Genomic DNA, 56914 nt, shown 5'->3' with positions numbered 1-56914 from the left:
AGCTCGTAGCCCACGCCATGCACGTCGACCACCAGCCACGGCGGCTGCTTGTGCGCCAGGATGCCTTTGAGGCGACCGATCACGATGCGACTCCGAAAAGACCATGCCGCGCGCCATGACCGGCGCGCGGCGAAACGAGGAAGAAAGAGGAAGAAACGCGCGGACGGCTACGAAGGACAACGCGGTCGCGCGCGCGGGTCCCTACCCCGCGCGCCGCGCACGACGCGGCAACGACCCGGACGGCGGCCATCTCAGGCGCCGCGCCTGCGCAGCTGGTGGGTGGCGATGCCGGTGCGCTGGGCCGTGGCGCTCATATGGGCATGGGTCAGCGCGACCGCAAGCGCGTCGGCGGCGTCGGCCTGCAGCTTCACTTCGGGCAGATTCAGCAACAGCCGCACCATGTGCTGGACCTGCTGCTTGTCGGCGGCGCCGCGGCCGACCAGCGACTGCTTGATGACCCGCGGCGGGTACTCGCTGATCGGGATGCGCCGGCGCACCACCGTGGCCAGGGCGGCGCCGCGGGCGTGACCGAGCTTGAGCGCGGAGGTCGCGGACTTGTCCATGAACACCGTCTCGATCGCGACCTGGGTCGGCGCGAACTCGTCCAGCGCCGCTTCCAGGCCCTCGCACAGCAGGCCCAGGCGCGAGGGGAAGTCCTCGGCGTCGAGCAGCTTGAGCGCGCGCGCGGCCACGTAGGTGCAGCGGCCGTCGGCGGCGACGTCGATCACGCCCAGGCCGGTGCGCTGCGAGCCGGGGTCGATGCCCAGGATGCGCACGCTGGCCGCGGTGGGGCTGCGGGTTGCGATGGGGCTGCGGGTTGTGGAAGTCGCCATCGGCTAGCGCTGGCGCAGCGCGGTGCCCGGGGCGGTCGCGCGCTCGGCGCGGCCGCGGCCCTGGGCGCCGCGGCTACGCATACGCGTCCTCGCCGAGGTCGGCGTTGGAATAGACGTTCTGCACGTCGTCCATGTCTTCCAGCCAGTTGAGCAGCTTGACCACCTGCTGGGCGGTCTCGCCGTCCACGGCGCTGGTGTTGTCGGCTCGGAAGGTCACTTCGGCCTGGCCGGGCGCGAGGCCGGCGGCTTCCATCGCCGCCTTGACCACGGCGAAGGCGTCGGGCGCGGTCAGCACGTCGATCGAGCCGTCGTCGGGATAGACGATCACGTCGTCGGCGCCGGCGTCGATGGCGACCTCGGTGATCTTCTCTTCGTCCGAACCGGCCTCGAACCACAGCACGCCGCGCTTGGCGAACATGAAGGACACCGAGCCGTCGGTGCCGAGGTTGCCGCCGAACTTGCTGAAGGCGTGGCGCACGTCGGCCACGGTGCGGACCTTGTTGTCGGTCAGGCAGTCGACGATCACCGCCACGCCGCCGGGGGCGTAGCCCTCGTAGCGCACTTCCTCGTATTCCACGCCTTCCAGCGCGCCGGTGGCCTTCTTGATCGCGCGCTCGATCACGTCCTTGGACATGTTCGCCGACAGGCCCTTGTCGACCGCGGTGCGCAGCGCCGGATTGCCGTTGGGATCGCCGCCGCCGCGGCGCGCGGCCACGGAGATCTCGCGGATGATCTTGGTGAAGATCTTGCCGCGACGCGCGTCTTCGGCGTTCTTGCGTGCTTCGATCGACGGACCTCTACCCATGGCGTTACCGGCTTGTGTCTGGAAAGCGGGCGATTTTACCCGATCGGTCCTGGTCGCGGACTCGAAAACGCGTTCCGCCGGGCGGCGGCGAACGCCCGTGCGCCGGGCCGGCCGCTCAGTCGCCGAAGCGGCCGCGACGGAAGAAGGCCTCGGTCATGCGCGCGGCCTGCGCCGAGAACAGCAGGCCGCTGTGGCTGGCCGGGATGACCGCGTGCGCGGCCAGCCCCGCCAGGCGGGTCTCGGCGACCGCGACGGTGCCGTCGCTGTCGCCGTCGAAACGGCCGAACCAGCGCCCCAGCCCGTGCGGGGTGCGGCCGGCGATCAAGCCGACCTGGGCCTGGCCCTGCCACGGCGGGCAACCCTCCAGCAGCAGCGCGGCGGCGCGGCCGAGCATCGGCGCGCTCCAGGCGTGGCGCGACAGGCCGTCGGCGGCGGCGCTGCCGAGCAGCGGCGAGCCCAGGCACACCACCCGCCGCACCGGCAGGTCGGGATGCTGTTGCAGGGCGCGCAGGGTCATCAGGCCGCCCAGGCTGTGGGCGAGCACGTGCGCGGGCGCGCGGCGCAGGCTGTCGACCAGCTTCGGCACGACCGCGTCCGGACCGGCGGCAGCGCCGGCATAGGCGAAGGTCTCGGGCTGGAAGCCGGCCGCGGCCAGGCGCGCGCCGAGCCAGGCCATCGACACGCCGGGCATCCAGATGCCGTGCAACATCACGATCCTGCGGAGATTCGGCGTTCGGGCCATGGCCTGCGGCGGTGAGCGGGGACCCGGTCACTATCGGGTCGGCGCCGGCGGGGGCCAAGGGGGGCCGGCGCGGGCGGCGGGCGGGCGCTCAGCTGCGGGTGGGCGGCGGTAGCGCGAAGCCAGGCTGTCACGGAAGTCGCGCGGGCGGCGCGGTTACAATCGTTCAGCCAAGCCGTACCGGCTTCACGGTTCGACGCGGCCCAACCAGGCCCGCGTCTCGACCCAGCCCCGCCCCGGGCAGCCGGGCGAGCCGCCCTGCCAGGGCAGTCAAGCCCTGTCGATGCGATATCCGTCATGAAAATGCGATGGATGTCATCGAAAGACAAATGTGAAACAGGCTGGCACTCATATTGTGACACCGTGCAAATATTGCACGGCGCCCGCATCGCAGGATGCGCGCCACCCGCCGCCGACGGTACCCCGCATGGCCCCGCGCTCCCCCGCCCTGCCCATCGCCAACGTGCTCGCCTCGGCGCTGCTCGCGGCGGTGGCGATGTACACGGTGGCGCCGGTGTCCTGCGCCCAGCCCGGCCATCCCGGACCGCTGCACCCGGTGCACATGTTCCTCGACCGCGCCGGCGCCCGGCTGGAGCGCAGCTACCCGCAGTTGATGCAGTGGTCGCCGGCGCGCTGGGTCTCGCCGCGCCGGATCGACTGCCGCTGCACCCAGCCCGTCGCGCCGGCGGCGCCGGCGCCGGCCGCCGCCGCGCTGCGCTGGCCCGGCCCGCTGCGCCAGGCCGTACAGGCGCTGCCCTGGGCCGGCTGAACCGACGCGGCCCGCGTCGCGTTTCGCAGCGGCCGCGGCGCACATAAGCGCGAAACATCATGTAACCGCGGCGCGGACCGCGGCCGATCCGCGTGCGCTATCACGTTCGCGCGCGCGGGCGCCCCACTAGATTCGCGCGGCGCCCGGCGTGGGCGCGCACCATGGAGCGGTTATGAATCGATCCTCGTGGTTCCTGGCGCTGGCAGTGGCGCTCGCGCCGATGCTGGCCGCGCAGGCGGCCCCGCCGCGGGTCAGCAACGGTCTGGTCGGCGAATGGCACCTGGACCTGTCCGGCACCAGCGCCCCCGACACCAGCGGCTACGGCCGCAACGGCAGCGTGATCGGCGGCGCGGCCTCGTCCTGGGGCTGGCTCGGCAGCGCCGCCGACCTCAGCGGCGGCAAGTACATCGAAGTGCCGAACTCGGCCAACCTCAACGTCGGCACCGGCAGCTTCACCGTCGCCGCCTGGGTGCGGCTGGCCGCGCCGGGCTCGTCGGGGGTCAAGACCCTGATCGAGAACCGCGGCGACGGCAGCGGCCGCGGCTATTCGTTCGGCATCGACCAGGGCCGCAACGTGCTGTTGCAGCTCAACGACGGCAGCACGTGGGGCAACTACGTCTCCGACGGCAGCGTGAGCCTCGCGGCGAACCGCTGGCACCACATCGCCGCGGTGGTCAACCGCAGCAGCGCGCCGTACACGATCTCGTTCTACGTCGACGGACGCCGCGCCACCGGCCAGCCGACGCCGATGGCCGGCAACCTCGACAACACCACCCGGCCGTTCATGATCGGCGGGCACATCAGCTCGCCTTCGTACCGCTTCAACGACCGCGCCGACGAAGTGCTGGTCTACAACCGCGCGCTGCCGGCCGACGCCAGCGGCGGCCTGGGCGACATCATGTTCCCCGGCCGCACCAACTATCAGCCGACCTACTGGAACGACGGCGGCACCCGCCAGCGCTACAACAATTGCTACAACTACGCCAACGGCCGCGCCACCAACACCTTCGCCCAGCCCGGCCGCGCCGCCAGCGCGCAATACAGTTCGCTGAGCTGCGCGGCGGTGCGCGCCGCGGCCGAGCGCGACGGCCTGGAGCCGGTCGCCGACACCGCGATCAACGCCGCCAGCTACAAGAACATCGCCGCGCTGGTGGTGGCGCCGGGTTACGACTATCACTGGTACCGCCGCGACGCCAACGGCAAGTGGACCCACAAGCCCGGCCAGACCGCGGCCACCAACCGCGACAATTCCGGCAACGAGATCGGCGATCCGCGCACCGCCAACCGCGGGCCGTACTCGGATTTCTGCGGGTTCTACCGGGTCTGGTCGGACAGCATCGAGGGGAGCGGCCATGAGCAGATCAACTGAGCCCGTCCCCGCGTCCATCGCCCGCGGTCAAGGAGGAATCATGCGCACGCGTTCTTTCGCCACCCTGTTCGCCGCGGCCTTGCTGGCCGCGCCGCTGTTCGCCCAGGCCGCCGACGCGCCGGGGCTGCGCATCACCTACCTGGTGTATTCGGGCCGGCCGAATCCGGAGCTGACGGTGACCGATCCGTCCCAGCTGCGCGCGATCGAAAGCCGCCTCGGCGATGCCATGTCCGCGCCGGCGCGCGCGGGCGCGGCGACCGAACCGGTGCTGGGCTACAACGGCATCCTGATCGAACACGTCGGCGGTTCGGCCGCGAAGGCCCGGCCGCAGGCGGTCACGGTCAAAGGCCGCAATCTGAGCGTGGACACGGCCGTCGCCACCGAGTTCAAGTCGGCGACCGCGGCGACGCGGGTGTCGGCCGCGGCCGGCGACCTGGAATCGATGCTGCTCAAGCTCGGACAGAAGCGCGGCGTGCTCGATGCGACCACGTTGAACGTCTTGCTCGACGCGAAGTGATGCGGCGTCGGCGTAGCCGCGCGTCCGCGCGGCTGCGCCGACTTGTTGTGGCAGCGGCGCGAGCCGCGACCGCTAAACCGCATGCGTCGGCGCAGGCATTCCCGGGCGGACAACGTCCGGAGACCACGACGGCGACGCCGGCGTTCGTATCGGCGCGGTCGCGGCTTGCGCCGCTCCTACAGTCAGCCCTTGCGGTTATCGCGGCGCGGCGCTGCGGCGCAGGATGAACTCGTGGTCGCGGGTCGCGCCGACGACGAACTCGTAATGCCCCACTTTCTCGAAGCCGTGGCGCCCATAGAACCGCTGCGCGCCGTAGTTCTCCGACCACACCCCGATCCACAGCGTGCGCGGGCCGTCGCGCTCCAGCCAGGCCAGCGCGGTTTCGAACAGCCGCCCGCCCCAGCCGCCGTTCTGCGCCTCGCCCAGCACGTACAGGCGCTTGAGCTCGCCGTCGCCGGGCGCGACGTCGGCGTGCGGCAGGCCGCACTCGCCGGCCAGCGCGTGGCCGACCGCGACGCCGTCGCGCTCCAACAGCCACGCGCCGTAGCGCGGATCGGCCAGCAAGGCGCCGATGGCGTCGTGCGAATAGGTCTCGGCGAGAAAGCGCGACAGGTCGTCGGGCGGATAGGAATCGCCGAAGGTCTCGACGAAGCTGCGGGCGGAAATGTCGGCCAGGGCGGCGGTGTCGGCCGGCGCGGCGCGGCGGATGCGGAAGTTCGCTGACATGGCGGGCGTTCGGGCGAGGTTGCGGCGGATTCCGAATGTGGAAGGGGCTTCAGCCCCGATGCTTTTCGGTCAGATCATCACGACCGGATCGGAAAGCATCGGGGCTGAAGCCCCTCCCACGACAACTAAAGCAGCGGCCCGGCGTTCGCAGCGGACCGCCGCGGGTGGATCAGGCCGGATCCTTCGGCCGCACCATCACGTGCACTTCGGCCAGCTGCGCGTCCGGGATCGGCGACGGCGCGCCGGTCATCAGGCACTGCGCGGTGGTGGTCTTGGGGAAGGCGATGACGTCGCGGATCGATTCGGTACCGGCCATCAGCGCGGCGATGCGGTCGATGCCGAAGGCGATGCCGCCGTGCGGCGGCGCGCCGTACTTGAGCGCGTCGAGCAGGAAGCCGAACTTGGCTTCGGCCTCTTCCGCGCCGATGCCGAGCAGGTCGAACACCGCCGACTGCATCTGCGGACGGTGGATGCGGATCGAACCGCCGCCGATCTCGTTGCCGTTGAGCACCATGTCGTAGCCGCGCGACACCGCGGTCTTGGCGTTGGCGCGCAGGTCGGCGATGTCGTCCACGGCCGGCGCGGTGAAGGGGTGATGCAGGGCGACGTAGCGCTGCACTTCCTCGTCCCACTCGAACATCGGGAAGTCGGTGACCCACAGCGGCTTCCAGCCTTCGCCGACCAGGCCGAGATCCTTGCCGAGCTTCAGGCGCAGCGCGCCCATGAAGTCGCTGGCGGTCTTGTAGTCGGCGGCGCCGAAGAAGATCGCGTCGCCGGTTTGCGCACCGGCGGCCTCGACGATCGCGGCCAGGGTGGCGTCGTCGAAGAACTTGGCGATCGGCGAATTGATGCCTTCGCGGCCCTTGGACGCGTCCTCGATCTTCATCCACGCCAGGCCCTTGGCGCCGTGCTTGGCCGCGTGCGCGCCGGCCTCGTCGATCTGCTTGCGCGACCAGCCGGCCGCGCCCGGCGCGCGCAGCGCGATCACACGGCCGTCGGCGTGGTTGGCCCAATCGGTGAAGACCTTGAACTCGCAGCTCTTGACCAGTTCGGCGATGTCGGCGAATTCCAGCCCGATGCGCAGGTCGGGCTTGTCCGAGCCGTAGCGGCGCATGGCTTCGGCGTAGGTCATGCGCGGGAACTGCGCGTCGAGCTCGACGCCGATGGTGTCCTTGAACACTTCGCGGATCATGCCTTCGACGGTGTCCTGCACGTCGCGCTCGGACACCCAGGCGAACTCCATGTCGAGCTGGGTGAATTCGAGCTGGCGGTCGGCGCGCAGCGCTTCGTCGCGGAAGCAGCGCGCGATTTGGTAATAGCGGTCGAAGCCGGCCACCATCAGGATCTGCTTGAACAGCTGCGGCGACTGCGGCAGCGCGTAGAACTCGCCCGGGTGCATGCGCGCCGGGACCAGGAAGTCGCGCGCGCCCTCGGGCGTGGCCTTGGTCAGGATCGGGGTCTCGATGTCCTGGAAGCCGCGCTCGTCCAGCCAGCGGCGCAGCGACTGCACCAGGCGGATGCGGGTGCGCATCATCTTCTGCATTTCCGGACGGCGCAGGTCCAGGTAGCGGTAGGTCAGGCGGGTTTCCTCGCCGGCGTTCTCGTGGGCGTGGAACGGCAGCGGCTCGGCCTTGTTGAGCACTTCGATCCGCTCGGCCAGCACTTCGACCTTGCCGCTGCGGATCTTGTCGTTGGCCGCGCCGCGCGCGCGCACGCTGCCGGTCACGCGCACGCAGCTTTCCACGCTCAGATCGCCGGCGGTCTTGAACAGCTCGCCCATGTCGGAATCGACCACGATCTGCACCACGCCCTCGTGATCGCGCAGATCGGTGAACACCACGTGGCTCTGGACACGGTTGGTGTTGACCCAGCCGCACAGGGTGACGGTCTGGCCGATCAGCGCCTCGTCGACGAGGCCGCAGAAGTGGGTACGCATGGAAGCTCCGGATTGATCGATCGGCCGGGCCGATCGTTGGATCGTGGGGGTTTGCCGCAGGCGGCCCGCGGGGGCCGCGGCGGAAGCCGGGCTGCGAGCGCCTCGCCGGCCGGGGGCCGGGACCGCACATTCTAGGCGATTTCGTGGGAGGGCCTTCAGGCCCGATGCTTTTGGATCAGGCCGCTCCGATCCGACCGGAACGCATCCGGCCTGAAGGCCCTCCCACAAGGCACAAGGAAAGCAAGCTCGGCTCTGCAGGCCGATGCCGCAAGTCAACGGTAAGGCGGCCTCAAGGCCCTCCTACAACGGCAAAGGGCGCCCTGCGGCGCCCTTTGCGGAAGTCCGAACTCGGTCCGGCGATCAGCTGCCGCCGCTGGCCGCCGGCTTGCTCGCCGGAGCCGGCGCGGCCGCGGGCGCCGGGTCGGCCTTCTTTTCAGTCTTCGCCTCGGCCGGCTTGGCCGTCGCCGCGCCGCCGCTGCCGCCCTCACCGGCGAGGTTGCGCTTCTTGTCGCCGTCCTTCTTGAAATCGGTCTCGTACCAGCCGCCGCCGGCCAGACGGAACTGCGGCGCGGTCAGCTGGCGCCCGACCTGCTCGGCGCCGCACTCGGGGCACACGGTCGGATCGGGATCGGAGAGCTTCTGCAGGCGGTCGAAGGTGTGGCCGCAGGCATTGCACTGGAACGCGTAGATGGGCATGGCGGGAAACGTGGGGAAGCCGACTCAGGCTGGCTAGTTTGGGGCTCGTGGCCGCCGATGCAAGCGCGCGGGCGTCCCGGTCGCCCGAAACGCCCGCGGCGCCGGCGGGTCAGCCGCCCGGCGGGTGCGGATCGGCCCGGGTGGCGGTCGCCGGGCCCGTGGCCGCGGGCGCCACAGCGGCCGCGGGGACGGCGGTCGGTTCCGGCTCGGCGGCGGCGTTGCCCGCCGCCGCGGCGCGCCGGCGGCGGTCGCCGGCGTCGTCCGGATGCACCGGGCCATGGTCCTCGGCCGGGTCCACGTCGAACGGGGTGCGGAACACCAGCGACGGCAGGATCGTGGTCAGGGTCGCGTACAGCAGCAGCGCGCCGAACCAGGCGTCCGGCAGGGCGAAGCGGTCGCGCAGGATCGCCGCCAGCACCAGGGTGAAGATCAGGGTCGGCGCCAGCGCCACCGACACCCGCAGGCTGGCGCCGTGCTTCTCGCCGAACAGCGCGCGCCGCTGCAGCCAGATCACCCCGACCCGCAGCGGCAGCACCACCGCCGTCAGCAGCAGGCCCAGCCCCAGCGCCTCGAAGCTCAGCGCGCCGCTGGGCACCTTGGTGCCGGCGTTGAAGAAGTAGAACGGGACGAAGAACGAGGCGAACAGCCGCACCGCGTGCAGGTTCTCGTGCGAGGCCAGGCGCGGCATGCGCTCGCGCAGCAGGCGCGCGATCAGGCCGGCGACGAAGGCGCCGACCAGGTAGTAGACGCCGAGCTTGGCGGTGGCGAACGCGGCGATCATGCCGACCATCACCAGCAGCGAGAACTCCGAGCCAGGCGCATGCGGCGCGACCCAGCGGCCGAGCGCGACGAACACCAGCGGCAGCCCGATCAGCATCGCGATCAACGCGGTCGAGGACAGCGCCATGCGCATCGGATCGCCGGCCTGCAGCACCACGAACAGCGCCACCAGCGCCAGCAGTTCGCCGGCGATGGCCTTGCTGGTGACCCAGAACCGCTCCTCCTCGTCCAGGCCCAACCGGGCCAGGCTGTCGAGGATGAAACCGGTCGACGGCGTCAGCAGCGCCAGCGCCAGCAACCCCGCGGCCTGCCAGCCCATGCCGGCATAGCGCCAGGCCAGCCAGCCCACGCCGAACAGCGTCGCGGTGCGGATCACCAGGTGCGCGATCAGCGGCCACAGCCCCTTGCGCAGCGCGCTGAGCTCCACTTCCAGGCCGGCGAACAGGAACAGCGAGGAGATGCCGAGCGTGGCCAGCATCGCCACCACGGTGTCGTGCGACTTGTCGCCCCAGGCCAGCATCGCGACGATGCCGAACAGCAGGCAGGTCAGCGGCGCCGGGATCTTGTAGCGCTGCAGCGCGCGCGGGACGACCAGCAGGCCGAAGATCAGCAGCAGATAGATCAGTTCGCGGCTCATGCGGCCCCCTGGTGCGAAATCAGGGCGGGACGATAGGGGGTCGGGTGTGGAGAGGGCGACAAGCCGGGGCGGCGCGATGCAGGCGTTGCGCGTGTTCGTCGGCACCGCGGGCACGGCGGGCACGGCGGGCGCGGCGGGCGCCACGAATACTTCACCCCCGTCATTCCGGCGAAAGCCGGAACCCATTTTGACTTCGCCGTTGCGTGAGCCTTCGCGCGAACGGGAGTGCGTTCGCGAATGCCAGAAGCAAAATCAAAATGGGTTCCGGCTTTCGCCGGAATGACGGGTTATGAGGGCGTACGGGTTATGAGGGCGTACGGGTTATGAGGGCGTACGGGTTATGGGGTGCACGGGTTATGAGGTGCACGGGTTATGGGGTGCACGGGTTATGGGGGTGCACGGGTTATGGGGGTGCACGGGTTATGGGGGTGCACGGGTTATGGGGGTGCACGGGTTATGGGGGTGCACGGGTTATGAGGGCGTACGGGTTAAGTGGCGTGCGGGTCGGGGCGTATCGGACTGGCCGCCCCCAAGCGCATCGGCGGCGCAAGCTCGGGCGGTTCGGAACCCGGCCCCGAATCGCAACCGTCGAACCGCCGCCTCAAGCGCCGTCGTACAACGCCATCCACGCCGCCTCGGCCTTTTCCAGCTCCGCCGCCATCGCCTCGCGCTGGCGCGCCAGTTCGCTGGCGTTGTCGCCGCCGCCGGCGTACTTGGTCGGGTCGGCGAGGTCCATGTCGAGGGTGTGCAGCTTCGATTCCAGCTCGGCCACGCGCTTCTCGGCCTCGGCCAGCTTGACCGGGTTGACCTTCTTGCCCGGCTTGCCCGCCGCCGGTGCGGCCGCAGCCGCGGCGACGGCCGGCGCGGCCTTGGCCTTCTTGCCCTCGCCGCTGTCTTCGCGCGTGCGCAGCCACACCGCGTACGCGTCGAGGTCGCCGTCGAACGGCTGGGCGACGCCGTCGGCGACGCGCACGAAGGTGTCGCAGACCAGGCCGATCAGGTGGCGGTCGTGCGAGACCAGCACGATCGCGCCGTCGAAGTCGCTCAGCGCCTCGGCCAGCGCTTCGCGCATGTCCAGGTCGAGGTGGTTAGTCGGTTCGTCGAGCAGCAGCACATTGGGCTTGCGCCAGGCGATCAGCGCCAGCGCCAGGCGCGCGCGCTCGCCGCCGGAGAAGCCGTCGACCGATTCGAACGCGCGGTCGCCGGGGAAATTCCACTTGCCCAGGAAGTCGCGCAGCTGCTGCGTCGCCACGCCCGGAGCGAGGTCGCCGAGGTGGTCGATCGGGCTGCGCCCTTCCTGCAGCGATTCGACCGTGTGCTGGGCGAAGTAGCCGATGCGCAGGTCCGGATGGCCGCTGCGCTCGCCGGCCAGCAGCGGGATTTCGCCGACCAGGGTCTTCACCAGGGTCGACTTGCCGGCGCCGTTGGGACCCAGCAGGGCCACCCGGTCGCCGGCTTCCATGATGAAGCTGGCGTTGCCGAGCACCTGGTGCGTTCCGTAGCCGCAATCGGCCTCGACCAGGCGCAGAAGCGCGTGCGGCAGCTTGGCCGGCTCGGGGAAGTCGATGCGCAGCGAGCGCTCGGCGCGCACCGCCTCGGTGCCGGCCAGCTTGGCCAGCCGCTTCATCCGGCTCTGCGCCTGCTTGGCCTTGCTGGCCTTGGCCTTGAACCGGTCGATGAAGCTCTGCAGGTGGGCGCGCTCGACCTGTTCCTTCTCGAACGCGATCTGCTGCTGGCGCAGGTGCTCGGCGCGCTGGCGCTCGAACGCGGTGTAGTCGCCGACGTAGAGCTTGGCCTTGCCTTCGTGCAGGTGCAGGGTGTGGGTGCTGACTCCGTCGAGGAACTCGCGGTCGTGCGAAATCATCAGCAGCGTGCCCGGGTACTTCAGCAGCCATTGCTCCAGCCACAGCACCGCGTCGAGGTCGAGGTGGTTGGTCGGTTCGTCGAGCAGCAGCAGGTCGGACGGCATCATCAGCGCCCGCGCCAGGTTCAGGCGCACGCGCCAGCCGCCGGAGAATTCCTTGACCGCGCGCTCGTGGGTGTCGGGGCTGAAGCCCAGGCCGTGCAGCAGCTTGCCGGCGCGCGCGGTGGCGTCGTAGCCGCCGATCTCCTCGAGCCGGTGGTGGGCCTCGGCCACCGCCTCCCAGTCCTCGCGCTCGACCGCCTCGCGCTCGGCGATGACCGCCTTGTGCACTTCGATGTCGCCGGACAGGACGAAGTCCAGCGCCGGATCGGGCAGCGCCGGGGTTTCCTGGGCGACGCTGGCGATGCGCACCCGGTTGGGCACGTCGATGTCGCCGCGGTCGGCCTCGACTTCGCCCTGGATCGCCGCGAACAGCGAGGACTTGCCGGTGCCGTTGCGGCCGATGACGCCGACCCGCCAGCCCGCGTGCAGGGCCAGGTCGACATTGGACAGGAGCAGGCGTTCGCCGCGCCGAAGGGCGAAATCACGGAAGGAAATCATGCCGATATGGTCGCATGACTGATCGGCATTTGCTCATGAGGATCGGTTCGGCCGCGCGCCGGGCCGGCATCGAATAATCCAGACGCCGGCCTCAGACCGCCCCCACGCGTCAACGAGATCGCCTTTCGCGGCAAACCGCCCCACCGGGCCGGCCGCGCGGGTTCGCTCGGCCCGACGTTCCCCGTTCGCACCGCCCGGAGTCTTCATGCACCGCCGCCTGTCCCTGCTCAGCAGCGCCGTCCTGCTCGCCCTCGCCGCTCCCGTGGCCGCCGCCGACGCCCCGGCCGACGCCGAACGCGCCAACCCGACCAACCTCGACACCCTGATCGTCACCGGCACGCGCGTGTCCGACCGCACCGTGGCCGAGTCCACCGCGCCGATCGACATCATCGCCCCGCAGACCCTGGAGGCCACCGGCACGGTCGAGCTGGCGACCGCGCTGGCCCGCGCCCTGCCCTCGCTGAACTTCCCGCGCCCCTCGATCACCGACGCCACCGACGCGGTGCGCCCGGCGCAGCTGCGCGGCCTCGCCCCGGACCAGGTGCTGGTGCTGGTCAACGGCAAGCGCCGCCACACCACCGCGCTGATCAACCTCAACGACAGCATCGGCCGCGGCTCCTCGCCGGTCGACCTCAACGCGATCCCGATCGCCGCGATCGAACGCGTCGAAGTGCTGCGCGACGGCGCATCCGCGCAATACGGCTCCGACGCCATCGCCGGCGTGGTCAACATCGTGCTCAAGGGCGCCGGCGAAGGCGGCTCGGTCGCCGCGCGCTACGGCCAGTACAGCGCCGGCGACGGCGAGCAGTACCAGCTGTCCGGCGACGCCGGCTTCAAGCTCGGCGACAACGGCGCGCTGCACCTGGCCGCGCAGGGCGGCCACAGCGACAACACCAACCGCGCCCGTCCCTACCTCGGCCCGGTCACGCCGACCAGCAATCCCAAGGGCCGCGTGGTCCACCGCTACGGCGATCCGGAAATCGACCAGGCCGCGTTCGCCTACAACGCGCGCTACCAGGCGGCCGAGGGCGTGGAGTTCTATTCCTTCGGCACCGCCAGCCGCCGCCGCGCGATCTCCAACGGCTACTACCGCGCGCCGGGCAATCCGAACAACATCCTCTCGGTCTATCCCGACGGCTTCCTGCCGCAGATCGACAACCTCAGCCAGGACCGCGCCTTCGTCCTGGGCCTGCGCGGACAAACCGCCGGCGGCTGGAACCTCGACCTGAGCTACAACTACGGCCGCAACCAGCTCGACTTCGACGTGCGCCACAGCCTCAACCGCACCCTCGGCGCCGCCTCGCCGCGCAGCTTCTACATCGGCACGCTGGAAACCACCCAGAACGTGCTCAACGCCGACTTCGACAAAGCCTTCGACGTGGGCTGGCTGAAGTACCCGCTGACGGTGGCCTTCGGCGCGGAATGGCGCGGCGAAAAATTCGACCAGGGCGCGGGCGAGCCGGCCTCCTACATCGCCGGCCCCGAGCCCGGCGCGCCCGGCGCGCAGGTGTTCCCCGGCTTCACCCCGGCCGACGCCAGCCGCCGCGACCGCCACAGCTACTCGTTCTATGCGGACCTGGAAACCGACGTGACCGACAAGCTCTCGCTCGGCGCCGCGGCGCGCTACGAGCGCTACAGCGATTTCGGCGAAACCACCTCGGGCAAGCTGTCGGCGCGCTACGCCTTCACCGACAAGGTCGCGCTGCGCGGCACCGTGTCCACGGGCTTCCGCGCGCCGTCGCTGCAGCAGCAGTTCTACCAGTCCACCCAGACCGTGATCGTGCTCGGCGATCCCAACCCGTTCCAGGTGCGCACCTTCGCCGTCGACGACCCGGCCGCGGTCGCGCTCGGCGCCGAGCCGCTCAAGGCCGAGGAATCGACCAACCTCGGCCTGGGCCTGGTGCTGCAGCCGGCCGAGGGCCTGTACATCACCGTCGACGCCTACCAGGTCGACATCGACGACCGCATCATCCTCTCGGAGAACCTGCGCGGCCCGGCGGTGGCGAGCTTCCTGGAAGCGCGCGGCCACCCCGGCATCAACGGCGGGCGTTACTTCACCAACGCGGTGGACACGCGCACCCGCGGCCTCGACATCGTCGGCAGCTACGGTTTCGAGATCAAAGGCGGCACGCTCGACCTCACCGCCGGCTACAACCGCAACAAGACCACGCTGGAGCGGATCGCGCCGAACCCGCCGCAGCTGACCGCCGGCGGCCTGAACCTGCAGCGCATCGGCCGGGTCGAGCAAGGCCGCATCACCCAGGGCGCGCCGCGCGACAAATTCTTCCTCGGCGGCAGCTGGAAGCGCGACGGCTGGCGCTTCGACGCCACCGCCACCCGCTACGGCGAGTTCCACACCTTCAACGACGACCCCAGCGGCATCCGCGACCAGACCTTCGCGGCGAAGTGGACGCTCGACCTCGCCGCGACCTATGCGGTGGACGGCTGGGAGTTCACCGTCGGCGGCGACAACGTGCTCAACGAATACCCGGACGAGGCGATCTACGCCAATAGCGAGAGCGGGCAGCTGCCGTACACCAGCTACGCGCCGTTCGGGTTCAACGGCGCGTTCGCGTACGCCAAGGTCGGGTACAAGTGGTGACGGCGCGGGAGGCGGCGCGCGCCGCCTCCCGGGCGTTGTGAAACCAGCGCCGCGTCGCCGACGGGATCGGCGGCGCGGCGGCTTTCGGCCCGGTTTTGTGCGACGCGCCCAAAACCCACGCGACCCCGGTGCTACCTTCGGCGGGCCGAACGACTCGGCGCGACCATGGGAAGGACCGTCATGTTCAAGTCTCGCTTGCTGCCCCCCGTACTGCTCGCCACCGTCACCGCCATTTCCGCGTTGCTGCCGATCTCCAGCGCGTTCGCGGCCTGCAACGATTGTCCCTGGCTGTTCGTCCGCTGCATGAGCCGCGCCGACACGCCGGAGAAGGAACAGGCCTGCGAAGAATCGCGGCAGTTGTGCGAAGAGACCTTCTGCAACAATCCGCGCGCGGCGCGCCTGTCGGCGTCGCCGGCGATCGTCGAAAATCCGTTGCCGCAGGCGCGCGACCTCGCGGATCGCCGGCCGCAGGCGCGCCGCAGCGCGCAGTAACGCGTTCGCCGCGGCCGATGGCCGACTCCGAGCCCCGCGTCCGGCGGGGCTTTTTTATGCCCACGGCGCAGCGGACGTCACCCGTGCGCGCGTTGCAGGAACTCGCGGACCCGCGGCAGCGCCTGGTCGAAATGGGTTTCCAGCAGCCAGTGGCCGGCGCCGTCGAGCAGGTGCAGCTCGGCGTCGGGCAGGTCGCGCAGGTACGCGCGCGCCGCGGCGGCCGGCATGTAGCCGTCCCGCGGCCCCCAGACGATCAGCGCCGGCGGGCGATGCTCGCGCAGGTAGCGCTGATAACGCGGGAACCAGTCGAGGTTCGCTTCCAGTTTGTCCATCAAGCCGACCATCGCCGCGCGCCGCACCGGCGTGTCCATCAGCGGCCAATGCAGTTTCCACAGGTCCGGCGCGACGCGCGACGCGACTTCGTCGCTCACCTCGCCGACGAACTCGTCGCGAAAACCCTGTTCGCTGACCGCTTCCTCCAGCGGCGCGCGATTGCGCGGCGAGCGGTCGGCCCAGTACCTCTTGATCGTCGCGTACTTGGGGCCCAGCGCGTCTTCGTAGATGTCGCCGTTCTGCACGATCAGCGCGGCGATGCGCTGCGGATGCGCGATCGCGTGGCGCAGGCCGATCTGCGAGCCGTAGTCGTGCAGCCACAGCGCGTAGCGCTTCAACCGCAACCGGTCGGCGAACTTAGCGAGGAAGTCGGCGTAGGCGTCGAAGTCGTAACCGAAGCCTTGCGGATCGGGCGTGCCGCTGTAGCCGAACCCAGGGAAGTCCGGCGCCAGCGTGCGCCAGCGGTCGCTCAACGCGGGCATCAGGCGGCGGTACTGGAACGAGGAACAGGGATAGCCATGCGGCAGCAGCAGCACCGGCGCGTCGGCGGGGCCGGCTTCGCGGTAGAAGATGTCGGTGCCGTCGATCTGCGTGGTCAGGTGGCGCATCGCGTGCTCCTCGCCCGCGTTGGGGGCATGCGTCAGGTTGCGGGCGATGCTAGCGGGCGTGGGTCCACGTTCCGTTAAGCGCGCATGCGCGGGCGATGTCGCGCGGTGGCTTCGATACGGGCCAGCGCGGCGATGTGAGTTGCGGTGTGCGGTTTTCCGCTCATGGCCGCGTTCGTCGCGGTTGGGTTGGCGCGGTCGCGACTTGCGTCGCTCCTACAGGGACTGCGGCGGGAAACGCGAACGCTCGTGCTTTCGGTTGGCGGGAACCACTCGCCGATCGCGCGGTCTCAGACCCCGGCCAACGCGCGGGCGCGACCCGTCCGCCCGCGCATTCCCGGCCGCCTCCCGCGCAAATCCGCCCACCGCCGCCGTCGCGACGACGCGGGGATGAATCCCGGTTCATCCTCGCGCATCACGCCGGAGCGACCGGCGCGCAGGCATAAAACCCGCTGTCCCCACTCGGCTGCAGGCCTTGCCGCGCGGGCCCGGGCGGGTGCGTCCGGCTCTCGTCCGCGCGCCGCGTCTTCGCGGAAAAATCTCGCAGAAACAATCGTTTGCGAGCATGAATCGCACCGGAAAACCTTGCATCTGACCGGTTCAGCGCACATTCTTGCAAGGACCAGACCACAGGAGAGCCGATGCACCACACGTCCCTGATCGCGATCCTGGTAGCCGGCTTCGTCCTGGCCTTCATCTTCGGAATGATCGCTCAACGCCTGCGGCTGTCGCCGCTGGTGGGCTACCTCATCGCCGGCGTCATCGCCGGCCCCTTCACGCCCGGCTTCGTCGGCGACCAGACGCTCGCGCCGCAGCTCGCGGAAATCGGCGTCATCCTGCTGATGTTCGGCGTCGGCCTGCACTTTTCCCTCGGCGACTTGCTGGAGGTGAAGGCCATCGCGCTACCGGGCGCGGTATTGCAGATCGCGGTCGCCACGGCCCTGGGCTGGGGCATGGCGTATTACCTGGGCTGGTCGCACGGCGCCGGCCTGGTGTTCGGTCTGGCGCTGTCGGTGGCCAGTACCGTGGTGCTGTTGCGCGCATTGGAAGAACGGCGCCTGGTGGAAACCGCCAAGGGCCGCATCGCGGTCGGCTGGCTGATCGTCGAAGACCTGGCGATGGTGCTGGCCCTGGTGCTGCTGCCGGCGCTGGCCGGCCTGCTCAAGGGCGAAGCCGGCGACGCCAGCCAGATCTGGAGCCAGTTGTTCGTGACCCTGGCCAAGGTCGGCGCCTTCGTCGCCTTCATGCTGATCGTCGGCCGCCGGGTGATCCCGTGGATCCTCGAACGCGTCGCCGGCACCGGCTCGCGCGAGCTGTTCACCCTGTGCGTGCTGGCGATCGCGCTGGGCGTGGCGTTCGGTTCGGCCACGCTGTTCGGCGTGTCGTTCGCGCTGGGCGCGTTCTTCGCCGGCATGATGCTCAACGAATCCGAGTTCAGCCATCAGGCCGCCAACGAGACCCTGCCGCTGCGCGAGGCGTTCGCGGTGCTGTTCTTCGTTTCCGTCGGCATGCTGTTCGATCCGCAGATCCTGATCCAGGAGCCGCTGGAAGTGCTGGCGGTGTTCGCCATCATCGTGATCGGCAAGTCGGTCGCGGCCTACGCCCTGGTGCGCGCGTTCGGCAAGCCGAGCTCGACCGCGCTGATGATCTCGGCCAGCCTGGCCCAGATCGGCGAGTTCTCCTTCATCCTCGCCGGCCTCGGCATGGACCTGGAGATCCTGCCGAAGGAAGGCCACGACCTGATCCTGGCCGGCGCTTTGTTGTCGATCGTGGTCAACCCGCTGCTGTTCGCCTGGCTCGACCGCAAGAACGCGCGCGAAGCCGCGGCGGCGCAGGAAGCCCGCGGCGAGGATGCGCCGCCGGTGCCGGCCGACATCGACAACCACGTGATCCTGATCGGCTACGGCCGCGTCGGCAGCGAGCTGGCGCGCCTGCTGGGCGAGCAGAAGGTGCCGATGGTGGTCATCGACGGCGAGGAAAGCCTGATCGCCAAGGCGCGCGCGGCCGGGTTGCCGGCGATCCTGGGCAACGCGGTCGACCCGCGGGTGCTGCGCGAAGCGGTGCCCGAGCGCGCGACCACGGCGATGCTGGCGATCCCGCAGGCGCTGGAGGCCGGCGAGATCATCGCCAAGCTGCGCGAGATCAACCCCGGGCTGAGCATCGTCGCCCGCGCCCACAGCGACAACGAGGTCAAGCACCTGATCGAGCACGGCGCCGACGGCGCGGTGATGGCCGAGCGCGAGCTGGCGCACAGCCTGGCCGAGATGGTCCTGGCCGCGCCGGTGTACCGCGGCGAGCGCCACCTGCCGCCGTCGACGGCGCTGGCGTGAGGGCGCCGGCCTGGTCTCTGACGGCCTGGCCTCGGCCGTCCTGGTCTCGGCCGTTCTAAGCCCGGACGGCCCGCGCCTGTCCGCCCGCCGCCGCGGACTGCGATGTCCGTGGCGGCCCGCGGCGCGATACGCTTGCGCCGCCTCCTTCCACGCCGCCCGCGAACCGCAGCCATGAGCGATATCGATCCGTCCGCCGCCGATGACACCCCAGCCGCCGCCGTCGAGGCGCAACTCACCCCGACCGAGGCGCGCGTGGTCGCGGTGCTGATCGAGAAGGAAGCGACCACGCCGGACGTGTACCCGCTGACCCTCAACGCGATCGTGGTCGCCTGCAACCAGAAGACCTCGCGCGATCCGGTCACCAATCTGGAACAGGGCGAGGTGGCGCATGCGCTGCGCCAGCTGGAGCCGCGCGGCTGGGTCAAATCGCACCATTCCCCGCGCGCCGAACGCTACAGCCACCGCGCCGGCACCGCGCTCGACGCGACCCGTCCGCAGACCGTGCTGCTGGCCCTGCTGATGCTGCGCGGCCCGCAGACCGTCAACGAACTGCTGAGCCGCAGCGACCGCATGGCCAAGTTCGACGCGGCCGGCGACGTGCAATACGCGCTGGAACGGCTGGCCCAACACCAGCCGCCGCTGGTCAAGCTGCTCGGCCGCCAGTCCGGCCAGCGCGAAGACCGCTACGGCCACCTGCTGTGCGGCGAACCGCAATGGACCTCCGCCGCGTCCGGCGCCGATCCGGCGTTGGCGAGCCCGGCCGCGCAGTCGGCCTTGGGCGAACGCATCGCCGCGCTGGAAGCGAAGGTCGCCGAACTGGAAGCGCGCCTGGAAGCCGCCGGCGCCTGATCGGTTGGTTCCTGCAGGAGCGGCGCGAGCCGCGACCGCGGCAACGCGATCGCCAGCGCCATGCTTCCCGGGCGGGCGACGTTCACGGCTCCTGATCGGTCCGACGGCGTTCGCATTGGCGCGGTCGCGGCTCGCGCCGCTCCTACAGGGGGCAACCGAAGCCGCGGCGCAGCGACTGTAGGAGCGGCGCGAGCCGCGACCACGACAACTCAATCGCCGGCGCCATGCTGCCCGGGCGGGCGACGTTCACGGCTCCGGATCGCTTCGATGGCGTTCGCATTAGCGCGGTCGCGGCTTGCGCCGCTCCTACAGGGGGCAGCCGCAAACGGCGTCGAAACGGGGGCATCGGCCGCGCCATGGTTTTCGCGCGGATGCGGTTCGCGGGATGGGTTCGGCCGCGGCGGCGCGCCGGTCAGGCCAGCGGCAGGTAGATATCGGTGCGCAGCACCGCTTCCGGGGTTTCGTCCGGGTCGTCCAGGTATTCGTGGAACAGCGGGGCGTCGCGCAGCGATTCGCCGCTCTCGGGCAACCAGCGCGCGAGCAGGGCGTCGGTCAGCGCTTCGAGCCCGTCGAAGGCGCCGACCAGGCGGACGCGCGCGTAGCGTCCGCCGCCCAGGACCTGCAGGCGGATGCCCTCGCCGGCGTCGGCGCCGAACGGCGCGCCCAAGGCTAGCATGCAGTCGAAGGCGCAAGCCTGCGGCGGGACGTCGCGGCGGTCGTCCAACGGGATGCCGTAGAGGCCGCGCAACGAGTCCAGCAGGCCGTTCTGCGCGGCCCAGCCGAACAGCCGGCCGTAGCCCTGGTTCTGTTCGGGGTAAGCGCCGGTCACCCGCAACGCGGCGACCTGGAACGGCTCCACGCTGACCACTTCCACCCGCAGCGGCGCGGCCTCGCCGTGTTCCGGCGCGGGCGGCTGGGCCAGGCGGTCGATCTCGCGCCATAGCCGTTCGGGCTCGGCGCGCAGTTCGCTCGGGGTGCCGCCGACGCCCTGGCGCAGCGCGCGGGTGAAGGCCTGCGGGGTCTGGTAGCCGACCGCGAGCGCGGCGTCGGTGACGCTGCGTCCGCCGTCGGCGAGCACGCGCAGGCCTTGCAGCAGGCGCAACCGGGCCACGGTCTGGCCGGTGGTCTCGCCGGTCATGGCGCGATAGACGCGGTGGAAGTGGAACGGCGAGAACGCCGCCGCTTCGGCCAATCGGCCCAGTTCCGGCGGCTCCTCGCCGGCGGCGATGGCTTGCTCGATCAGCGCCACCGCGCGCTGGATTCGGCGGTGGTGGGCGTCGCGGGTGCCGGGCTTGAGCGCGGCGCGCGCGGGCGCGGCGGCGGTGCGGCCGGACTCCGGCGCAGCGGCGACGACGGTCGCCGGGGCGGCATGCGCTTCGACCGCGTGCGCAGCCGGCGCGGCGACGGCCGGCGTATCGGCCACGGATGCGGCGGCGGGCGAATCCTTGACGGGAGGCATGGTCTTGCTCCTCGCACTCGGCGGTGGGATGGCGGCCAGCATCGCAGCCGGGGCGGCGCGCGGCGGTTCCTATCTTGCGCTTTCGCCGGTTCTCGCCTGCTCTGGCCGACTCCGGCCGGAGAATCAGTACGACAGCGCCAGCGCCGCCAGCACCGCCGCCTCGGTCAGCTCGGCCAGGGCGCCGCAGGTATCGCCGGTCATGCCCTGCAGCCGGCGCAGGCAGGCGCGCCGCCACAGCGCGAACACCAGCAGCGCCGCCGCCAACGCCAGCGCGCCGCGCCAGCCGGCCAACGCGCAGGCCGCGGCGCTGACGATCAACGCGGCGATGCAGCCCGCGCGCGGCGCGCCGGCCAAGGCCTGGCCGAGGCCGCCGCTGCGCACGTACGGGGTGGTCACGAAGGCCAGGGTCAGCGCCGCGCGCGCCAGCAGCGGCGCCAGCAGCAGCGCGGCCCAGGCCGGCGCCGGCAGGCTCGCCAGCGCGGCGAATTTCAGCAACAGCAGCAAGGCCACCGCCGTCACCGCCAGCGGACCGCTGCGCGGGTCTTTCATGATGTCCAGGGTGCGCGCGCGGCTTTGCTGCGGATCGGCGCGCAGGCCGCCGACCCAGGCGTCGGCCGTGTCGGCCAGCCCGTCCAGGTGCAGCGCGCCGGTCAGCGCGGTCCAGGCGATCAGCAGCAAGGCCGCCGACAACAGCGGCGGCCGCGTCTGCAAGCTCCACGCCAGCGCGCACAGCAGCAGGCCGATCAGCGCGCCGGCCAGCGGATACCAGGCCAGCGCGCGACGCTGCGCGTCGGCATCGGCGAAGACCCGCGCGGGCACCGGAATCCGGGTCAGGAAACCGATCGCGGCCAGCGCGGCGCGCATCACCCGTCGACCGGATCGGCCTGCGCGCGCGCCGCCGCGCCGTCGCGCGCGGGCTTGGGCGGCCAACTGACCGCATGCAGCGAGGCGTGGGCGACGTCGATGTTGAGCAGGTCGGTGTAGCGGCGGCCGGCGGCGATGCAGCGCAGCAGGCGGATCGCGCCGCCGTGGGTCACCACCAGCACGCGGCGGCCGCCGTGGCGTTGGGCGATGTCGTCCATGGCCGCGGTCAGGCGCGCGGCGAAGTCGTCGAAGCGCTCCGCGCCGGGCGGCGGATACGCCACCGGGTCGGCCCAGAACCGCGCCAGCGCCTCGCCTTCCTGCGCGGCGATGGCGTCGACCGGACGGCCCTGCCAATCGCCGAAGTGGTATTCGCGCAGGCGCGGCTCCAGCGCCCACGGCAGGCCGCGCGCCTGCGCCAATTCCTGCGCGAACGCGGCGCAGCGCTGCAGCGGCGAGCTGACGATGGCGTCCCATTCGCGCCCGAGCACGGCGTCGCGCATCTGCCGCCAGCCCAGTTCCAGCAGGCTGTCGTCGAGCTGGCCGCGATAGCTGCGGTGGCCGGTATCGCCGTGGCGCAGCAGGTCCAGGTGCACGGGGTTGATGCTCATCGCGGCGTCGGTCCTTGTACGCGTCGGTGAAAGAACGGGCAATCGGCGCAAGAACCGGATGATGCCCGCAGGTGTGCCGGCAAGGGAATATGCCGCACGCCGGTCGCATCGCGCGCGAGTGCGCGTGCGTTCACGCGCGCGCGGCCGCCGGGGCGCTGTGCGAACCGTTCGCGCCCGACACGCCGGCCTGGGCGAAGGTCGCCATGCCCGCATGCAGTTCGCAGGCCAGCCGCAGCAGCGGCACCGCGACCGCGGCGCCGCTGGCCTCGCCCAGGCGCAGGCCGAGATCGAGCAGCGGCTGCGCGTCCAGCGCGTCGAGCAGCGCGGCGTGGCCGCGTTCGTGCGAACGGTGCGCGTACAGCAGCCACGGGCCGCAACCGGGATTGAGCCGCTGCGCGGCCAGCGCCGCGACCGTGGCGATGAAGCCGTCGACCAGCACCGCCACGCCGACCTGGGCGCAGGCGATGTAGGCGCCGGTCAGGGCCGCGATCTCGAAACCGCCGAGCCGGCGCAACCGTTCCCAGTCGCTGCCGGCGTCGGCATGCAGGGCCAGCGCGCGTTCGATCACCGCGGTCTTGTGGGCGATGCCGGCCGCGTCCAGGCCGGTGCCGGCGCCGGCCAGCCGCGCCGGCGCGCAGTCCAGCAGCGCGCTGGCCAGGGCTGCGGCGGCGGTGGTGTTGGCGATGCCCATCTCGCCGCCGACGAACAACTGCGCGCCGGCGTCGCGCGCGGCGCGCACGCTGGCGGCGCCGGCGGCCAGCGCGGCGCACAGCTGCGCCGGCGTCATCGCCGCGGCTTCGCAGAAGTTGGCCGTGGACGCGGCGACGATCGCGCGGTGCACGCCCTTGATCGGGCCGGGGTCGTTGACCGTGCCGAGGTTGACCACGTCCAGGCTCGCGCCGAGGCTGCGCGCGAGCACGGCGATCGCCGCGCCGCCGCCGGCGAAGTTGCGCAGCATCTCGCCAGTGACCGCCTGCGGGAACGCCGACACGCCCTCGGCGGCGACGCCGTGGTCGGCGGCGAACACGCTGATCCACACCCGCTGCAGCGACGGCCGCTGGCTGCGCTGCAATCCGGCCAGCCGCACCGCGAGCTCTTCGAGCCGGCCGAGCGAACCCGGCGGCTTGGTCAGCTGGTCCTGGCGCGCGCGCGCTTGCGCGGCGCTGTCCTCGTCGACGCGCAGGCATTCGCGCAACCACCAGGAAGTCTCGTCGTTCAAGTCCGCGTTCTCCGCATCCGCAGGGCTCCGATCACCGCCGCTCACAACGCCGGCCCCTTCAACACCAGCGGCAGGCCGGCCGCCACGAACGCCACCCGCTCGCAGACCTCGCCGAGCGCCTGATGCAGGCGCCCGGCCTCGTCGACGAAGCGCCGGCTCAACTCGCCCATCGGCACCACGCCGAGGCCGACTTCGTTGCTGACGAACAGCACCGTGCCCGGCAACGCGGGCACGGCGTCGAGCAGGGCGGCGCGTTCGCGATGGAACAGCGAGGGATCGTTGGCGCCGAGCAGGTTGCTCAGCCACAGGGTCAGGCAGTCCACCAGCACGCAGCGCTGCGGCGCGGCGTGCGCGCGCAGCGCATCGGCCAGCGCGATCGGCTCTTCCACGCAACCCCAGGCCGCCGGCCGGCGCGCGCGGTGGTGGGCGATGCGCGCGTCCATCTCGCCGTCCAGCGGCTGCGCGGTGGCCAGGTAGACGACGTCGGCGTGGGCGCCGGCCAGGCGTTCGGCCAGCGCGCTCTTGCCCGAGCGCGCGCCGCCGAGAATCAGGGTGCGCATGCGCTCTCCTCGCGTGGTTGCGTGTCGCGGTCCGCGCCCAGGCCGAACAGCCGGGCCAGTGCGGCGGTATCCAGATGCCGCTCGACCGCATCGGCGAGACGGTCGATGGAATGTTCGCGCAAGCCGCGCAGGTCGAGCGGCTCGGCCTGTTCGAGCCCGGCCCAGCCCAGCAGCGCGGCCAGCGCCTGCGGATGATCGAACACGCCGTGCAGGTAGGTGCCGAGCACTTGCCCGTCGGCGCTGATCGAGCCGTCGTCGCGGCCGTCGTCCAGGCGCAACGCCGGCCGTTGCAAGCCCGCGCCGGCGCTGACGCCGCAATGGATTTCGTAGCCTTCCGCGACCGCGTCGGCGAAGCTCAACCGGCCCTTGGCGTTGCGCAGCTGCTTGTACGGCTGCAACGTGGTGTCGAGATCGAGCCAGCCCAGACCGTCGCTGGAACCGGCCTCGCCCTCGATGCCGTGCGGGTCGTGCACCGCGCGGCCGAGCATCTGCAAGCCGCCGCAGATGCCGATCACCCGGCCGCCGTAGCGCAGGTGGCGGGCGATCGCCTCGGCCCAGCCGTTGCGGCGCAGCCACGCCAGGTCGGCGCGGGTGGCCTTGGAGCCCGGCAGCACGATCAGGTCGCACGGCGGCGGCGCGGCGCCCGGGCCGACGAAGCGGCAGTCCACCTGCGGATGCGCGCGCAGCGCGTCGAAGTCGGTGTGGTTGCTGATCCGCGGCAACGCCGGCACCGCCACGCGCAGGCGCGCGCCGGCTTTGGCGTCGGCCGCGCGCGGCAGCGCGTCCTCGGCTTCCAGATGCAGGCCGTGCAGGTAGGGCAGCACGCCGAGCACCGGCTTGCCGGTCTCGCGTTCGAGCCAATCCAGCCCGGATTGCAGCAATCCGATGTCGCCGCGGAAGCGGTTGATCACGAAACCCGCGACCCGCGCGCGTTCGCTGTCCGACAGCAGCGCCAGGGTCCCGACCAGATGCGCGAATACGCCGCCGCGGTCGATGTCGGCGATCAGGATCACCGGGCAGTCGACCGCTTCGGCATAACCCATGTTGGCGATGTCGCGGTCGCGCAAGTTGATCTCGGCCGGGCTGCCCGCGCCCTCCACCACCACCGCCGCGTAGCGTTCGCACAGGCGCGCGTGCGAGGCCAGCACCGCGTCCATCGCCACGCGTTTGTAGTCGTGGTAGGCGCGCGCGTCGAGCTGGGCGACGGCGCGGCCGTGCACGATCACCTGCGCGCCGGTGTCGCTGCTGGGCTTGAGCAGGATCGGGTTGAAGTCGGTGTGCGGCGCCAGCCCGGCGGCCTGCGCCTGCACCGCCTGGGCGCGGCCGATCTCGCCGCCGTCGGCGGTCACCGCCGAGTTCAGCGCCATGTTCTGCGGCTTGAACGGCGCCACCGCGACGCCGCGCCGGCGCAGCCAGCGGCACAGCGCCGCGACCAGCGCGCTCTTGCCGGCGTCGGAGGTGCAGCCTTGCACCATCAACACGCGCGCGGGTCCGCACGATTCGCTCATCGCAAGCAGTCTCCGAGTTCGGCCAGGGCGGTTTCGAGCCGCCGCCATTCGTCTTCGCCGCCGGGCAGGCCGAAGCGCAGGCTGGCGGGTTGTTCGAACAGGCGGGTGAGGATCGCGCGTCGCGCCAGCGCTTCGTGCAGTTGCTCGGCGCGCGGATCGCGCCGCCACTGGAAGAACGCGCTGCCGCCGCTGGGCGCGAGGCCGTGCGCGCGCAGCATCGCGGCCAGGCGCTCGGCTTGCGTCTGCAGCTGCGCGCGCATGCGTCGCTGCCAGTCGCGGTCGGCCAGCGCGTGGCGCAGGACGTGGCGCGCCGGGCCGGTCAGGGTCCACGGGCCGAGCCGCTCGCGCAGCGCCGCCAGCAGCGCCGGCGCGGCGCAGACGAAGCCGGCGCGCGCGCCGGCCAGGCCGAAGAACTTGCCGGCCGAGCGCAGCACGATCAAGCCGTCGCGCGCGCTCTCGCCGCACAGGCTGCGTTCGGGAGTGGCGTCCATGAACGCTTCGTCGATCAGCAGCCAGCCGCCGCGGGCGGCGAGATCCTGGTGCAGCGCGAGCAAGGCCTCGCGTTCGAAGCGCTCGCCGCCGGGGTTGTTGGGATGGATCAGCACGACCGCGTCCAGGCGCCCGCGCTGCGCCAGCAACTCATGCGCCGGCAGCGTTTCGACCGCGTGGCCGGCACGCCGCCAGGCATGCGCATGTTCGGCGTAGCCGGGCGCGATCACGCCGACGCGCGCGGGCGAACGCAGTTCCGGCAAGGCCTGGATCGCCGCCTGCGAACCGGCCACCGGCAGCGTCTGTGGCGCGCCGTAATACGCGGCGGCGATCTCGGCCAGGCCGTCGTCGTCCTCGGGCAAACGCTGCCAGGCGCGCGCGGGAATCTCCGGCACCGGCCAGGCCTGCGGGTTGATGCCGGTCGACAGATCGAGCCAGTCCGCCGCGGGGATGCCGTAACGCTGCGCGGCGCGCAGCAGGCGGCCGCCGTGTTCAAGCATGCCGCCACCCCGCCAGAGCGAACGCGGCTACGGCCACCGCCAGCAGCCACAGCGCGGTGCCGCGCTCGACCAGCGCCAGCGCGCGGCGGATCGAACCGGCATCGGGCGTCGCGCCCTCGCCCAACTGCGGGCGCGATTCCCACACGCCGCGATACGGCGCGTCGCCGCCCAGGCGCACGCCCAGCGCGCCGGCGCCGGCGGCCATCACCGGGCCGGCGTTGGGGCTGTCCCACCGCGGCGCCTGCGCGCGCCAGCAACGCAGCGCGCGCGCGCCGTCGCCGAGCGCGGCATAGGTCAGCGCGGTCAGCCGCGCGGGCACCCAGTTCAGCGCGTCGTCGATGCGCGCGGCGGCCCAGCCGAAGCGCTCGTAGCGCTCGCTGCGGTAGCCCCACATCGCGTCGAGGGTGTTGCTCAGCCGGTACAGCACGGCGCCGGCGGGCCCGAGCAGGGCGAACCAGAACAACGCGGCGAACACCGCGTCGCTGCCGTTCTCCAGCACCGACTCGGTGGCCGCGGCGGCGACGCGTTCGGCGTCGAGCGCGTGCGCGTCGCGGCTTACGATGCGGCCGACCGCGGCGCGCGCGTCTTCCAAGCGGCCGGCGTCCAGCGCATCGGCCACCGGCACGGCATGCTCGCGCAGGCTGCGCAGGCCGATGGCGAAGTACAGCGCCAGCGCGGCGAACGCGCCGCCGGTCCACGCCGACCATTGCCACAGCGCGCAATGTAGCCAGCCGGCGGCGGCGGTCAGCGGCAGCGTCGCCAGCGTCCACGCGGCCAGCCCGCGCGCGCGGCTGTCGGCGTGCAGCGCGGTTTCCAGCGCGCGCGCCAGGCGGCCGAAGGCGACCAGCGGATGGGCCCGGCGCGGCTCGCCCAGCGCGGCGTCGAGCAACACGCCGCCGAGCATCGTCCACGCCAGCGCCTGCGCGCTCATGCCTGGAACAGCCGCACGGCCGCGTCCGGGTTCGAGGGAAAGTAGAAGTGCACGAAGCTCGCGCTCATGCGGTCGCGCCGGTACACCGCTTCGCGGCTCGGGCCGCCGTTGGGGTTGGCCGACATCGCGATGGCCTGCGCGGCGACCTCGGCCTGGGCGTAGTGGAAGGTGTGGCCGCGCAGTTCGCCTTCCGGCAACGCCACCGACTGCAGGCCGAGCGCGGCCAGACGCGTGCCGATGCGCGCGTGGCCGCGCAGCAGGCCGGCCATCGCCGCGCCGCGGCCGTCGCGGTCGGTCAGTTCGTCCAGGCAGTACAGCAGCCCGCCGCACTCGGCCAGCAGCGGCTTGCCGGCCGCGACGTGCGCATGCAGCGCGTCGCGCAACGCGGCGTTGGCCGCGAGCGCGTCCAGGTGCAGTTCCGGATAGCCGCCCGGCAGCCACGCCGCGTCGCACTCGGGCAGCGTCTCGCCCGCCACCGGCGAGAAGAACGCCAACTCGGCGCCGGCCGCGCGCAGCAGTTCCAGGTTGGCCGGATACAGGAAGCAGAACGCCGCGTCGCGCGCGACCGCGATGCGGCGGCCGCGCAGGCGCGGCGGCACCGCAGGCGCCTGCGCGGGCTCGAAGGCGACCGCCGGCGGCAACTCGGCGTCGGCGTGCGCGGCCCAGGCATCGGCCAGCGCGTCCAGGCGCGCGTCAATATCGCTCAGTTCGCCCGCCGCGACCAGGCCCAGATGCCGCTCCGGCAGCGCCAGCGCCGGATCGCGCGGCAACGCGCCGAGCCAGCGCAATTCGCCGGGCAGGCTCTCGCGCAGCAACTGCGCGTGATACGCGCTGCCGATGCGGTTGGCCGCGACGCCGTACACCCGCAGCCCCTCGCGGTAACGCGCCAGCCCGAGCGCGAGCGCGCCGAAGGTCTGCGCCATCGCCGAGCCGTCGATCACCGTAAGCACCGGCAGGCCGATGCGCTCGGCCAGATCGGCGCTCGACGGCGATCCGTCGAACAGCCCCATCACGCCCTCGATCAGGATCAGATCGGCCTCGCCCGCGGCCGCATGCAGGCGCGCGCGCACGTCGTCCTCGCCGCACATCCACAGATCCAGCTGCTGCGCCGGCGCGCCGCTGGCGCGTTCCAGCACCATCGGATCGAGGAAGTCCGGCCCGGTCTTGAACACCCGCACCCGCCGCCCCTGGCGCGAATGCCAGCGCGCCAACGCGGCGGTGACGCTGGTCTTGCCCTGGCCGGAAGCGGGGGCGGAGACCAGCAGGGCTGGGCAGTGGCCGGGACCGGGGACCCGGGACCCGGGATCTGCCAAGTCGATTCCAAGCTCGGCTCCGGACTTTACGGGTCCCCTGTCCCGGGTCCCCGGTCCCGCAACGCTCACAACTCGACCCCCTTCTGCGCCTTGATCCCGGCCTTGAACGCATGCTTGACCACGCGCATGTCGGTGACCGTGTCGGCGGCCTCGATCAGCGCATCGGGCGCGCCGCGGCCGGTGATCACCACGTGCTGGCGCGGCGGGCGCGCGGCGACCGCGGCCAGCACGTCGTCGACCGCGACGTAGCGGTGCGCGAGGGCGATGTTGAGTTCGTCGAGCAGGACGAAGTCGTAGGCCTCGTCGCCGAGCATGCGCGCGGCCACCGCCCACGCCGCCTGCGCGGCGGCGATGTCGCGCTGCTTGTCCTGGGTTTCCCAGGTGAAGCCCTCGCCCATCACGTGGTAGTCGAGCTCTTCGAAGCGGCGGAAGAAGGCTTCCTCGCCGGTGGCGAAGCTGCCCTTGATGAACTGCACCACGCCGCACTTGAAGCCGTGGCCGAGCGAGCGCGCGAGCATGCCGAAGCCCGAGGAGCTCTTGCCCTTGCCGTTGCCGGTGTTGACCACCAGCACGCCGCGCTCGATGGTGGCGCGCGCGACCTTGCGGTCGATCAATTCTTTCTTGCGCTGCATGCGCTCGCGGTGCTTGTCCTCGCTGGCCGCGGCGAAGCCGGCGCGGTCGCCGTTGTCCTCGCTCATGCCGCCGCTCCGGCGCGCTGGCGCGATTCGATCAGCCGCGCCGCGGCGTAGACGGCGAAGCCGGCGCCGACGTAGCCGGCCAGGGTGCCGAGCGCGCGCGGGTAGTAGCGCGGGATGCGCTCCACGAACCCGGCCCAGCTCGCGTCCGGATAGCGGCCGGACAGGAAATAGAAGCCGCCCTTGGAGATCAGGTAGGCCACCACCGAGGTCGCCAGCAGGGTCAGCGCCAACATCGGCACCGTGGCCAGGCGGTCGCGGTGCATGCGCGCATAGATCCGCCCGCCCCACCACAACGCACCGTAGGCCAGCGCCAGCGCCCAGTACGCCGGCGACAGGCACCAGTCGGTGACCCGGCCCAGCGCCAGGCTGGCCAGGTCCAGCAACGACGACAACACGAAAAACGCAGGGAACAACCAGGCCGGGCGCAGCAGCGCGCCGGCGAGGAAGAACACCGCCCACGACGCGCTCGGCAGCGCATCGACGGTGGCGAAGTGCTGGCCGCGGGTGCACACCATCAGCGCGGCCAAGGCCAGCGCGGCGGCGATCTGGCCGTTGCGCGCGCGCAGCGGCAGCGCGGCCTGGCTCGGCGGAAGCAACAAGCTCATGACGCTCTCCTTCTCAGTGGCGCGGGCCGGATGCGGCGCCGCGCGGACGGGCGAAACGCGCGACCAGCGCATGCGCCAGCAACGCCGCGCCGACATAGGCCATCGTGGTGCCGACGAACAACGGGCCCCAGCGCCAGACCCGCTCGATGTACTGGGCGAAGTTCGGATCGGCGTAACGGCCGCCGAACCAGTAGAACGCGCCGTTGGAAATCAGGAACGAGGCGCTGGCGGCGACCAGCGCCACCGCCAGCGCGCCGGCCAGCGCGCGCGGCCGCGCCGCCATCGACGGCGCCCAGGCCCGGCCCAGGTACCACAGCACCGCATACGCCAGCAGCAGGAACGCGTACGACGGCGTCACGCAGTAGTGATCGAAGAAGCTCAGCCCGCGCCCGGTCACGGCGATGTAGTCGATCGCCACCGCCGCCACCAGCAGCCCGGCGAACAGCCGGTGGCGCTGCAGGTACAGGCCGCCGAGGAAGAACACCGCCATCGATGCGTCCGGCAGGTGCAGCGCGCTGCCGACCGCGTGGAAACGGGTCGCGGCCATCAGCGTCAGCAGCACGGCCAGGATCGCCAGTTGCGCGGGGCCCGCGAGCAGCGGCCGCAGTTCGTGCCGGCGCGGGGCCGGGCGGTTCGGCTGGGACTGGGTCGTGGAGATCATCGTCGTCTCTCGGTCGGGGCCGGCCGCGCGCGCGGCCGGCGCGGGCGGGTTCAGCGGTTGGGACGGTAGCGCAGGCTCAGCAGGTAGGTGCGTCCGGGCTGATTGTAGAAGGCCGCGGTTTCGTAGCGCTTGTCGAACAGGTTGTTGGCCGCCAGCTGCACGCTCCAGTCCGTGCCCAGCGCGTAGCCCAGGCGCAGGTCGGCCAGGGCGTAGCCGCCGAGTTCGCGCTTGTTGGCGAGGTCGTCGTAGCGCTGGCCGGCGGCGTAGACGCTGGCGCCGAGCGAGAACGCGTCGCCGCGGTCGAGTTCGAAGCGGCGGTCCAGGTCGATGCGCGCGCTCTGCCGCACGCGCCGCGGCAGGATGTTGTCGCGGTAGCCGCCGCGGCTGTCGTTGCGCGGGTCCAGCCAGGTCGCGCTGGCGCGCAGGTCCCAGCCGGCCACGCGCGTGTCCAGCGCCGCTTCCAGGCCGCGGATGCGGGCGCGGTCGACGTTGCCGGGCAGGCCGATGGAGGCGTCGTAGGCGATCAGATCGTCGATCCGGGTCTGGTAGGCGTTGAGCGACCACACCTGGCGGCCGCCCTCGCCGAAGGTGCCGCGCAGGCCCAGTTCGAAGCTGCGCGAGGTTTCCGGGCCCAGGTCCGGATTGCCGTACCCCGGGTAATACAGCTCGTTGAAGGTCGGCGCCTTGAACGCGGTGCCGTAGCTCGCGGTCAGCCGCAGCGCGTCGGCGAAGTTCCAGCCCCACAGCACGCTGCCGGTGGTTTCGCCGCCGAACTGGCTGTCGTCGTCGCGGCGCAGGCTGGCCTGCAGCGCGTGCGCGCCGAACTCGCGCTGGTACTGGCCGAACGCGCCGCGCAGCACGCGCGCGTCGCGCTTGTAGGCGGTGTTGCTTTCGACTTCGTCGCGCTGCCAGTCGAAGCCCAGGCTCAGCAGGCCGCCGCCGAGGCCGAGGTCGCCCTGCAGCGAGCCGAGCTGGCGGCGGGTGTCGAAGGTGCTGGAGTACTTGCCGTCCTTGTATTGCTCGCTGAGGTCCCAGCTGCGGCCGGCGTTGAGGCTCAACGCGAGGCGGTCGCTCGGGCGGTAGCGCAGCTTCGCGCCGGCGACCTGCTGGACGGTGTCGGCCTGGTTGTTCTGGCTGCCGTCGTATTCGTTGTAACCCTCGGCTCGAAACACCCGCGCCTCGCCGTCCCACTGCTCGTTGAAGCGGTAGCCGCCCTGCAGGGTCAGCGACGAATTGCGGTAGCCGTCGCGATCGGGCGAATAGGTGAAGCAGCCGGCGCCGCCCGGCGACGGCTTGCCGCGGCAGGCGTCGATGCCGTCGGTGTCCTCGTGCGCGGCGTTGATCGAATACCAGCCGCGCTCGCCCTTTCCGGCCACGCCGGCGGACGCGCGATGGGTCTTGTTGCTGCCGATGCCGACGCTGAAGCTCGGCGCGAACGGCCCCTGCGGGCGGCGGGTGAAGATCTGGATCACGCCGCCGATGGCTTCCGAGCCGTACAGGCTGGAGAACGGGCCGCGCACGATCTCCACGCGCTCGATCTGCTCGACCGGGATGTCCTGCAGCGAGGCGCCGCCGCTGGTGGCCGAACCGAGCTTGATCCCGTCGACCAGCACCAGCACGTGATCGGATTCGCTGCCGCGCAGGAACAGCGAGGTGCTTTTGCCCGGCCCGCCGTTGTTGGCCAGCGACGCGCCCGGCGTGCCGCGCAACAGGTCCGGCAGCGACGAAGGCTGCAGGCGCTCGATGTCGGCGCGGTCGATCACGGTGACCGCGGCCAGGGTCGCGTCCTGGGTCTGCGCGGTGCGGGTGGCGGTGACCACGACCTGGTCGAGATCGACCGCCGGCGCGGCAGGGGCGGTGGCGGCCGCGGCGGACAGGGCGATGGCCAGGGCCGGCGCGAGCGCGCGGCGCGGGGAACGGACGAAGCGGTGCTGCATGGCCTGCGGGTCTCCAGGGCCGCGCTCTCCCGCGCGGCCGACAAGGGTCGGGACCGGCGCGAAAACAGCGCGGAAGGACACGCACAGGCGCGCTCGCTCCGCCACCAGGCCCGCCGCCGGTCGGTTCGCGCTCCAGGCCGGTCTCCGGGCTTGCGAGTGGAACCTGTCGAGCGTCCTTGTCCGAGGTTCCGGCGCCGCGCCTTCCCATGCATGAAGCACAGTGGCCGTTGCGGTGCGTGGACTCGCCTACCGTTGCGGGGGCAGCTCCGGCTTGAGCGCGCGGACCGTTCTGGCGAACAGACCCGCGGCGCGACCGGATTCCCGTTTCAATCGCCGGACTGTGCCGGCGATCACCTTGAGCGCGCGCATCTTAACAGTCGCGACGCCCGGGCGAGCGAACGGCACCGCCAGCACGCGGCCCTGTTTCGGACCGGTCCTATTCAATCGTCGCCGCATCCGCGGCCATGCTGGCGGCGGGCCTGCGTGCGATCGGGCCCCGCGCCACACCCCCGATCCTTGTTCGTTTTCCGGCCGCCGGCTCGCCGCGCATATGCGACCGGCGGTTCTTTTTGCCCGCGATCCGCGGCGCAGCGCCGAAAACGAGGCGCCTACCACTTTTTGATTACTTGCGTTAGCCGGTTCCTGGCCGCTTCATTGACCGGGTTGTTATGACCGTGTTAAACCCGGATGACATCGCTGTCAGTCCCCCATGCAGGAGTCTTCATGCACGCCAGCCGCACGCTCGCCCGCCCCGGTCTCCGCGTCCGCCACCCGCTCGCCCTCGGCTTGGCCATCGCCTTGAGCCTGACCGCCGCCCCCGCCGTCCTGGCCCAGCAACCCGCCCAGGCCGACGCCAAGACCCTCGACCAGGTCATCGTCACCGGCACGCGCGTGTCCGACCGCACCGTCGCCGAGTCGACCGCGCCGATCGACATCATCACCCCCGAGACCCTGGAAGCCACCGGCACGGTCGAGCTGGCGACCGCGCTGTCGCGCGCCCTGCCCTCGCTGAACTTCCCGCGCCCGGCGATCACCGACGGCACCGACGCGGTGCGCCCGGCGCAGTTGCGCGGCCTCGCGCCCGATCAGGTGCTGGTGCTGGTCAACGGCAAGCGCCGCCACACCACCGCGCTGATCAACCTCAACGGCAGCCAGGGCCGCGGCTCTTCGCCGGTGGACCTCAACGCGATCCCGATCGCCTCGATCGAGCGAGTGGAAGTGCTGCGCGACGGCGCGTCCGCGCAGTACGGCTCCGACGCCATCGCCGGCGTGGTCAACGTGGTGCTGAAGGGTTCCGGCAGCGGCGGCTCGATCGCCGCGCGCTACGGCCAGTACAGCGCCGGCGACGGCGAGCAGTACCAGCTCTCCGGCGACCTCGGCCTGGAAGGCGAGCGCGGCTGGCTGCGCCTGGCCGCGCAAGGCGGCCACCAGGACAACACCAACCGCGCGCGGCCGTTCCAGGGCGTGGTCGAACAGCGCTACGGCGATCCGGAGATCGACCACGGCGCGTTCTCCTACAACGGCGAATTCAAGCCGGTGGACTACCTGTCGTTCTATTCCTTCGGCAGCTACAGCGAACGCGACGTGCTGTCGAACGGCTATTTCCGCTTCGCCGCCGATCCGCGCAACATCCCCTCGATCTATCCCAACGGTTTCCTGCCGCAGATCCACAACGTCAGCAAGGACCGCGCCGCGGTGTTCGGCGTGCGCAGCGAAACCGCCGGCGGCACCCAGATCGACCTGAGTTACAACTACGGCCACAACGGCCTGACCTTCGACATCGAGAACACGCTCAACCGCAGCCTGGGCCCGAGTTCGCCGACCAAGTTCTACGCCGGCGCGCTGGAAGTGACCCAGCACGTGTTGAACCTGGACTTCACCCGCCCGGTGGACTTCGGCTGGAAGTACCCGATCACCTTCGCCTGGGGCGCGGAATGGCGCGGCGAGGAATTCAGCCAGCGCGCCGGCGAGTTCCTGTCCTACGCCAACGGCGGCGTGCCCGCGTCCAACGGCCAGGTGCTGCCGGGCGCGCAGGTGTTCTCGGGCTTCCGCGCCAGCGACGCCGGCGAGTTCGACCGCCACAGCTATTCGTTCTATCTCGACGTGGAAGGCGACCTGACCGACAAGTTCTCCGCCGGCCTGGCCGCGCGCTACGAGAGCTACAGCGACTTCGGCGACACCACCTCGGGCAAGCTGTCGGCGCGCTACGCCTTCACCGACGCGGTCGCGCTGCGCGCCACCGTGTCCACCGGCTTCCGCGCGCCGTCGCTGCAGCAGCAGTACTTCCAGTCCATCGCCACCAACTTCATCAGCGGCGTGCCGTACGAGATCGGCACCTTCCGCGTCGACAACCCGGCCGCGGTGGCGTTGGGTTCGGAACCGCTGAAGGCAGAGGAATCGACCAACTACAGCCTGGGCCTGGTGCTGCAGCCGGCCGACGGCCTGTACATCACCCTCGACGCGTACCAGATCAAGGTCGACGACCGCATCCTGCTGTCGGAGAACCTGACCAGCACCGCGGTGCGCAACTACCTGCAGGCCAACGGCTATCCCGGCATCGGCGGCGGCCGCTATTTCACCAACGCGGTCGACACCAAGACCCAGGGCGTGGACCTGATCGCGACCTACGGCTGGGACGTCGGCAACGGCAAGCTCAGCACCACCGCCGGCTACAACTATTCCAAGACCGAGATCGAGAACATCGCGCCGAACCCGCCGCGGCTGGCGGCGATCGACCCGGCCGCGGTGCGCATCGGCCGCACCGAGATCGGCCGCATCACCAAGGGCGCGCCGCGCGACAAGTTCTTCCTCGCCGGCGACTGGAAGAGCGGCAACTGGAACCTCACCGCCACCGCCACCCGCTACGGCGAGTTCACCGAACTGCACGCGAGCGACCCGTTGCAGGACCAGACCTTCAGTGCCAAGTGGACCCTGGACCTGGCCGCGACCTACCGCCTGGACCGCTGGGACTTCACCGTCGGCGGCGACAACGTGCTCAACGAATACCCCGACGAGTCCAAGCTGGTGCGCGGCACCCGCAACTACCTGCCGTACAACACCGCCTCGCCGTTCGGGTTCAACGGCGCGTTCGCGTACTTGAAGGTGGGTTACAAGTGGTGAGGCGCTCGGCGCGCTGAAACCTGAGCGCATGAAGGCCCGGGCCCAGTCCCGGGCCTTCGCGCTTTTGCGGGAGGGCCTGCATGCTGCTTTTGTGGGAAGGGCTGCATGCTCTTGTGGGATGGCCTTCATGCTTTTGTGGGAGGACCTTCAGGCCCGATGCTTTCCGGTCAGGTCGCCGCGACCTGAGATAAAAGCATCGGGCCTGAAGGCCCTCCCACAGAGATTTCCCACAAGAGCCTTCCCACAAGACCTTCCGACAAAGCCGGCGACCACCCGTCGGCACGCGAGTCCCCACTGCCGGCACATCCTCGCGCCGCGCAGATCGGCTATACCGCATCGGTACCGTCCTGCCACCAGCACGCCACCCCGGAGCCCTTCGATGCGCCCGATCGCCCTGCTGTCGCTGTCCCTCGCCCTCGCCGCCGCGCTGAGCGCGCATGCCGCGCCCGCCACCCGCGACTACGCCGTGCTGATGCAAGGCCGCAGCGCCGGCGAACAGAAAGTGACCACCGCCGACGACGGCTCGGTCCGGGTCGAGTTCCACTACACCGACCGCGGCCGCGGCGACCGCAGCAGCACCGGCTGGCGCCTCAACGACGACGGCACCCTGCGCGAGTACAGCGGCCGCGGCAACGACTACCTGCTGACCCCGTTCGAGGAAAGCTACCGGGCCGAATCGGGCAGCGCGCGCTGGAAGAACCCGAGCGAAAGCGGCGAGCGCGCGCTGACCGCGCCGGCGTTCTTCCTGCCGCTGCAGGCCGCCCCGGAAGCCACCGGCGCGCTCGCCCGCGCCCTGCTCAAGGCGCCGCAGCGCACGCTCGAGCTGTTGCCGGCCGGCGAGGCGCGGATCGAACGCGTCGGCGAACACCCCATCGCCGGCCGCGACGGCACGGTCACGCTGCAGCTCTACAGCATCCTCGGGCTCGACTTCACCCCGCGCATGGTCTGGCTGCGCGAGGACGGCCGCACCGCCGCGACCATCGCCGCCTCGGGCTGGTTCGTCACCGTCGACCGCGAGTTCGAACCGGCGGTGGCGAAACTGACCGAGCTGCAGGAAGCCGCCGGCGCGCGCTGGGGCGCCGATTTCGCCCAGCGCCTCACCCATGCGCCCAAGGGCCCGCTGCTGATCCGCAACGCGCGCCTGTTCGATCCGCGCGACCTCAGCGTCGAGGCCGGCACCAGCGTGCTGATCGAGAACGAACGCATCGTCCGGGTCGGCCCCGACGCGCAGGTGCGCGCGCCGCGCGGCGCGGAAACGATCGACGCGCGCGGCCGCTTCCTGATGCCCGGCCTGTGGGACGTGCACAAGCACTACAGCAGCACCGAGGACGGCGCGCTCGACATCGCCGCCGGCGTCACCAGCGCGCGCGACATCGCCAACAACTTCGACACCTTCCTGCAACGCGTCGAACGCTTCGACGCCGGCAGCGAGATCGGCCCGCGCGTGCTCAAGGCCGGCTTCATCGACGGCCCCGGCCCCTACGCCGGCCCGACCAAGATGCTGGTGTCCACGCCCGAGGAAGCGGTCAAGGCGGTGGATTTCTACGCCGACCGCGGCTACATGCAGATCAAGAGCTATTCCTCGCTGAAGCCCGAACTGGTGCCGGTGATCGCCGACCGCGCCCACGCCCGCGGCCTGCGCTACAGCGGCCACGTGCCGGCGACGATGTCGGCGCGCCAGTTCATCGAGGGCGGCGCCGACGAACTGCAGCACATGATCTACGTCGAGCTGAACTTCATGTACCCCAAGGTCGAGGACACCCAGGGCATGAAGCGGCTGACCGCGGTCGCCGAACACGCCCACGAGTACCCGCCCGAAGCGCCGAAGGTGCGCGAGTTCATCGACTTCCTCAAGCGCCACCGCACCGTGCTCGACCCGACCATGGCGCTGGGCGAGGACCTGTTCGGCGGCGATCCCACCGACAAGACCCCGCCGGGCCTGCGCGGCGTCGCCGAACGTCTGCCGCCGCAGGCGCGGCGCAACCTCAGCTGGGGCGCGCTGAAGCCGCCGCACGGCAAGGAAGAGGCCTACCAGCAGGCGTTCCCGAGCATGCTCAAGCTGCTCAAGGCGCTGCACGACGCCGGCGTGACCATCCTGCCCGGCACCGACGCGATGGCCGGCTACATGCTGCACGCCGAACTGGAAGCGTATGCGCGCGCCGGCATCCCCAACGCCGAAGTGCTGCGCCTGGCGACGCTCACGCCGGCGCAGGTGCTGGGCGTGGACAAGGACCGCGGCGCGGTCGCGCCGGGCAAGTACGCCGACCTGGTCCTGATCGACGGCGACCCGCTCAAGGACATGCGCGACATCCGCAAGGTCGATGCGGTGTTCAAGGGCGGCAAGCGCTTCGATCCGGGCGAGATCGAGCAGGCGCTGGGGATCGTGCCGCGCAAGGCGGCGGCCGGCGCGCGCTGATGCCGAGTCCTGCGCCGGGACGGCGGCGGCGCGCGCCGTTGCTTTGCCGGTGGGGCGGCGCGGCGCGGTGGCGCGAAATCGCCCGGATCGGGCGGTAAAACAGGCACCGCCGCGACGGCCCGGCGGCGACGCCGCACTGGCCGGCGTTGCCGGGCCCATGTCCGTCGCGGCAGGCTTGCGCGCGATGTCCAATGAGACGCACCGCGCGATCCACGCGACCGGAAGGCTGCCATGAACCCCACGCCCCGAACTGCGGACCCCGCCGCGACGCGCCCTCGCGCATTCGCCCCGGCCGTCGCCGCCCTGCTCTTCGCGGCGTTCGCCCTGGCCGCCGTCGCCTGGGCGCTGGTCCTCGCCAGCGCACCGGTCACCGGCCCGCAGCCGATGCGCTGGCAGCGGGCCGACGGTTCGCCGCCTGCACCGGCCGATGCCGGCGGCTATCCTTTCCGCGGCTGCCGGCTGGCCGACGTCCAACTCGACATGGCGCTGTGGAACGGCGGCGCGATCGTTCCCTGCCACGACCCGGCGCTGGGCAGCGGCTGGGCCTTCCTCGATCCGCGGCGGCGAACGGCCACGCTGCGCTGGCCGCTGGCGGACGGCGGCGAAGCGCCGCTGACCCTGGGCCTGTCGCCCGGGCCCGGGCGGCGGCTGGCCTTGGTGTTCCAGCGGGCCGTCGAGGGCGACGCCTTCGTCGGCATCGCCGGCGCCGACGGCTGGGCGCGCGCACCGGAAAAACTCGGCCGCGTCCGTTACCTCGCCGCGGCCTGGGTCGGCGACCGGCTCGAACTCGCGCTGGTGCCGCTGACCGGGCAAGACCCTCACGGCCTGCGCGGGCCGGTCAAGGTGGTCGGATTCGACGATGCAGGCAGGCAGGAACGCATCGCGGTCCGGGCCTGCGGCGCGGACTGCCCGACTCCACCGATCGCCTACCGCGCCGGCGCGCGCTGGGTGTTCGAGTACGCCGGCCGCGCGCATGCCGAAGGCGGCGAACCGGTCGCGCCGGCCTTCCCCGGACGCACGCTCGAAGATCTCGACCTCGACCTGGTCGCGCAGGGCCGGCTGCGTTCGCCGATCGGCCTCTCGCTCGGCCGCGGCGACACGCCCGCGATCGGCGCCGACGGCAAGCCCACGCTGGCCGCGCCGGCGCCCTGGGACGGCATGCGGACGGTGCGCCAGGAACGCTTCGTCGTCGATGTCGCGCCGCAGCGGCGCGCGCAATGGGCCGAACCTTCGCTGCGCGCGATCACCGAGCGGGCCGGCGCGCGCACGCTCACCTGGTACACCGACGAGCGCGACCGCGTCCATGTCACCGATGCGCGGCGGCCCACGATCGAGGCGATGGCGGCCTTGCCGGCCGTGGCGCGATGGCCGCAGGGCCTGGCCAGCCGCATGTTCGCGTCCGACGACGCCGGCGGATGGTGGCTGGTCGACAGCAGCGGCGAATCCATCCATCTCGACCGCGACCTGCGCCGCACCGATCCCCTGCCGCTGCGCCAGCACCTGCGCGACGCGCGCGGCGAGATCGCGGTCTACGCGCTGGATTGGGCGTTGTTCGCGCTGCCCGCGCTGTCGATCCTCTGCGCGGGACTGTCGCTGTGCGCCGCGCCGCCCGTTGCTGCGCGCCCGGCCGCTGGCGATCGCCGCGCTGCTGTACCTGCCCGGCGCGGTCTGGGCGCTGCTGCAGGTCGCACCGCTGCTTTGATACTTCGGGCGCGATCGCGCCGATGCCAAAAAAACGGCCCGCATCGCGGGCCGTTTTCGTTTGCCTCACAACCGGAGTGCCTCAGCCCTTGGCGAACACCAGATGCCCGCCCGCGGCATCGACCTGGATCGTGTCCCCGCCGACGAACTCGCCGCTGAGGATCTTCTGCGCGAGCGGATTCTCGATCTGCTGCTGGACCGCGCGCTTCAGCGGCCGCGCGCCGTAGACCGGGTCGAAACCGACGTTGCCGATCAACGTCAGCGCCGCCTCGCTCAACGACAGCTTCAAGCCGCGCTCGGCCAGGCGCTTCTCCAGACCGTGCAGCTGGATCTTGGCGATCTCGCGGATCTGGCTCTTTTCCAGCGGATGGAACACCACGATGTCGTCGAGGCGGTTGATGAACTCCGGACGGAAGTGGGTCTGGACCACACCCATCACCGCCGCCTTCATCTGGGTGTAGGCCTCCGGCGTGTTGTCGTTGCTGAGCTCCTGGATCATCTGCGAGCCCAGGTTCGAGGTCATCACGATCACCGTGTTGCGGAAATCCACGGTGCGGCCCTGGCCGTCGGTCAGGCGACCGTCGTCGAGCACCTGCAGCAGGATGTTGAACACGTCCGGATGCGCCTTCTCGACTTCGTCGAGCAGGATCACGCTGTACGGACGGCGCCGCACCGCTTCGGTGAGGTAGCCGCCCTCTTCATAGCCGACATAGCCCGGAGGCGCGCCGACCAGACGGCTGACCGCGTGCTTCTCCATGAACTCGCTCATGTCGATGCGGATCATCGCGTCGGACGAGTCGAACAGGAATTCGGCCAGCGCCTTGCACAGCTCGGTCTTGCCCACGCCGGTCGGGCCGAGGAACAGGAACGAACCGCTGGGGCGATTAGGATCGGACAGGCCGGCGCGCGAACGCCGCACCGCGTCGGACACCACCCGCACCGCCTCGTCCTGGCCGACCACGCGCGCGTGCAGGGCCTGCTCCATCTTCAGCAGCTTGTCGCGCTCGCCTTCGAGCATCTTCGCCACCGGGATGCCGGTCCAGCGCGCCACGACCTCGGCGATCTCCTCGGCGGTGACCTTGTCCTGCAGCAGCTTGAAGCCCTGGGTCTCGGCTTCCTGCGCGGCCTTGAGCTGCTTCTCCAGCTCCGGCAGCTTGCCGTACTGGATCTCGCTCATGCGGCCGAAGTCCTGGGTGCGCTGCGCGGCTTCCAGGTCGAGCTTGGCCTGCTCGATCTGCTCCTTGATCCTGGTCGCGCCCTGCAAGGTCGCCTTCTCGGCCTTCCACACCTCTTCCAGGTCGTTGAAGTCGCGTTCGAGCGTGGCGATCTCGGCTTCCAGGTCGGCCAGACGCTGCTTGGACTCGGCGTCCTTCTCCTTCTTCAACGCCTCGCGCTGGATCTTGAGCTGGATCAGCCGGCGCTCCTTGCGGTCGAGTTCCTCAGGCTTCGAATCGATCTCCATGCGGATGCGCGAGGCCGCCTCGTCCATCAGGTCGATGGCCTTGTCGGGCAGCTGACGGTCGGCGATGTAGCGGTGCGACAAGGTCGCCGCCGCGACGATGGCCGGATCGGTGATCTCCACGCCGTGGTGCACCGCGTAGCGCTCCTTGAGCCCGCGCAGGATCGCGATGGTGTCCTCGACCGTCGGCTCGCCGACGAACACTTTCTGGAAGCGGCGCTCCAACGCGGCGTCCTTCTCCACGTATTTGCGGTATTCGTCGAGCGTGGTCGCGCCGATGCAGTGCAGCTCGCCGCGCGCCAGCGCGGGCTTCAGCATGTTGCCCGCGTCCATCGCGCCCTCGGCCTTGCCGGCGCCGACCATGGTGTGCAGTTCGTCGATGAACAGGATCACCTGGCCTTCGTTCTTGGACAGGTCGTTGAGCACGGCCTTGAGCCGCTCCTCGAACTCGCCGCGGAACTTGGCGCCGGCGATCAGCGCGCCCATGTCGAGCGAGAGCACGCGCTTGCCGCGCAGGCCCTCGGGCACCTCGTTGTTGACGATGCGCTGGGCCAGGCCTTCGACGATCGCGGTCTTGCCGACGCCGGGCTCGCCGATCAGCACCGGGTTGTTCTTGGTCCGGCGCTGCAGCACCTGGATGGTGCGGCGGATCTCCTCGTCGCGGCCGACCACCGGATCGAGCTTGCCGTTCTCGGCGCGCGCGGTCAGGTCGATGCAGTATTTTTCCAGCGCCTGGCGCTGGTCTTCGGCGTTTTCCGATTGCACGCTCTCGCCTCCGCGCAGTTTGTCGATGGCCGGCTCGAGCTTGGCCTTGGTCGCGCCCGCGGCCTTGAGCGCGCGGCCGGCGTCGCCGCCGTCGTCGAGCGCGGCGAGCAGGAACAGTTCGCTGGCGATGAACGCGTCGTTGCGCTGCTGCGCCAGTTTGTCGGTGACGTTGAGCAGCCGCGCCAGATCGTTGCCGAGCGACACGTTGCCGGCCTGGCCGCTGACCTTGGGCAGCTTTTCCAGCGCCTCGCCGAGGCGCTCGCGCAGCAGCGGCACGTTGACGCCGGACTGGGCCAGCAACGGCCGGGTGCTGCCGCCGCTCTGGTCGAGCAAGGCGGTCAGCAGGTGCGCCGGTTCGATCACGCTGTGGTCGCGCCCGACCGCCAGCGACTGCGCGTCCTGCAAAGCCTGCTGGAAGCGCGAGGTCAGCTTGTCCATCCGCATGGAGGGTTCTCCGAAAGGTAGGTGGCGGCTGCCGCGCGAGTCTGCCGAACGGGCCGCGAATGAGCTGTTAATGCGGACTTTGGCGGGTGTTTCAAGCCGGGACCGGGGACCGGGGACCAGGGACCCGGGACCGGCATCAGCAACTGCTTGCTTTACGGATCCCCGGTCCCGCCGCTTCAAACCCGCGATGTCGGCTGCAAGATTTCGCCCCATTGGCGGATGCCTCAAGCCGGGACGGGGACCGGCAACAGCAACCGCAAAGGCTTGCTCTACGGGTCCCGGGTCCCAGGTCCCCGGTCCCGCCGCTTCACACCCGCGAGGTCGGCTGCAGGATCTCGACCCAGTAGCCGTCCGGGTCCTTGATGAAGGCGATGTCCTTCATCCGCCCGTCGGTGAGCCGCTTCTGGAACGCCACGCCAAGCTGCTCGAAGCGCGCGCAGGCCGCTTCCACGTCCGGCACCGACACGCAGATGTGGCCGAAGCCGCGCGGGTCGCTGTTGCCGTGGTGGTAGGCGAAGTCCGCGTCGTTCTCGGTGCCGTGGTTGTGGGTCAGTTCGAGCACGCCGCGCTGGCTCAGCAGCCACTGCCCGCGCGCCGGTTCCTCGGCCGGAATCTGCGAAGGGTCGTTGACCAGCACCAGGAAGTACAGGCTGAACTTGGCATCAATGAAGTCGCGCTTGCGCACCAGGGTGAAGCCGAGCACGCGGGTGTAGAAATCCAGCGAGGCGGCCGGGTCCTTGATCCGCAGCATGGTGTGGTTGAACACGAAGTCGCGGGTCGCGGCCTCGGGTTGCGCGGTCACGCCGGGCACGGCGTTGAGTTCGTTCTGCAGGGACATGGCGTGGGCCGGTGTGAGGGAAAAGAAAATCTGGGGCCGCGCGCGGCCGCTCTCAAGCCTGCGGCGGCGGCGGCGCGACCGGGTCGCGCTGCAAGGACAGCAGGATCAGCAAGGCCGCCAGCCCCAGGTAGGCGCCGATGAACTGCCAGGCGATGACCTTCTGCAGCCCCTCCAGCGCCCACGGCAGGTACACGCCGCCGCGCGGATCGACCGAATGGATGATCCCGAACAGCGCCAGCGCGGCGCCGCCGAGCAGGAACGCCGCGGCGCGGCGCAGGCGGCCGTCGACCATCGCCGCGACCGCCGAGGTCCAGATCATCGAGGTCATGATGAAGCCGTTGCCCAGGGTCACGATCACCGCCAGTTCCGGCAGGCCGTGGCCGTCGAGCGCGCCGGTCAGCTCGGCGTGGCGGGCCGGATCGATCCAGGCCGGGTTGCCGGTCTTGATCGACAGCATGTAGGCGATCGGCGGCAGGAAGCCGAACACCATCGCGGTGGCGTGCTTGGCCGGGGTGGCCTGGAACGCCTGGGTGGTGATGTCGAGCGCGACGTAGACGATGATCGGCGCCAGCACCGCCAGCGGCAGCCACTGCACCAGCCCCGAGACGATGCCGAGGATGCCGCCCAGGCCGATGAACAAGCCGGTCAGCAGGGTGTAGCCGCTGCGCGCGCCCATGTGCTTGTACGCGGGCTGGCCGATGTACGGCGTGGTCTGGGCGACGCCGCCGACGAAGCCGGCGACCAAGGTCGAGAACGCCTCGGCCAGCAAAATGTCGCGGGTGCGGTAATCGTCGCCGGCCGCGCGCGCGCTTTCGCTGACGTTGATGCCGCCAACGATCATCAGCAGGCCGAACGGCAGCAGCAGCGGCAGGAACGGCACGGTGTGCGGCAGGCCTTCGATGAAGCCCAGGGTCGGCAGCGGCAGCACGAGCTGCAGCGGCTGCGGGGTCGGCCAATGGAAGCCAGGCGCGCCCAGGCCGAGCGCGCCGAAACCGTAGAACAGCGCAGTGCCGAACACGAACGCGACGAACACCCCCGGCAGCTTCACCGGCAGCCTGCCCTTCGCCACCAGCACGTACAGCAGCAAACCCAGGGTCATGAACCCGACCAGCGGCGAACGCAGCGTCTCGATCAGCGGCAGGAAACCCATCAGCACCAGCGCGGTGCCGGCGATCGAACCGAGCAGGCCGGCGCGCGGGATCATCCGCGTCACCGCGTCGCCGGCGAAGGACAGCGCGAACTTCAGCGCGCCCATCACCACCAGCGAGGCCATGCCGAGCTTCCAGGTCGCGTCGGCCGCGGCGGCCTCGTCCAGGCCGGCCTGCTTGAAGCCGACGAAGGCCGGGCCGAGCACCAGCAGGGCCATGCCGATGCTGGTCGGCGCGTCCAGGCCGAGCGGCATCGCGGTGACATCGTCGCGTCCGCTGCGCGCGGCCAGGCGCCGCGCCATCGCGGTGTAGATCAGATTGCCGACCAACACGCCGAACGCGGTGCCGGGGAACATGCGGGTGTAGATGACCTCGGCCGGGAAGCCGAAGATGCCGATCAGGGCCGCGGCGATGAAGCCGAGGATCGACAGGTTGTCGACGACCAGGCCGAAGAAGCCGTTGAGGTCGCCGGCGACGATCCACGAGCGCTGCGACTTTCTCGATTCGACGTTCACCGTCCGCGTCCCCCGTCCACCCAGCCAGTCCTCGACCAACGACTCAACGCGGCCACGTCCGCAAGACCAGGACGAAACCCTATCGAAACAAGGCGTTTGAAACGCATCGGCAGTACTCGCAAAAGGCAACGCGGAAGGGACGCATCCGTGCCGGCCAAGCCTGCGATCCGTTCGCAACCGTGAGTGTGCCGGCAATCGAAGGCGCCGGGGCGTTTTCGCGGCGATGGATGGGTTATCGGCTTATGCCAACCGAAGTCGCGCAGCCCCGCCGCACCCATCCCGAAGCCCCGCACCTGCCCCGTCATTCCGGCAAAAGCCGACCGGAGCGACGCAGCCCCGCCGAAACCACCTACCCGGTCATTCCGGCGAACGCCGGAATCCATCTTGATCTTGCTCCTGCGCGGGCAACGGTCGAAGGCCAAGAGCAACGTCGAAATGGATTCCGGCGTTCGCCGGAATGACGGATCGGGGGAATACGGGGAGGAATACGCGGTCCACCACGCATCTCGCATCCGCACCCCGCATCCCATACCCCGCTCACTCGCCGACGTCGAGCCAGCCGCGATAGCGCACCAGCAAGCCCACGCCCGGCAGCTGCGCATCCACCTCGAAGTGATAGCGCCCCTCGCGCTCGAACTCGCGCGCCTGCACGCGCGCGAACCAGCCCGCCGGCAGCGGCAGGCCGAAGGCGCGCACCCGCACCAGGCGCCAGACCAGGCCGGGTTCGTTGCCGATGCCGTCCTCGTCCGCCTGTCCGGCGATGCCGTAGCTCGTCGGCGCGCCCATCGCCGCCGCCGGCAGCGCCGCCGACGAGACCGTGATCGAATCGCCGGTGTGCGCCGACACCGTGCGCGCCAGCGCCGCCTCGGGCGCCTCGCCGACCGGCTCCAGGGCGAACGCGAAGCGCATCGGGCCCAGGCGTTCCAGCACCAGTCCGTCGCGCCCGGCCAGGCGCGAGCGCATCCTGGACTTGCCGAAACGCCGGGTCCAGGTCTCGCCGCGCGGGCCGGCCACGACTTCGACCTCGATCGGACCGGCATACGCCGCGGGCAGACGGACGATGCGCGCGAACAGTCGCGACCACAGGCCGCTGCCGCGCTCGACCTTGGCCTCGCCGCGATAGGTCTGCCGGCCGCTGCGTCCGTGCATCAGCCGCAGCGTGCGCGGCAACAATACGAAGCGCACGCCGAGCACGCGCGGGTACAGGCCCTCGCGCGCGCCGAGCCGCGACGCGTCGCGCGAAGGGTTGGTCATGGCTGCGCCCACTACAGCCCGCGCAGTTCGCGGGGAACCGCGTACCCGCGCCCGTCGAATCCCAGGCGCTGGCTGCTCTTGCGCTTGGGCGCGGAGATGTCTTCGCAGTCGTCGTTCTGGGACGCGTTGCGGCGCGCCTGCGACACCGTGTCGATCCGCAAGCCGGCATAGCCGTGGTCGCGCTTGGCGTCGATGGCGACGGTGCGCTGCACGCTCTCGAACTCGCCGGTGCAGTTGCCGTCCCATTCGCCGCGATCCAGCGACACCTCCAGGTTGCTCAGCACCGGCCGCAGCGCGTCGCCGTCGGCAGCGTACAGGCTCAGCACCGTGTTTTCGTACGGATTGACCCGCGACGAGCCGCTGTAGGTCACGCGCACGCCGAACGCGGTGGTGGCCTCGTTGAGGCGATAGCGCGCGGTGTCCAAGGTCACCGAGGAGATCCGCATCGCGTCGGAGACCAGCGGCTCGCGCTCGCGGTAGCGCTGCAGGATGCGCGGCTTGGCCGAGTCGGCCACCAGCACCTCCAGATCGGCGGTGTCGACGTCGCCGCTGGCCTCGTCGTGGCGCAGGCGCACCGCCAGCAGGGTCTTGCCGGGCGCGGCCGGCCAGACCTTGCAGGCGACGTCGTCGAGCTTGATCCAACGCTTGGGCGAACCCGCGGTGCGCAGGAATTCGCCCTCGTCGCCGGTCACGCTGTCCGCACCGGGATAGGCGGCCAGCAGCAAGTCGTAGGAACGCCCGCCGCAACCGTCGTCGGCGCGCGCGCCGAAGGGCGCGACGCCGAACGCAGCGGCGAGGGACAGCGAAAGCAACAGGACCGTCCGTTGGGCCAGAGGCTGGGTCATCGTGTTTGCATCCAGACAAGAGTCGCCATGCGGCCGGTGCGGCGGTCGCGGCGGTGGGAGAAAAAGCGGTCGGGTTCGGAAATCGTGCACAAGCCGCCGCCGCGGATATGGTCGGCGCGCAGGCCGGCGCGCGCCAGCCGTTGCCGCGCCAGCGCGTACAGGTCGACCCGCCAGTGGCCGGGCCGGGTCGCGGCGAACGCGGCGTCGGCCGCGGCATCGACGGCGAGGAACGCGTCGCGCACCTCCGCGCCGATCTCGTAGCGCTGCGGCCCGGCGGCCGGGCCGAGCCAGGCGCGCAGGCGCGCGGGCTCGCTGCGCATCGCCGCGACCGTGGCTTCGAGCACGCCGTCGGCGAGCCCGCGCCAACCGGCGTGGGCAGCGCCGACTTCGCTGCCGTCGTCCGCGGCGAACAGCACCGGCAGGCAGTCGGCGGTGAGGATCGCCAGCACCGTGCCGGGCGTCGAGGTCACCGCGGCGTCGGCCTCGGGTTCGCCGCCGCCGGCTTCGCCCGCGGCGGATTCGCCGTCGAAGCGGACCACCCCGGCGCCGTGCACCTGATGCAGCCAGCGCGGCGCCGACGGCAGGCCGGCGGCCTGCGCAAGCAGTTCGCGGTTGCGCCGCACCGCGGCCGGATCGTCGCGCTGCTCGCCGTAGAGCGTGCCGAGGTTGAACGCGTCGAACGGCGCCTGCGACACGCCCAGGCCGCGGCGCACCGTGGCGAAGCCGCGCACGCCCGGCGGCGCCGGCCAGTCGGCGTCGATCCAAGGATTCGCCGTGGGCTCGGTCACCGCCCGGCCTCGGCCGCGGCGCGCGAATCCTCGCGCAGTTCGGCGACCAGCTGCAGCATGTCGGCCGGCACCGGCGCGGTGCAGCGCACCGGTTCGCCGCTGATCGGATGGACGAACTCCAGAGTCTCGGCATGCAGCGCCTGGCGCTTGAAGCCGCGCAGGGTCTCGACCAGCGAATCGCTGGCGCCCTTGGGCAGCTTGAGCGGGCCGCCGTACAGCGGATCGCCGACGATGGGGTGCTTGAGGTGCTGCATGTGCACGCGGATCTGATGGGTACGCCCGGTTTCCAGGCGGCATTCCAGCAGGGTGTGGGCGCGGAAACGCTCGCGCAGGCGGAAGTGGGTGACCGCCTCGCGGCCGTCCTCGCGCACCGCCATGCGCAGGCGGTCGCGCGGGTGGCGGTCGATCGCGGCGTTGGCGGTGCCGCCGGAGACCAGCGCGCCGACCACCACGGCCAGGTACTGGCGGTGGACCTCGCGCGCGGACAATTGATCGACCAGCGAGGTGTGCGCCGGCAGGGTCCGCGCGACCACCATGACCCCGGAGGTGTCCTTGTCGAGGCGGTGGACGATGCCGGCGCGCGGCAGCGCGGCCAGCGACGGGTCGCGGTGCAGCAGGGCGTTGACCAGGGTGCCGGCGGGATTGCCGGCGCCGGGGTGGACGACCAGCCCGGCCGGCTTGTCGAGCACGATCACCTCGGCGTCCTCGTACAGCACGTCCAGGGCGATGTCCTCGGCCACGGCGTGGGTCTGGGTGTCCAGGACCACGTTCAATTCGACCGCCTCGCCGCCCTGGACCGGGTCGCGCGGACGCGCCTCGCGGCCGTTCAGGCGGGCGTCGCCGGACTTGATCCAGGCGGCCAGGCGCGAACGCGAGTAATCGGGGAACAGTTCGGCCAGGACCGCGTCGAAGCGGCGGCCGGCGGCGGCGTCGGGCACGGTCGCGGTCAGGGTCTGGCGGGAGTCGGTCATCGCGGCTTCGGGGGTGAGTGAGGGAAGACGGGTCCGGTTAAGGGCTCGGACCCGCGGACTGCTATTATCGGCTCTTCGTGCCTCCGGCGCCTGTCGATGCCTGCCATGACCGAACGTTCCACCCCGTCCCGCGCCGTCGTGCGCCTGGTGTCCCTGCTGCTGATCGTCGCCGTGGCCGGCACTGGCTGCTCGCGGGTCGGCAAGATGTTCAAGAAGAACAAGGACGCCGACGAGGGCCAGCCGGTCGAGGCCATCTACGAGAAGGCCCACAAGTCGATGACCAACGGCAACTGGGCCTCGGCCGAGCTCAGCTTCAAGCGCCTGGTCGCCCAGTACCCGTACGGCCCCTACACCGAGCAGGCCCTGATCGAGACCGCCTACGCCCAGTACAAGTCGGGCAAGCACGACGACGCGATCAGCAGCATCGACCGCTTCATCCGCACCTACCCGACCCACCGCAACATCGCCTACCTGTACTACCTGCGCGGCCTGGTCAATTCCAGCCGCGACACCGTGTTCCTGCAGAAGGTCTGGCGCCTGGACGTGAGCCGCCGCGACCTGGCCACGCCGATGCAGGCCTACAACGACTTCCAGATCGTGGTCGAGCGCTACCCGAACAGCCGCTACGCGCAGGACGCGCGCAAGCGCATGATCGTGCTGCGCGACACCTTCGCCCGCCACGAGCTCGACGTCTCGCTGTACTACCTGCGCCGCACCGCCTACGTGGCCGCCGCCGACCGCGCCAAGTACCTGCTCGAGACCTACCCGCAGAGCGGCTACCAGAACGACGCGGTGGCGGTGCTGATGAAGTCCTACGAAGGTCTGGCCAACCCGACCCTGGCCGCCGACGCCAAGCGCGTGCTGCAGCAGAACGACGCCGGCCACCCGGCGCTGACCGGCGACTGGCCGGACTACCCGAGCAACCTGCGCAAGCTCAACCCGTTCGCGGGCGAGCGCTCGGCGGTGGACAACCGCGACAAGCTCGAAGCCAAGCGCGCCGAGCAGGCGGGCAAGGGCGAGTAAGCCTCCCGCCTTCGCCGCAACGAAAACGCCGCCTCCGGGCGGCGTTTTTCGTTTCCGCAGCCCCCTTGTAGAAGCGGCGCGAGCCGCGACCGCGACAACGCAACCACGACGCAACAGCGAACATGCGGTGCAGTGGCCGCGCCGTGCATCGATCGATCGCGAGCGCTCGGCCGTGCAGGCGAGCCGCAGCCCGACCTCAACCGCCGGCCGGATACTGTTCCGCCCTCGGCGCGCGCCCGTGGCGACGCTGCGCGTCGCCGGTTTCGTCGCGGTTGCGTTGTCGCGGTCGCGGCTCGCGCCGCTCCTACAGGGGGAAACCCGGCAGCGACGTCAGCCGGAATAGCGATTGGTGATGGGATAGCGCCGCTCGCGCCCGAACGCGCGCCGCGACACCTTCGGCCCCGGCGCGGCCTGGTGCCGCTTCCATTCGCTGATCCGCACCAGCCGCAGCACCCGGTCGACGGTCGCGGGATCGAACCCGGCGGCGACGATCTCCTCGCGCGACTGCTCCTGGTCGACGTAGCGCAGCAGGATCGCGTCGAGCACGTCGTACGGCGGCAGCGAATCCTGGTCCTTCTGGTTCTCGCGCAGTTCCGCCGACGGCGGCCGGTCGATCACCGCCCACGGGATCACCGGCGAGCCGGCGACCGCGTTGCGCCAGCGCGCCAGCGCGAACACCTCGGTCTTGTACAGGTCCTTGATCGGCGCGTAGCCGCCGCACATGTCGCCGTAGATGGTGGCGTAGCCGACCGCGTATTCGCTCTTGTTGCCGGTGGTCAGCAGCAGGCCGCCGAACTTGTTGCTCATCGCCATCATCAGCGCGCCGCGGGTGCGCGACTGCAGGTTCTCCTCGGTCACGTCCACCGGCTTGCCGGCGAAGGCCTCGGCCAGGGTGTCGAGGAAGCCCTGGAACGGCGCCTCGATCGGCAGCGCCAGCAGCCGCACGCCCTGGCTCGCGCACTGCTCGGCGGCCAGGTCGTTGGACAAGTCGGCGGTGTAGCGCGAGGGCATGCGCACCGCGACGACGTTTTCAGCGCCGAGCGCATCGACCGCGATCGCCATCACCAGCGAGGAATCGATGCCGCCCGACAGGCCCAGCCAGACTTTCTCGAAACCGTTCTTGCGGCAGTAGTCGCGGGTGCCGCGCACCACGGCGCGCCAGGCCAGCGCGTCGCGGCTTTCCTCGTGCTCGACCGGCCACGACACCGGCACGAAGCGCCGGCTCGCGTCGTCGTAGTCGGCGACCAGCCAGTGGTCCTCGAACGCCGCCGCGGCCGCATGCACGTTGCCGTCGCCGTCGGCCAGCACGGAGGCGCCGTCGAACACCAGCGCGTCCTGGCCGCCGACCACGTTGAGATAGGCCAGGGCCACGCCGGTCTCGCGCGCGCGCAGGTCCAGCAGCGCGTCGCGCTGGGCGTGCTTATCGCGCTCGAACGGCGAGGCGTTGGGCACCAGCACCAGGCTCGCGCCGGCCTTCGCCGTCGCCGCCAGCGGTTCGGCGAACCACAGGTCCTCGCAGATCACCACGCCGACCTGCACGCCCTTGACGTCGAACACGACCGCTTCGCCGTCGGGGTCGACGTCGAAGTAGCGGCGCTCGTCGAACACCGCATAGTTGGGCAGTTCGCGCTTGCGATAGGTCGCCTCGATGCGGCCGCCGCGCAGCACGCTGGCCGCGTTGTAGACCACCGCCCCGGCCGCCTGCGGCCAGCCGACCACGGCGACGATGCCGTGCGTCGCCGCGGCCACCCGCTCCAGCGCGGCCTGGCAATCGGCGAGGAAGCTGGGGCGCAGCAGCAGGTCTTCGGGCGGGTAGCCGCTGATCGCCAACTCCGGGAACAGCACCACGTCGGCACCGTGCTCGTCGCGCGCCTGCGCGATCAGCGCGGCGATGCGCTCGGCGTTGCCGTCGACCGCGCCGACGGGGAAATCGAACTGGGCCAGGGCGATGCGCAGGGGTGCGGACATGCGGGACTCGGCGTTCACAAATGGGAGTGGAAAGCCGGCGCGAACCGTGTGGTCCGCGCCGGATCGGAAACTCGCTGCGCTCAGGGCGGCGCGTAACCGGCTTCGCGCTGGGCCCGGATCGCCAGGATCAGGACAGTATCGAATTCGCTCAGGTAGCGGTACAGCGCCACATAGCCGCTGACGTCGCGGCCGATGACCAGTTCGCCCAGTTCCGCTTCGGCCGGCCGGCCGATCAGCGGATTGTCGCTCAGTACGTCGATCGCTCGCAGGATGCCGTCGATGCGCTGCTCGCGCCTTGCCGCATCGTGGCGGTCTAGATGATCGAGAATCCGGGCGAAGTCCTCGGCCACGGCGGGCGCCAGGACGATTCGGGTCACGGCTTGCGCCCGAAGGGCTTCTTCGCTGGCGGCGACGCGTTCTCGCCGCGCGCGCGGCGACCGAGATAGTCGCGCATGTCGCCCCACTCCAGGGCCTGTCCGTCGGCGACGAAACTGCGCCAGCGCTCCTGCGCCTCGTCCAGGAATTGCGCGCGGCGCTCGGCCTCGCCGACCTTCTCCTCCAGCGCGCCGAGGATGAAGCCGTGCGGCGTGGTGCCGGCGCGTTCGGCGGCGTCGGCGATGCGCGACTTCAGCTCGTCGCTGAGGCGGATCGTGGTGGTGGACATCGGGCGTCTCCGCCAGGCGGGCCGGACGCCACTGTAGCACTTCTGTGACACATAACGAAAAAGCCGCCCGAAGGCGGCTTTTTCCCGGCTTCGGGCCGAAACCTCCGGCCCGGACGCCGAACTTACTTGCCCAGACGCTTGGCGATCGCCGCGCCCAGGTCGCCCGGCGACTTGACCGTGGTGACGCCGGCCTTTTCCATCGCCGCGAACTTGCCTTCGGCCGTGCCCGAACCGCCCGAGGCGATCGCGCCGGCGTGGCCCATGCGCTTGCCCTTCGGCGCCGAGGCGCCGGCGATGAAGCCGACCACCGGCTTGGTCACGTACTGGGCGATGAACTCGGCCGCTTCTTCCTCGGCCGAACCGCCGATCTCGCCGACCATGATGATGCCTTCGGTCTGCGGGTCGTCCTGGAACCACTTCAGCGCGTCGATGAAGTTGGTGCCGTTGATCGGGTCGCCGCCGATGCCGATGCAGGTCGACTGGCCCAGGCCCACGTCGGTGGTCTGCTTGACCGCTTCATAGGTCAGCGTGCCCGAGCGCGAGACGATGCCGATCACGCCCGGCTTGTGGATGTGGCCCGGCATGATGCCGATCTTGCACTCGCCCGGGGTGATGACGCCGGGGCAGTTCGGACCGACCAGCACGACGTCGTCGTAGCCGTTGAGGGTGTTCTTGACCCGCAGCATGTCGAGCACCGGGATGCCCTCGGTGATGCACACGATGACCTTGATGCCGGCGTCGGCCGCTTCCAGGATCGCGTCGGCCGCGAACGGCGGCGGCACGTAGATGACCGAGGCGTCGGCGCCGGTCTCTTCGACGGCGTCGCGCACGGTGTTGAAGACCGGCAGGCCCAGGTGCTGGGTGCCGCCCTTGCCCGGGGTCACGCCGCCGACGACCTTGGTGCCGTACTCGAGCATCTGCTCGGCGTGGAAGGTGCCCTGCGAGCCGGTGAAGCCCTGCACGATCACCTTGGTGTTCTTGTTGATCAAAACGGACATTTTGGTAAGTCCCTGCAAACGTGTTGTTGGGCGTCTTCGGACAGAACGGGCGCCGACTGCGTCGGCGTCCGCGGCGCATGCCTCCACATCCCCACCTCGCCGCTTCGCGTCGAGGTCGCCCCTTGACTCAAGGGGCTAGGCGCGGGGGCAGGCCGCTGCGTCTGTTCTTAGGCGCCGGCGACGGCGGCAACCGCCTTCTTCGCGCCATCGTTGATGTTGTCGGCCGGGGTGATGGCCAGACCCGAGTTCTTCAGCAGTTCCTTGCCGGCTTCCACATTGGTGCCTTCCAGACGCACGATCACCGGCACCTTGACGTCGACTTCCTTGACCGCGGCGATGATGCCCTCGGCGATCATGTCGCAGCGGACGATGCCGCCGAAGATGTTGACGAAGATCGCCTTGACCTTGTCCGAGCTGAGGATCAGCTTGAACGCCTCGGTCACGCGCTCCTTGGTGGCGCCGCCGCCGACGTCGAGGAAGTTGGCCGGCGAGCCGCCTTCCAGCTGGATCACGTCCATGGTGGCCATGGCCAGACCGGCGCCGTTGACCATGCAGCCGATGTTGCCGTCCATGGTGACGTAGTTGAGGTCGTGCTGGCTGGCCTTGACCTCGGTCTCGTCTTCCTGGCGGATATCGCGCATGTCGGCGAGATCCTTGTGGCGGAAGGTCGCGTTGTCGTCGCTGTTGACCTTGCCGTCGAGCACGGCGAGGTCGCCGTTGGTGAGGATCGCCAGCGGGTTCAGTTCGACCAGCGCCAGGTCCTTCTCGTTGAACAGCTTGTACAGGCCCAGCATGATCTTGGTCAGCTGGCCGGCCTGCTTGGCGTTGAGGCCCAGGTCGAACGCGAGCTCGCGGCACTGGTAGGCCTGCAGGCCCTGCACGTAGTTGACGTGGATGGTCTTGATCGCCTCCGGGGTCTCCTCGGCGACCTTCTCGATCTCCACGCCGCCTTCGGCCGAGGCGATGAAGGTGACCGACTTGGTCGAGCGGTCGACCAGGACCGACAGGTACAGCTCCTTGGCGATGTCGGTGCCTTCGGAAATCAGCACCGTATCGATCGGCAGGGCGACGCCGGCCGACTGGTAGGTCTCCATCTTGGTGCCCAGCATGGCCTGGGCGTACTGCTTCACTTCGTCGAAGTTCTTGGCCAGCTTGACGCCGCCGGCCTTGCCGCGGCCGCCCGCGTGGATCTGGGCCTTGACCACCCACAGGTCGCCCGGGATGGCCTTGGCCGCCGCGACGGCCTCTTCGGGAGTGCGCGCAACGCGCCCGGCCGGCACTGCGATGCCGTAGTCGGCAAACAGCTGCTTTGCCTGATATTCGTGGAAATTCATGCGTCACCGAGGGGAGTGAAAGACGTCCCGCGCGGACGCACGGCCGGGGGCCGGAGCGGGCGCGAGGGGGCCGCATTGTCGCCGATCGCGGCGGGGCGAGCAAAACCCGGGGCGGCCGGGCCGACCGGCGGAGCCTCGCATCCCGGGCTGCGACCGGTCCGGACGGGACTTGGGCAGCGGTCGCGGCCGGGGCCGCCGCGGACCCACGCGGGCGTGTGGCCAAATCCGGCAAGGCCGGCACGCTGCAAACGCAAGGCCTGCGCCCGCCCGCCCCCAAGACCGCCCTGCGGCAATCCCGCCCGCGCCGGCCAGCCGCCCTATACTGATCGATACTCCGCCCGCGCAGGGAAACCCGCTTGCCGTCAGGTCTCGCCCCCGTCGCTCCGGCCGATGCCGACTCCGCGCTGCGCCGCGAACTGTATTTCTTCACCCTCTACCGCCTGCTCGAGGCGGCGCTGCTGGTGCTGTTCCTGTTCGGCCCGGTCGAGAACCTGATCGGCGCGCCGCGCCACGACCTGTTCGCGCGCTCGCTGTCGCTGTCCTATCTGTTCATCGCCAGCCTGCTGTTCGTGTTCGGCCGCCGCGGCGACCTGCGCGCCCAGGTCTTCGCCGGCATCGCCTGCGACCTGTTCTTCGGCATCCTCTCGATCCACGCCCTGCCCGGCGCCGGCACCGGCATCGCCCTGATGCTGATGTTCAACGTCGGCGCCGCCGCGCTGCTGCTGCCGACCCGCTTCGGCATCGGCGCGGCGATCGCCGCCTGCCTGGGGCTGGTCGGCGAATGGCTGTGGACCGAACTGGGCAACGAGGCGCTCGGCCGCACCGTCGCCGAGCCGGTGATGTTCGCCCTGGGCTACCTGTCGATCGCGCTGCTGACCAGCACCCTGGGCCGGCAGATGCGCGAGAGCCAGGAACTGGCCGAGCGCCGCGGCGCCGAAGCCGCCAATTACGCCGAGATCAACGAACTCATCATCCGCCGCATGCGCACCGGGGTGCTGCTGGTCGACGGCGAAGGCCGGCTGCGCCTGGCCAACGAGGCGGCGATGCTGCTGCTCGGCGACAACGGCGAGCACAACGGCGGCCAGCACGGCCACCGGGTGCTGGCGATCGCCTCGCCGGAACTGTCGCGCCGGCTCGGCCGTTGGCGGGTCGAGGGCCGCCCCGACGAAAGCCCGCTGCGGCTGGCGCCGGACTTGCCGGAAGTGGTGCCGCGCTTCACCCGCCTGCTCGCCGGCAGCGACCAGACCCTGATCTTCCTCGACGACACCTCGCTGGTCTCGCGCCGCGCCGAATCGATCACCCTGGCCGCGCTCGGCCGCTTTTCCGCCAGCCTCGCCCACGAGATCCGCAACCCGCTGGCGGCGATCAACTACGCGGTGCAACTGCTGGAGGAGTCGCGCGACATCGCCGTGTCCGACCGGCGCCTGCTCGAGATCATCCGCCAGCAGGGCTCGCGCATGAACGGCATCGTCGAGAACGTGCTCGGCATGGCCCGGCGCGAGCCGGCCAAGCCCGAGCACGTCGAGCTGATGGGCTTCGTGCGCCAGTTCGTCGACGAGTACCGCGCCATCCACCCGATCGAGCAGGACACCCTGCGCGCCACCGGCGCGCACGCGCAGGCGCCGGCGCTGGTCGATCCGCGCCAGCTGCACCAAGCGCTGACCGTGCTGGTGCACAACGCGCTGACCTACGGCCGCCAACCCGGCGAACCGGCGCGGGTCAGCGTGCACGTGTACTTCGACGACGTCGGGCTGCCGGCGATCGACGTGCTCGACCGCGGACCCGGCATTCCCGACTCGGTCGCCGAACGCCTGTTCCGGCCGTTCTTC

Annotated in this window: 48 protein-coding genes, 2 pseudogenes and 1 riboswitch (2 of these 51 only partly in view); of the genes and pseudogenes, 15 read left to right on the top strand and 35 right to left on the bottom strand. The window is 71.0% G+C overall.

From position 1 onward, the window contains the following. The 4 genes from ruvA to RDV84_RS12640 all read right to left on the bottom strand — a co-directional run. Nucleotides 1-83, bottom strand: partial view of a Holliday junction branch migration protein RuvA gene (ruvA, locus tag RDV84_RS12655; protein ID WP_057948752.1) — the beginning only. The gene continues 508 nt to the left of window position 1, outside the view; 83 of the gene's 591 nt are visible here — the first part of the coding sequence; it begins with the start codon at nucleotides 81-83; its stop codon lies beyond the left edge, outside the window. A 168-nt stretch (nucleotides 84-251) separates the two neighbouring features. Beyond that, nucleotides 252-833: a crossover junction endodeoxyribonuclease RuvC gene (gene ruvC, locus RDV84_RS12650; protein ID WP_078995539.1), complete on the bottom strand. Its 582-nt coding sequence runs from the start codon at nucleotides 831-833 to the stop codon at nucleotides 252-254. 73 nt (nucleotides 834-906) lie between these two features. Beyond that, nucleotides 907-1638 (bottom strand): YebC/PmpR family DNA-binding transcriptional regulator, encoded by a 732-nt coding sequence (locus RDV84_RS12645; RefSeq protein WP_309153593.1) that lies wholly within the window; start codon nucleotides 1636-1638, stop codon nucleotides 907-909. 115 nt (nucleotides 1639-1753) lie between these two features. Then, nucleotides 1754-2347, bottom strand: coding sequence for an alpha/beta fold hydrolase (locus RDV84_RS12640; protein WP_241833609.1), 594 nt, complete (start codon nucleotides 2345-2347; stop codon nucleotides 1754-1756). 457 nt (nucleotides 2348-2804) lie between these two features. On the opposite strand from RDV84_RS12640, the gene RDV84_RS12635 reads away from it, so the two are divergent. The 3 genes from RDV84_RS12635 (at nucleotide 2805) to RDV84_RS12625 (ending at nucleotide 5032) form a co-directional block, all read left to right on the top strand. Then, the gene (locus tag RDV84_RS12635) at nucleotides 2805-3146 is read left to right on the top strand and encodes a hypothetical protein (protein WP_057948756.1); all 342 of its coding nucleotides are present in this window, start codon (nucleotides 2805-2807) and stop codon (nucleotides 3144-3146) included. 172 nt (nucleotides 3147-3318) lie between these two features. Further along, the gene (locus tag RDV84_RS12630) at nucleotides 3319-4515 is read left to right on the top strand and encodes a LamG domain-containing protein (protein ID WP_250449322.1); all 1197 of its coding nucleotides are present in this window, start codon (nucleotides 3319-3321) and stop codon (nucleotides 4513-4515) included. 40 nt (nucleotides 4516-4555) lie between these two features. Further along, on the top strand, nucleotides 4556-5032 hold the full coding sequence (locus RDV84_RS12625; protein WP_309153592.1) for a hypothetical protein: 477 nt from the start codon (nucleotides 4556-4558) through the stop codon (nucleotides 5030-5032). Nucleotides 5033-5227: 195 nt separating this feature from the next. On the opposite strand, the gene RDV84_RS12620 is transcribed toward RDV84_RS12625, so the two are convergent. Next, complete coding sequence (locus RDV84_RS12620) at nucleotides 5228-5758, bottom strand: GNAT family N-acetyltransferase (RefSeq protein WP_309153591.1); 531 nt, start codon at nucleotides 5756-5758, stop codon at nucleotides 5228-5230. Between RDV84_RS12620 and RDV84_RS26365 the strand changes: the two are divergent. Further along, nucleotides 5697-5879: pseudogene (locus tag RDV84_RS26365) on the top strand (DUF6053 domain-containing protein); the annotation flags it as partial. The gene RDV84_RS12620 and the pseudogene RDV84_RS26365 sit on opposite strands and share 62 nt — an antisense overlap. A gap of 48 nt (nucleotides 5880-5927) precedes the next feature. Here the strand turns inward: RDV84_RS26365 and aspS are convergent. Further along, on the bottom strand, nucleotides 5928-7694 hold the full coding sequence (aspS, locus tag RDV84_RS12615; RefSeq protein ID WP_309153590.1) for an aspartate--tRNA ligase: 1767 nt from the start codon (nucleotides 7692-7694) through the stop codon (nucleotides 5928-5930). Between the two features lie 143 nt (nucleotides 7695-7837). On the opposite strand from aspS, the pseudogene RDV84_RS26360 reads away from it, so the two are divergent. Then, nucleotides 7838-7912, top strand: a pseudogene (locus tag RDV84_RS26360) (DUF6053 domain-containing protein); the annotation flags it as partial. 142 nt (nucleotides 7913-8054) lie between these two features. Here the strand turns inward: RDV84_RS26360 and RDV84_RS12610 are convergent. The 3 genes from RDV84_RS12610 to RDV84_RS12600 form a co-directional block, all read right to left on the bottom strand. Continuing rightward, on the bottom strand, nucleotides 8055-8390 hold the full coding sequence (locus RDV84_RS12610; protein WP_309153589.1) for an FmdB family zinc ribbon protein: 336 nt from the start codon (nucleotides 8388-8390) through the stop codon (nucleotides 8055-8057). Nucleotides 8391-8499: 109 nt separating this feature from the next. Next, entirely contained in the window at nucleotides 8500-9807 is a 1308-nt protein-coding gene (locus RDV84_RS12605) for a cation:proton antiporter (protein ID WP_309153588.1), read from the bottom strand. 601 nt (nucleotides 9808-10408) lie between these two features. Next, nucleotides 10409-12271, bottom strand: a complete 1863-nt coding sequence (locus RDV84_RS12600) for an ABC-F family ATP-binding cassette domain-containing protein (RefSeq protein WP_309153587.1) — start codon at nucleotides 12269-12271, stop codon at nucleotides 10409-10411. 205 nt (nucleotides 12272-12476) lie between these two features. On the opposite strand from RDV84_RS12600, the gene RDV84_RS12595 reads away from it, so the two are divergent. After that, the gene (locus RDV84_RS12595) at nucleotides 12477-14873 is read left to right on the top strand and encodes a TonB-dependent receptor plug domain-containing protein (RefSeq protein ID WP_309153586.1); all 2397 of its coding nucleotides are present in this window, start codon (nucleotides 12477-12479) and stop codon (nucleotides 14871-14873) included. Nucleotides 14874-15053: 180 nt separating this feature from the next. Beyond that, nucleotides 15054-15365 (top strand): hypothetical protein, encoded by a 312-nt coding sequence (locus RDV84_RS12590; protein ID WP_057948764.1) that lies wholly within the window; start codon nucleotides 15054-15056, stop codon nucleotides 15363-15365. A gap of 77 nt (nucleotides 15366-15442) precedes the next feature. Here RDV84_RS12590 and RDV84_RS12585 read toward each other — a convergent pair whose 3' ends face one another. Beyond that, on the bottom strand, nucleotides 15443-16306 hold the full coding sequence (locus RDV84_RS12585; protein WP_309153585.1) for an alpha/beta fold hydrolase: 864 nt from the start codon (nucleotides 16304-16306) through the stop codon (nucleotides 15443-15445). A gap of 638 nt (nucleotides 16307-16944) precedes the next feature. Between RDV84_RS12585 and ybaL the strand changes: the two genes are divergently transcribed. Further along, nucleotides 16945-18633 carry a YbaL family putative K(+) efflux transporter gene (gene ybaL, locus RDV84_RS12580; RefSeq protein ID WP_057948765.1) on the top strand — a complete coding sequence of 563 codons (1689 nt, stop codon included), beginning with the start codon at nucleotides 16945-16947 and terminating at the stop codon, nucleotides 18631-18633. Nucleotides 18634-18804: 171 nt separating this feature from the next. Next, nucleotides 18805-19482, top strand: coding sequence for a YceH family protein (locus RDV84_RS12575; protein WP_309153584.1), 678 nt, complete (start codon nucleotides 18805-18807; stop codon nucleotides 19480-19482). A 412-nt stretch (nucleotides 19483-19894) separates the two neighbouring features. Here the strand turns inward: RDV84_RS12575 and RDV84_RS12570 are convergent, their stop codons facing one another. The 13 genes from RDV84_RS12570 to btuB all read right to left on the bottom strand — a co-directional run bounded on the left by RDV84_RS12570 (nucleotide 19895) and on the right by btuB (nucleotide 32834). Further along, a complete protein-coding gene (locus RDV84_RS12570) occupies nucleotides 19895-20941 on the bottom strand; it encodes an AraC family transcriptional regulator (protein ID WP_057948766.1) in 1047 nt (348 codons plus the stop codon). Between the two features lie 123 nt (nucleotides 20942-21064). Next, complete coding sequence (locus RDV84_RS12565) at nucleotides 21065-21808, bottom strand: adenosylcobinamide-GDP ribazoletransferase (RefSeq protein WP_309153583.1); 744 nt, start codon at nucleotides 21806-21808, stop codon at nucleotides 21065-21067. Further along, a complete protein-coding gene (locus RDV84_RS12560; protein ID WP_309153582.1) occupies nucleotides 21805-22413 on the bottom strand; it encodes a histidine phosphatase family protein in 609 nt (202 codons plus the stop codon). The genes RDV84_RS12565 and RDV84_RS12560 overlap by 4 nt, the downstream gene beginning before the upstream one ends. Nucleotides 22414-22543: 130 nt before the next feature. After that, complete coding sequence (gene cobT, locus RDV84_RS12555) at nucleotides 22544-23632, bottom strand: nicotinate-nucleotide--dimethylbenzimidazole phosphoribosyltransferase (protein WP_309153581.1); 1089 nt, start codon at nucleotides 23630-23632, stop codon at nucleotides 22544-22546. Between the two features lie 41 nt (nucleotides 23633-23673). Beyond that, nucleotides 23674-24192, bottom strand: coding sequence for a bifunctional adenosylcobinamide kinase/adenosylcobinamide-phosphate guanylyltransferase (gene cobU, locus RDV84_RS12550; protein ID WP_309153580.1), 519 nt, complete (start codon nucleotides 24190-24192; stop codon nucleotides 23674-23676). Beyond that, nucleotides 24180-25700 (bottom strand): cobyric acid synthase, encoded by a 1521-nt coding sequence (locus RDV84_RS12545; RefSeq protein ID WP_309153579.1) that lies wholly within the window; start codon nucleotides 25698-25700, stop codon nucleotides 24180-24182. The genes cobU and RDV84_RS12545 overlap by 13 nt, the downstream gene beginning before the upstream one ends. After that, nucleotides 25697-26689 carry a threonine-phosphate decarboxylase CobD gene (gene cobD, locus RDV84_RS12540; protein ID WP_309153578.1) on the bottom strand — a complete coding sequence of 331 codons (993 nt, stop codon included), beginning with the start codon at nucleotides 26687-26689 and terminating at the stop codon, nucleotides 25697-25699. The genes RDV84_RS12545 and cobD overlap by 4 nt, the downstream gene beginning before the upstream one ends. Next, nucleotides 26682-27620, bottom strand: coding sequence for an adenosylcobinamide-phosphate synthase CbiB (gene cbiB / locus RDV84_RS12535; RefSeq protein WP_309153577.1), 939 nt, complete (start codon nucleotides 27618-27620; stop codon nucleotides 26682-26684). Before cbiB ends, cobD begins: the two co-directional genes overlap by 8 nt. After that, nucleotides 27617-28933 (bottom strand): cobyrinic acid a,c-diamide synthase CobB, encoded by a 1317-nt coding sequence (locus tag RDV84_RS12530; RefSeq protein ID WP_309153576.1) that lies wholly within the window; start codon nucleotides 28931-28933, stop codon nucleotides 27617-27619. Before RDV84_RS12530 ends, cbiB begins: the two co-directional genes overlap by 4 nt. A 65-nt stretch (nucleotides 28934-28998) precedes the next feature. Next, on the bottom strand, nucleotides 28999-29631 hold the full coding sequence (cobO, locus tag RDV84_RS12525; RefSeq protein ID WP_250449305.1) for a cob(I)yrinic acid a,c-diamide adenosyltransferase: 633 nt from the start codon (nucleotides 29629-29631) through the stop codon (nucleotides 28999-29001). Next, nucleotides 29628-30227: a hypothetical protein gene (locus tag RDV84_RS12520; RefSeq protein ID WP_425606399.1), complete on the bottom strand. Its 600-nt coding sequence runs from the start codon at nucleotides 30225-30227 to the stop codon at nucleotides 29628-29630. Before RDV84_RS12520 ends, cobO begins: the two co-directional genes overlap by 4 nt. Nucleotides 30228-30249: 22 nt before the next feature. Continuing rightward, nucleotides 30250-30897: a hypothetical protein gene (locus RDV84_RS12515; RefSeq protein WP_250449304.1), complete on the bottom strand. Its 648-nt coding sequence runs from the start codon at nucleotides 30895-30897 to the stop codon at nucleotides 30250-30252. A gap of 50 nt (nucleotides 30898-30947) precedes the next feature. After that, on the bottom strand, nucleotides 30948-32834 hold the full coding sequence (gene btuB, locus RDV84_RS12510; RefSeq protein WP_309153575.1) for a TonB-dependent vitamin B12 receptor: 1887 nt from the start codon (nucleotides 32832-32834) through the stop codon (nucleotides 30948-30950). Between the two features lie 118 nt (nucleotides 32835-32952). After that, nucleotides 32953-33207: riboswitch (cobalamin riboswitch) on the bottom strand. Between the two features lie 350 nt (nucleotides 33208-33557). Between btuB and RDV84_RS12505 the strand changes: the two genes are divergently transcribed. From RDV84_RS12505 to RDV84_RS12495, 4 genes are all read left to right on the top strand, one after another. Continuing rightward, the gene (locus RDV84_RS12505) at nucleotides 33558-35954 is read left to right on the top strand and encodes a TonB-dependent receptor plug domain-containing protein (RefSeq protein ID WP_309153574.1); all 2397 of its coding nucleotides are present in this window, start codon (nucleotides 33558-33560) and stop codon (nucleotides 35952-35954) included. Nucleotides 35955-36059: 105 nt separating this feature from the next. Further along, on the top strand, nucleotides 36060-36140 hold the full coding sequence (locus RDV84_RS26355) for a DUF6053 domain-containing protein (RefSeq protein WP_425606400.1): 81 nt from the start codon (nucleotides 36060-36062) through the stop codon (nucleotides 36138-36140). Between the two features lie 193 nt (nucleotides 36141-36333). Then, on the top strand, nucleotides 36334-38370 hold the full coding sequence (locus RDV84_RS12500; protein WP_309153573.1) for an amidohydrolase family protein: 2037 nt from the start codon (nucleotides 36334-36336) through the stop codon (nucleotides 38368-38370). A gap of 231 nt (nucleotides 38371-38601) precedes the next feature. Beyond that, complete coding sequence (locus tag RDV84_RS12495) at nucleotides 38602-40230, top strand: hypothetical protein (protein ID WP_309153572.1); 1629 nt, start codon at nucleotides 38602-38604, stop codon at nucleotides 40228-40230. Here the strand turns inward: RDV84_RS12495 and clpB are convergent. The 7 genes from clpB to rluD form a co-directional block, all read right to left on the bottom strand. Further along, complete coding sequence (clpB, locus tag RDV84_RS12490) at nucleotides 40154-42739, bottom strand: ATP-dependent chaperone ClpB (protein WP_309153571.1); 2586 nt, start codon at nucleotides 42737-42739, stop codon at nucleotides 40154-40156. The two genes, RDV84_RS12495 and clpB, sit on opposite strands and share 77 nt — an antisense overlap. Before the next feature lie 307 nt (nucleotides 42740-43046). Beyond that, nucleotides 43047-43577: a lactoylglutathione lyase gene (gene gloA / locus RDV84_RS12485; protein ID WP_078998148.1), complete on the bottom strand. Its 531-nt coding sequence runs from the start codon at nucleotides 43575-43577 to the stop codon at nucleotides 43047-43049. Between the two features lie 52 nt (nucleotides 43578-43629). Next, a complete protein-coding gene (locus RDV84_RS12480) occupies nucleotides 43630-45240 on the bottom strand; it encodes a SulP family inorganic anion transporter (protein ID WP_309153570.1) in 1611 nt (536 codons plus the stop codon). Between the two features lie 537 nt (nucleotides 45241-45777). Further along, nucleotides 45778-46494, bottom strand: coding sequence for a DUF4166 domain-containing protein (locus tag RDV84_RS12475; RefSeq protein WP_309153569.1), 717 nt, complete (start codon nucleotides 46492-46494; stop codon nucleotides 45778-45780). Between the two features lie 11 nt (nucleotides 46495-46505). Further along, nucleotides 46506-47339 carry a PA3715 family protein gene (locus RDV84_RS12470; protein WP_309153568.1) on the bottom strand — a complete coding sequence of 278 codons (834 nt, stop codon included), beginning with the start codon at nucleotides 47337-47339 and terminating at the stop codon, nucleotides 46506-46508. Next, nucleotides 47336-48127 (bottom strand): peptidoglycan editing factor PgeF, encoded by a 792-nt coding sequence (pgeF, locus tag RDV84_RS12465; RefSeq protein ID WP_057948785.1) that lies wholly within the window; start codon nucleotides 48125-48127, stop codon nucleotides 47336-47338. Before pgeF ends, RDV84_RS12470 begins: the two co-directional genes overlap by 4 nt. After that, nucleotides 48124-49098, bottom strand: coding sequence for a 23S rRNA pseudouridine(1911/1915/1917) synthase RluD (gene rluD / locus RDV84_RS12460; RefSeq protein ID WP_057948786.1), 975 nt, complete (start codon nucleotides 49096-49098; stop codon nucleotides 48124-48126). The genes pgeF and rluD overlap by 4 nt, the downstream gene beginning before the upstream one ends. A 105-nt stretch (nucleotides 49099-49203) precedes the next feature. Between rluD and RDV84_RS12455 the strand changes: the two genes are divergently transcribed. Next, a complete protein-coding gene (locus RDV84_RS12455) occupies nucleotides 49204-50121 on the top strand; it encodes an outer membrane protein assembly factor BamD (protein ID WP_057948787.1) in 918 nt (305 codons plus the stop codon). Between the two features lie 330 nt (nucleotides 50122-50451). Here RDV84_RS12455 and RDV84_RS12450 read toward each other — a convergent pair whose 3' ends face one another. From RDV84_RS12450 to sucC, 5 genes are all read right to left on the bottom strand, one after another. Beyond that, nucleotides 50452-52089: an NAD+ synthase gene (locus tag RDV84_RS12450; RefSeq protein WP_057948788.1), complete on the bottom strand. Its 1638-nt coding sequence runs from the start codon at nucleotides 52087-52089 to the stop codon at nucleotides 50452-50454. 80 nt (nucleotides 52090-52169) lie between these two features. Continuing rightward, nucleotides 52170-52466 carry a type II toxin-antitoxin system RelE/ParE family toxin gene (locus RDV84_RS12445; protein WP_078998153.1) on the bottom strand — a complete coding sequence of 99 codons (297 nt, stop codon included), beginning with the start codon at nucleotides 52464-52466 and terminating at the stop codon, nucleotides 52170-52172. Next, a complete protein-coding gene (locus tag RDV84_RS12440) occupies nucleotides 52463-52753 on the bottom strand; it encodes a hypothetical protein (RefSeq protein WP_057948790.1) in 291 nt (96 codons plus the stop codon). Before RDV84_RS12440 ends, RDV84_RS12445 begins: the two co-directional genes overlap by 4 nt. Before the next feature lie 122 nt (nucleotides 52754-52875). Beyond that, nucleotides 52876-53751, bottom strand: coding sequence for a succinate--CoA ligase subunit alpha (gene sucD / locus RDV84_RS12435; RefSeq protein WP_057948791.1), 876 nt, complete (start codon nucleotides 53749-53751; stop codon nucleotides 52876-52878). A gap of 167 nt (nucleotides 53752-53918) precedes the next feature. Further along, nucleotides 53919-55085, bottom strand: a complete 1167-nt coding sequence (sucC, locus tag RDV84_RS12430) for an ADP-forming succinate--CoA ligase subunit beta (protein ID WP_057948792.1) — start codon at nucleotides 55083-55085, stop codon at nucleotides 53919-53921. Between the two features lie 356 nt (nucleotides 55086-55441). On the opposite strand from sucC, the gene RDV84_RS12425 reads away from it, so the two are divergent. After that, a protein-coding gene (locus RDV84_RS12425; RefSeq protein ID WP_057948793.1) for a sensor histidine kinase crosses the window boundary here: on the top strand, nucleotides 55442-56914 show its 5' portion. The gene runs 153 nt beyond the window's last position; 1473 of the gene's 1626 nt are visible here — the first part of the coding sequence; it begins with the start codon at nucleotides 55442-55444; the stop codon falls past the right edge of the window.

Origin of the sequence: Lysobacter yananisis (assembly GCF_031199375.1) — a bacterium.
In the GTDB taxonomy this organism is placed as follows: domain Bacteria; phylum Pseudomonadota; class Gammaproteobacteria; order Xanthomonadales; family Xanthomonadaceae; genus Lysobacter; species Lysobacter yananisis.
Note: the sequence above shows the minus strand (reverse complement) of the source record. Positions and strands in the feature narration are given on the sequence as shown.

Bases quoted from the DNA above. Each gene is read 5' to 3' on its own strand.
- RDV84_RS12470 (WP_309153568.1), bottom strand. From the start codon at position 47,339: ATGACCCAGCCTCTGGCCCAACGGACGGTCCTGTTGCTTTCGCTGTCC.
- RDV84_RS12585 (WP_309153585.1), bottom strand. From the start codon at position 16,306: ATGCGCCACCTGACCACGCAGATCGACGGCACCGACATCTTCTACCGC.
- RDV84_RS12450 (WP_057948788.1), bottom strand. From the start codon at position 52,089: ATGTCCGCACCCCTGCGCATCGCCCTGGCCCAGTTCGATTTCCCCGTC.
- cobD (WP_309153578.1), bottom strand. From the start codon at position 26,689: ATGCTTGAACACGGCGGCCGCCTGCTGCGCGCCGCGCAGCGTTACGGC.
- RDV84_RS12455 (WP_057948787.1), top strand. From the start codon at position 49,204: ATGACCGAACGTTCCACCCCGTCCCGCGCCGTCGTGCGCCTGGTGTCC.
- cobU (WP_309153580.1), bottom strand. From the start codon at position 24,192: ATGCGCACCCTGATTCTCGGCGGCGCGCGCTCGGGCAAGAGCGCGCTG.
- clpB (WP_309153571.1), bottom strand. From the start codon at position 42,739: ATGCGGATGGACAAGCTGACCTCGCGCTTCCAGCAGGCTTTGCAGGAC.
- RDV84_RS12645 (WP_309153593.1), bottom strand. From the start codon at position 1,638: ATGGGTAGAGGTCCGTCGATCGAAGCACGCAAGAACGCCGAAGACGCG.
- gloA (WP_078998148.1), bottom strand. From the start codon at position 43,577: ATGTCCCTGCAGAACGAACTCAACGCCGTGCCCGGCGTGACCGCGCAA.
- RDV84_RS12625 (WP_309153592.1), top strand. From the start codon at position 4,556: ATGCGCACGCGTTCTTTCGCCACCCTGTTCGCCGCGGCCTTGCTGGCC.
- RDV84_RS12600 (WP_309153587.1), bottom strand. From the start codon at position 12,271: ATGATTTCCTTCCGTGATTTCGCCCTTCGGCGCGGCGAACGCCTGCTC.
- rluD (WP_057948786.1), bottom strand. From the start codon at position 49,098: ATGACCGACTCCCGCCAGACCCTGACCGCGACCGTGCCCGACGCCGCC.
- RDV84_RS12595 (WP_309153586.1), top strand. From the start codon at position 12,477: ATGCACCGCCGCCTGTCCCTGCTCAGCAGCGCCGTCCTGCTCGCCCTC.
- RDV84_RS12605 (WP_309153588.1), bottom strand. From the start codon at position 9,807: ATGAGCCGCGAACTGATCTATCTGCTGCTGATCTTCGGCCTGCTGGTC.
- RDV84_RS26355 (WP_425606400.1), top strand. From the start codon at position 36,060: ATGCTCTTGTGGGATGGCCTTCATGCTTTTGTGGGAGGACCTTCAGGC.
- RDV84_RS12515 (WP_250449304.1), bottom strand. From the start codon at position 30,897: ATGATCTCCACGACCCAGTCCCAGCCGAACCGCCCGGCCCCGCGCCGG.
- cobO (WP_250449305.1), bottom strand. From the start codon at position 29,631: ATGAGCGAGGACAACGGCGACCGCGCCGGCTTCGCCGCGGCCAGCGAG.
- RDV84_RS12570 (WP_057948766.1), bottom strand. From the start codon at position 20,941: ATGCCTCCCGTCAAGGATTCGCCCGCCGCCGCATCCGTGGCCGATACG.
- RDV84_RS12560 (WP_309153582.1), bottom strand. From the start codon at position 22,413: ATGAGCATCAACCCCGTGCACCTGGACCTGCTGCGCCACGGCGATACC.
- cbiB (WP_309153577.1), bottom strand. From the start codon at position 27,620: ATGAGCGCGCAGGCGCTGGCGTGGACGATGCTCGGCGGCGTGTTGCTC.
- ruvC (WP_078995539.1), bottom strand. From the start codon at position 833: ATGGCGACTTCCACAACCCGCAGCCCCATCGCAACCCGCAGCCCCACC.
- RDV84_RS12545 (WP_309153579.1), bottom strand. From the start codon at position 25,700: ATGAGCGAATCGTGCGGACCCGCGCGCGTGTTGATGGTGCAAGGCTGC.
- RDV84_RS12640 (WP_241833609.1), bottom strand. From the start codon at position 2,347: ATGTTGCACGGCATCTGGATGCCCGGCGTGTCGATGGCCTGGCTCGGC.
- RDV84_RS12505 (WP_309153574.1), top strand. From the start codon at position 33,558: ATGCACGCCAGCCGCACGCTCGCCCGCCCCGGTCTCCGCGTCCGCCAC.
- sucC (WP_057948792.1), bottom strand. From the start codon at position 55,085: ATGAATTTCCACGAATATCAGGCAAAGCAGCTGTTTGCCGACTACGGC.
- aspS (WP_309153590.1), bottom strand. From the start codon at position 7,694: ATGCGTACCCACTTCTGCGGCCTCGTCGACGAGGCGCTGATCGGCCAG.
- RDV84_RS12440 (WP_057948790.1), bottom strand. From the start codon at position 52,753: ATGTCCACCACCACGATCCGCCTCAGCGACGAGCTGAAGTCGCGCATC.
- RDV84_RS12475 (WP_309153569.1), bottom strand. From the start codon at position 46,494: ATGACCAACCCTTCGCGCGACGCGTCGCGGCTCGGCGCGCGCGAGGGC.
- RDV84_RS12635 (WP_057948756.1), top strand. From the start codon at position 2,805: ATGGCCCCGCGCTCCCCCGCCCTGCCCATCGCCAACGTGCTCGCCTCG.
- RDV84_RS12620 (WP_309153591.1), bottom strand. From the start codon at position 5,758: ATGTCAGCGAACTTCCGCATCCGCCGCGCCGCGCCGGCCGACACCGCC.
- RDV84_RS12610 (WP_309153589.1), bottom strand. From the start codon at position 8,390: ATGCCCATCTACGCGTTCCAGTGCAATGCCTGCGGCCACACCTTCGAC.
- ybaL (WP_057948765.1), top strand. From the start codon at position 16,945: ATGCACCACACGTCCCTGATCGCGATCCTGGTAGCCGGCTTCGTCCTG.
- RDV84_RS12590 (WP_057948764.1), top strand. From the start codon at position 15,054: ATGTTCAAGTCTCGCTTGCTGCCCCCCGTACTGCTCGCCACCGTCACC.
- RDV84_RS12630 (WP_250449322.1), top strand. From the start codon at position 3,319: ATGAATCGATCCTCGTGGTTCCTGGCGCTGGCAGTGGCGCTCGCGCCG.
- RDV84_RS12495 (WP_309153572.1), top strand. From the start codon at position 38,602: ATGAACCCCACGCCCCGAACTGCGGACCCCGCCGCGACGCGCCCTCGC.
- sucD (WP_057948791.1), bottom strand. From the start codon at position 53,751: ATGTCCGTTTTGATCAACAAGAACACCAAGGTGATCGTGCAGGGCTTC.
- btuB (WP_309153575.1), bottom strand. From the start codon at position 32,834: ATGCAGCACCGCTTCGTCCGTTCCCCGCGCCGCGCGCTCGCGCCGGCC.
- RDV84_RS12500 (WP_309153573.1), top strand. From the start codon at position 36,334: ATGCGCCCGATCGCCCTGCTGTCGCTGTCCCTCGCCCTCGCCGCCGCG.
- RDV84_RS12575 (WP_309153584.1), top strand. From the start codon at position 18,805: ATGAGCGATATCGATCCGTCCGCCGCCGATGACACCCCAGCCGCCGCC.